59 protein-coding genes (2 of these 59 only partly in view) are annotated in these 55,954 nt (G+C 73.9%); 25 read left to right on the top strand and 34 right to left on the bottom strand.

Translation table 11 applies throughout. From position 1 onward, the window contains the following. A protein-coding gene (gene glgC, locus PSED_RS05250; RefSeq protein ID WP_013673217.1) for a glucose-1-phosphate adenylyltransferase crosses the window boundary here: on the bottom strand, window positions 1–149 show its beginning. The gene continues 1,102 nt to the left of window position 1, outside the view; the window shows 149 of its 1,251 coding nt (coding positions 1–149); it begins with the start codon at window positions 147–149; the stop codon falls past the left edge of the window. Window positions 150–356: 207 nt separating this feature from the next. On the opposite strand from glgC, the gene glgA reads away from it, so the two are divergent. After that, window positions 357–1,520, top strand: coding sequence for a glycogen synthase (glgA, locus tag PSED_RS05245; RefSeq protein WP_013673216.1), 1,164 nt, complete (start codon window positions 357–359; stop codon window positions 1,518–1,520). A 36-nt stretch (window positions 1,521–1,556) separates the two neighbouring features. Here the strand turns inward: glgA and PSED_RS05240 are convergent, their stop codons facing one another. The 10 genes from PSED_RS05240 to dapE form a co-directional block, all read right to left on the bottom strand. Then, a complete protein-coding gene (locus tag PSED_RS05240; protein ID WP_013673215.1) occupies window positions 1,557–2,150 on the bottom strand; it encodes a CGNR zinc finger domain-containing protein in 594 nt (197 codons plus the stop codon). 325 nt (window positions 2,151–2,475) lie between these two features. After that, on the bottom strand, window positions 2,476–2,643 hold the full coding sequence (locus PSED_RS05235; protein WP_013673213.1) for a DUF3117 domain-containing protein: 168 nt from the start codon (window positions 2,641–2,643) through the stop codon (window positions 2,476–2,478). Window positions 2,644–2,826: 183 nt separating this feature from the next. Next, window positions 2,827–3,387 carry a DNA-3-methyladenine glycosylase I gene (locus tag PSED_RS05230; RefSeq protein WP_013673212.1) on the bottom strand — a complete coding sequence of 187 codons (561 nt, stop codon included), beginning with the start codon at window positions 3,385–3,387 and terminating at the stop codon, window positions 2,827–2,829. Continuing rightward, window positions 3,384–3,866 (bottom strand): SRPBCC family protein, encoded by a 483-nt coding sequence (locus PSED_RS05225; RefSeq protein WP_013673211.1) that lies wholly within the window; start codon window positions 3,864–3,866, stop codon window positions 3,384–3,386. Before PSED_RS05225 ends, PSED_RS05230 begins: the two co-directional genes overlap by 4 nt. After that, complete coding sequence (locus PSED_RS35480; protein ID WP_013673210.1) at window positions 3,863–4,801, bottom strand: DivIVA domain-containing protein; 939 nt, start codon at window positions 4,799–4,801, stop codon at window positions 3,863–3,865. Before PSED_RS35480 ends, PSED_RS05225 begins: the two co-directional genes overlap by 4 nt. 9 nt (window positions 4,802–4,810) lie before the next feature. Beyond that, window positions 4,811–5,761: a glucosyl-3-phosphoglycerate synthase gene (locus PSED_RS05215; protein ID WP_013673209.1), complete on the bottom strand. Its 951-nt coding sequence runs from the start codon at window positions 5,759–5,761 to the stop codon at window positions 4,811–4,813. Continuing rightward, window positions 5,758–6,573: a dihydropteroate synthase gene (gene folP, locus PSED_RS05210; RefSeq protein WP_083845411.1), complete on the bottom strand. Its 816-nt coding sequence runs from the start codon at window positions 6,571–6,573 to the stop codon at window positions 5,758–5,760. The genes PSED_RS05215 and folP overlap by 4 nt, the downstream gene beginning before the upstream one ends. 74 nt (window positions 6,574–6,647) lie before the next feature. Further along, a complete protein-coding gene (locus PSED_RS05205; protein ID WP_013673207.1) occupies window positions 6,648–7,235 on the bottom strand; it encodes an LOG family protein in 588 nt (195 codons plus the stop codon). Next, entirely contained in the window at window positions 7,235–7,999 is a 765-nt protein-coding gene (locus PSED_RS05200; RefSeq protein WP_013673206.1) for an LOG family protein, read from the bottom strand. The genes PSED_RS05205 and PSED_RS05200 overlap by 1 nt, the downstream gene beginning before the upstream one ends. A 75-nt stretch (window positions 8,000–8,074) precedes the next feature. Further along, window positions 8,075–9,157, bottom strand: a complete 1,083-nt coding sequence (gene dapE / locus PSED_RS05195) for a succinyl-diaminopimelate desuccinylase (RefSeq protein ID WP_041759296.1) — start codon at window positions 9,155–9,157, stop codon at window positions 8,075–8,077. Window positions 9,158–9,290: 133 nt separating this feature from the next. On the opposite strand from dapE, the gene dapD reads away from it, so the two are divergent. Continuing rightward, a complete protein-coding gene (dapD, locus tag PSED_RS05190; RefSeq protein ID WP_041759295.1) occupies window positions 9,291–10,226 on the top strand; it encodes a 2,3,4,5-tetrahydropyridine-2,6-dicarboxylate N-succinyltransferase in 936 nt (311 codons plus the stop codon). Between the two features lie 60 nt (window positions 10,227–10,286). Further along, the gene (locus PSED_RS05185; protein WP_013673203.1) at window positions 10,287–11,291 is read left to right on the top strand and encodes a CHAD domain-containing protein; all 1,005 of its coding nucleotides are present in this window, start codon (window positions 10,287–10,289) and stop codon (window positions 11,289–11,291) included. Here PSED_RS05185 and PSED_RS05180 read toward each other — a convergent pair. The 3 genes from PSED_RS05180 to fdxA are packed head-to-tail and all read right to left on the bottom strand — an operon-like array spanning window position 11,263 to window position 13,965. Continuing rightward, window positions 11,263–12,483, bottom strand: coding sequence for an MFS transporter (locus PSED_RS05180; RefSeq protein WP_233899306.1), 1,221 nt, complete (start codon window positions 12,481–12,483; stop codon window positions 11,263–11,265). The genes PSED_RS05185 and PSED_RS05180 overlap by 29 nt on opposite strands. A gap of 40 nt (window positions 12,484–12,523) precedes the next feature. After that, entirely contained in the window at window positions 12,524–13,642 is a 1,119-nt protein-coding gene (gene dapC / locus PSED_RS05175; protein WP_013673201.1) for a succinyldiaminopimelate transaminase, read from the bottom strand. After that, window positions 13,639–13,965 (bottom strand): ferredoxin, encoded by a 327-nt coding sequence (fdxA, locus tag PSED_RS05170; RefSeq protein WP_013673200.1) that lies wholly within the window; start codon window positions 13,963–13,965, stop codon window positions 13,639–13,641. The genes dapC and fdxA overlap by 4 nt, the downstream gene beginning before the upstream one ends. Before the next feature lie 136 nt (window positions 13,966–14,101). Here fdxA and PSED_RS05165 point away from each other — a divergent pair, with 136 nt between their 5' ends. Then, window positions 14,102–15,109, top strand: a complete 1,008-nt coding sequence (locus tag PSED_RS05165; RefSeq protein WP_013673199.1) for a GNAT family N-acetyltransferase — start codon at window positions 14,102–14,104, stop codon at window positions 15,107–15,109. Here PSED_RS05165 and PSED_RS05160 read toward each other — a convergent pair. The 9 genes from PSED_RS05160 to typA form a co-directional block, all read right to left on the bottom strand. Further along, a complete protein-coding gene (locus PSED_RS05160; RefSeq protein ID WP_013673198.1) occupies window positions 15,091–15,984 on the bottom strand; it encodes a hypothetical protein in 894 nt (297 codons plus the stop codon). The genes PSED_RS05165 and PSED_RS05160 overlap by 19 nt on opposite strands. Then, window positions 15,984–16,343, bottom strand: a complete 360-nt coding sequence (locus PSED_RS05155; RefSeq protein WP_013673197.1) for a hypothetical protein — start codon at window positions 16,341–16,343, stop codon at window positions 15,984–15,986. Before PSED_RS05155 ends, PSED_RS05160 begins: the two co-directional genes overlap by 1 nt. Next, on the bottom strand, window positions 16,340–17,215 hold the full coding sequence (gene mshB / locus PSED_RS05150; protein WP_013673196.1) for an N-acetyl-1-D-myo-inositol-2-amino-2-deoxy-alpha-D-glucopyranoside deacetylase: 876 nt from the start codon (window positions 17,213–17,215) through the stop codon (window positions 16,340–16,342). The genes PSED_RS05155 and mshB overlap by 4 nt, the downstream gene beginning before the upstream one ends. Before the next feature lie 173 nt (window positions 17,216–17,388). Beyond that, entirely contained in the window at window positions 17,389–19,503 is a 2,115-nt protein-coding gene (locus PSED_RS05145; protein ID WP_013673195.1) for an ABC transporter ATP-binding protein, read from the bottom strand. Then, window positions 19,503–20,474, bottom strand: a complete 972-nt coding sequence (locus PSED_RS05140) for an ABC transporter permease (RefSeq protein WP_013673194.1) — start codon at window positions 20,472–20,474, stop codon at window positions 19,503–19,505. The genes PSED_RS05145 and PSED_RS05140 overlap by 1 nt, the downstream gene beginning before the upstream one ends. A gap of 83 nt (window positions 20,475–20,557) precedes the next feature. Continuing rightward, window positions 20,558–21,508, bottom strand: a complete 951-nt coding sequence (locus PSED_RS05135) for an ABC transporter permease (protein ID WP_233899304.1) — start codon at window positions 21,506–21,508, stop codon at window positions 20,558–20,560. Between the two features lie 48 nt (window positions 21,509–21,556). Further along, window positions 21,557–23,260, bottom strand: a complete 1,704-nt coding sequence (locus PSED_RS05130) for a peptide ABC transporter substrate-binding protein (RefSeq protein ID WP_013673192.1) — start codon at window positions 23,258–23,260, stop codon at window positions 21,557–21,559. 237 nt (window positions 23,261–23,497) lie between these two features. Further along, a complete protein-coding gene (locus tag PSED_RS05125) occupies window positions 23,498–25,459 on the bottom strand; it encodes an ABC transporter family substrate-binding protein (protein ID WP_143770366.1) in 1,962 nt (653 codons plus the stop codon). A 33-nt stretch (window positions 25,460–25,492) separates the two neighbouring features. After that, window positions 25,493–27,430, bottom strand: coding sequence for a translational GTPase TypA (typA, locus tag PSED_RS05120; RefSeq protein WP_013673190.1), 1,938 nt, complete (start codon window positions 27,428–27,430; stop codon window positions 25,493–25,495). A gap of 72 nt (window positions 27,431–27,502) precedes the next feature. Between typA and PSED_RS05115 the strand changes: the two genes are divergently transcribed. Continuing rightward, window positions 27,503–27,643, top strand: coding sequence for a hypothetical protein (locus tag PSED_RS05115; RefSeq protein WP_162471757.1), 141 nt, complete (start codon window positions 27,503–27,505; stop codon window positions 27,641–27,643). A 132-nt stretch (window positions 27,644–27,775) separates the two neighbouring features. Here the strand turns inward: PSED_RS05115 and PSED_RS05110 are convergent, their stop codons facing one another. From PSED_RS05110 to PSED_RS05090, 5 genes are all read right to left on the bottom strand, one after another. Next, complete coding sequence (locus tag PSED_RS05110) at window positions 27,776–28,585, bottom strand: type IV toxin-antitoxin system AbiEi family antitoxin (RefSeq protein WP_013673188.1); 810 nt, start codon at window positions 28,583–28,585, stop codon at window positions 27,776–27,778. A 217-nt stretch (window positions 28,586–28,802) separates the two neighbouring features. Continuing rightward, on the bottom strand, window positions 28,803–29,636 hold the full coding sequence (locus PSED_RS35475; protein WP_041759292.1) for an NUDIX domain-containing protein: 834 nt from the start codon (window positions 29,634–29,636) through the stop codon (window positions 28,803–28,805). Window positions 29,637–29,662: 26 nt separating this feature from the next. Beyond that, window positions 29,663–30,982, bottom strand: a complete 1,320-nt coding sequence (locus PSED_RS05100; RefSeq protein WP_013673186.1) for a sensor histidine kinase — start codon at window positions 30,980–30,982, stop codon at window positions 29,663–29,665. Further along, complete coding sequence (locus PSED_RS05095) at window positions 30,979–31,665, bottom strand: response regulator transcription factor (protein WP_013673185.1); 687 nt, start codon at window positions 31,663–31,665, stop codon at window positions 30,979–30,981. The genes PSED_RS05100 and PSED_RS05095 overlap by 4 nt, the downstream gene beginning before the upstream one ends. Before the next feature lie 84 nt (window positions 31,666–31,749). Continuing rightward, on the bottom strand, window positions 31,750–32,634 hold the full coding sequence (locus tag PSED_RS05090; RefSeq protein WP_013673184.1) for an IS5 family transposase: 885 nt from the start codon (window positions 32,632–32,634) through the stop codon (window positions 31,750–31,752). Between the two features lie 155 nt (window positions 32,635–32,789). On the opposite strand from PSED_RS05090, the gene PSED_RS05085 reads away from it, so the two are divergent. The 4 genes from PSED_RS05085 to PSED_RS05070 are packed head-to-tail and all read left to right on the top strand — an operon-like array spanning window position 32,790 to window position 35,981. After that, window positions 32,790–33,830 (top strand): LolA family protein, encoded by a 1,041-nt coding sequence (locus PSED_RS05085; RefSeq protein WP_013673183.1) that lies wholly within the window; start codon window positions 32,790–32,792, stop codon window positions 33,828–33,830. After that, window positions 33,827–34,807 carry an ABC transporter ATP-binding protein gene (locus tag PSED_RS05080; RefSeq protein ID WP_013673182.1) on the top strand — a complete coding sequence of 327 codons (981 nt, stop codon included), beginning with the start codon at window positions 33,827–33,829 and terminating at the stop codon, window positions 34,805–34,807. Before PSED_RS05085 ends, PSED_RS05080 begins: the two co-directional genes overlap by 4 nt. Beyond that, on the top strand, window positions 34,807–35,658 hold the full coding sequence (locus PSED_RS05075) for an ABC transporter permease subunit (protein ID WP_013673181.1): 852 nt from the start codon (window positions 34,807–34,809) through the stop codon (window positions 35,656–35,658). The genes PSED_RS05080 and PSED_RS05075 overlap by 1 nt, the downstream gene beginning before the upstream one ends. Window positions 35,659–35,684: 26 nt before the next feature. Then, the gene (locus PSED_RS05070; protein ID WP_013673180.1) at window positions 35,685–35,981 is read left to right on the top strand and encodes a 4a-hydroxytetrahydrobiopterin dehydratase; all 297 of its coding nucleotides are present in this window, start codon (window positions 35,685–35,687) and stop codon (window positions 35,979–35,981) included. A gap of 9 nt (window positions 35,982–35,990) precedes the next feature. Here the strand turns inward: PSED_RS05070 and PSED_RS05065 are convergent, their stop codons facing one another. Then, complete coding sequence (locus PSED_RS05065; RefSeq protein ID WP_013673179.1) at window positions 35,991–36,431, bottom strand: VOC family protein; 441 nt, start codon at window positions 36,429–36,431, stop codon at window positions 35,991–35,993. An 89-nt stretch (window positions 36,432–36,520) separates the two neighbouring features. Between PSED_RS05065 and PSED_RS05060 the strand changes: the two genes are divergently transcribed. The 3 genes from PSED_RS05060 (at window position 36,521) to PSED_RS05050 (ending at window position 39,110) form a co-directional block, all read left to right on the top strand. Further along, window positions 36,521–37,132: a CGNR zinc finger domain-containing protein gene (locus PSED_RS05060; RefSeq protein ID WP_013673178.1), complete on the top strand. Its 612-nt coding sequence runs from the start codon at window positions 36,521–36,523 to the stop codon at window positions 37,130–37,132. Between the two features lie 193 nt (window positions 37,133–37,325). Beyond that, the gene (locus PSED_RS05055) at window positions 37,326–38,393 is read left to right on the top strand and encodes a 3-deoxy-7-phosphoheptulonate synthase (RefSeq protein WP_013673177.1); all 1,068 of its coding nucleotides are present in this window, start codon (window positions 37,326–37,328) and stop codon (window positions 38,391–38,393) included. Window positions 38,394–38,513: 120 nt separating this feature from the next. Next, entirely contained in the window at window positions 38,514–39,110 is a 597-nt protein-coding gene (locus tag PSED_RS05050; RefSeq protein WP_013673176.1) for a dihydrofolate reductase family protein, read from the top strand. On the opposite strand, the gene PSED_RS05045 is transcribed toward PSED_RS05050, so the two are convergent. Together PSED_RS05045 and PSED_RS05040 are read right to left on the bottom strand one after the other, a co-directional pair. Further along, window positions 39,088–39,990 carry an SRPBCC family protein gene (locus tag PSED_RS05045; RefSeq protein WP_013673175.1) on the bottom strand — a complete coding sequence of 301 codons (903 nt, stop codon included), beginning with the start codon at window positions 39,988–39,990 and terminating at the stop codon, window positions 39,088–39,090. The two genes, PSED_RS05050 and PSED_RS05045, sit on opposite strands and share 23 nt — an antisense overlap. Then, window positions 39,983–40,297, bottom strand: coding sequence for an ArsR/SmtB family transcription factor (locus PSED_RS05040; protein ID WP_233899302.1), 315 nt, complete (start codon window positions 40,295–40,297; stop codon window positions 39,983–39,985). The genes PSED_RS05045 and PSED_RS05040 overlap by 8 nt, the downstream gene beginning before the upstream one ends. Before the next feature lie 299 nt (window positions 40,298–40,596). On the opposite strand from PSED_RS05040, the gene PSED_RS05035 reads away from it, so the two are divergent. The 5 genes from PSED_RS05035 (at window position 40,597) to PSED_RS05020 (ending at window position 45,526) form a co-directional block, all read left to right on the top strand. Then, window positions 40,597–40,956, top strand: coding sequence for a hypothetical protein (locus tag PSED_RS05035; protein WP_013673173.1), 360 nt, complete (start codon window positions 40,597–40,599; stop codon window positions 40,954–40,956). A gap of 829 nt (window positions 40,957–41,785) precedes the next feature. Further along, window positions 41,786–41,908 carry a hypothetical protein gene (locus tag PSED_RS35470; RefSeq protein ID WP_325176137.1) on the top strand — a complete coding sequence of 41 codons (123 nt, stop codon included), beginning with the start codon at window positions 41,786–41,788 and terminating at the stop codon, window positions 41,906–41,908. Between the two features lie 67 nt (window positions 41,909–41,975). Further along, window positions 41,976–42,143 (top strand): hypothetical protein, encoded by a 168-nt coding sequence (locus tag PSED_RS35465; RefSeq protein ID WP_325176136.1) that lies wholly within the window; start codon window positions 41,976–41,978, stop codon window positions 42,141–42,143. A gap of 46 nt (window positions 42,144–42,189) precedes the next feature. Continuing rightward, the gene (locus tag PSED_RS05025) at window positions 42,190–44,499 is read left to right on the top strand and encodes a UvrD-helicase domain-containing protein (protein WP_488656642.1); all 2,310 of its coding nucleotides are present in this window, start codon (window positions 42,190–42,192) and stop codon (window positions 44,497–44,499) included. Window positions 44,500–44,506: 7 nt separating this feature from the next. Beyond that, window positions 44,507–45,526 (top strand): LLM class flavin-dependent oxidoreductase, encoded by a 1,020-nt coding sequence (locus PSED_RS05020; RefSeq protein ID WP_013673170.1) that lies wholly within the window; start codon window positions 44,507–44,509, stop codon window positions 45,524–45,526. On the opposite strand, the gene PSED_RS05015 is transcribed toward PSED_RS05020, so the two are convergent. Next, window positions 45,492–45,923 carry a hypothetical protein gene (locus tag PSED_RS05015; protein WP_013673169.1) on the bottom strand — a complete coding sequence of 144 codons (432 nt, stop codon included), beginning with the start codon at window positions 45,921–45,923 and terminating at the stop codon, window positions 45,492–45,494. The two genes, PSED_RS05020 and PSED_RS05015, sit on opposite strands and share 35 nt — an antisense overlap. Before the next feature lie 553 nt (window positions 45,924–46,476). Beyond that, window positions 46,477–47,097: a TetR/AcrR family transcriptional regulator gene (locus PSED_RS05010; RefSeq protein WP_041760475.1), complete on the bottom strand. Its 621-nt coding sequence runs from the start codon at window positions 47,095–47,097 to the stop codon at window positions 46,477–46,479. Window positions 47,098–47,206: 109 nt separating this feature from the next. On the opposite strand from PSED_RS05010, the gene PSED_RS05005 reads away from it, so the two are divergent. From PSED_RS05005 to PSED_RS04990, 4 genes are all read left to right on the top strand, one after another. Continuing rightward, complete coding sequence (locus PSED_RS05005) at window positions 47,207–47,737, top strand: DUF4863 family protein (protein ID WP_013673167.1); 531 nt, start codon at window positions 47,207–47,209, stop codon at window positions 47,735–47,737. Between the two features lie 65 nt (window positions 47,738–47,802). Continuing rightward, entirely contained in the window at window positions 47,803–48,450 is a 648-nt protein-coding gene (locus PSED_RS05000) for a nitroreductase (protein WP_063821936.1), read from the top strand. 63 nt (window positions 48,451–48,513) lie between these two features. Beyond that, the gene (locus PSED_RS04995) at window positions 48,514–50,145 is read left to right on the top strand and encodes a CocE/NonD family hydrolase (protein ID WP_063821935.1); all 1,632 of its coding nucleotides are present in this window, start codon (window positions 48,514–48,516) and stop codon (window positions 50,143–50,145) included. 350 nt (window positions 50,146–50,495) lie between these two features. Continuing rightward, complete coding sequence (locus PSED_RS04990; RefSeq protein ID WP_013673164.1) at window positions 50,496–51,767, top strand: FUSC family protein; 1,272 nt, start codon at window positions 50,496–50,498, stop codon at window positions 51,765–51,767. A gap of 68 nt (window positions 51,768–51,835) precedes the next feature. Here PSED_RS04990 and ychF read toward each other — a convergent pair whose 3' ends face one another. Further along, on the bottom strand, window positions 51,836–52,909 hold the full coding sequence (gene ychF, locus PSED_RS04985; protein WP_013673163.1) for a redox-regulated ATPase YchF: 1,074 nt from the start codon (window positions 52,907–52,909) through the stop codon (window positions 51,836–51,838). A 159-nt stretch (window positions 52,910–53,068) separates the two neighbouring features. On the opposite strand from ychF, the gene PSED_RS04980 reads away from it, so the two are divergent. From PSED_RS04980 to PSED_RS04965, 4 genes are all read left to right on the top strand, one after another. Next, window positions 53,069–53,509, top strand: coding sequence for a hypothetical protein (locus tag PSED_RS04980; protein WP_143770364.1), 441 nt, complete (start codon window positions 53,069–53,071; stop codon window positions 53,507–53,509). 64 nt (window positions 53,510–53,573) lie between these two features. Beyond that, on the top strand, window positions 53,574–55,067 hold the full coding sequence (locus tag PSED_RS04975; RefSeq protein WP_143770362.1) for an AlkA N-terminal domain-containing protein: 1,494 nt from the start codon (window positions 53,574–53,576) through the stop codon (window positions 55,065–55,067). Continuing rightward, on the top strand, window positions 55,064–55,558 hold the full coding sequence (locus PSED_RS04970) for a methylated-DNA--[protein]-cysteine S-methyltransferase (RefSeq protein ID WP_013673160.1): 495 nt from the start codon (window positions 55,064–55,066) through the stop codon (window positions 55,556–55,558). Before PSED_RS04975 ends, PSED_RS04970 begins: the two co-directional genes overlap by 4 nt. Window positions 55,559–55,710: 152 nt before the next feature. Continuing rightward, window positions 55,711–55,954, top strand: partial view of a DNA recombination protein RmuC gene (locus tag PSED_RS04965; protein WP_233899300.1) — the beginning only. It continues 1,304 nt past the right edge of the window; 244 of the gene's 1,548 nt are visible here — the first part of the coding sequence; its start codon is at window positions 55,711–55,713; the stop codon falls past the right edge of the window.

The following is a 55,954-nucleotide window of genomic DNA, read 5'->3' as shown; positions in this document are numbered from 1 at the left end:
AGCCGGTAGTTGCCCGCGAACGGCACCGCGGGCTTGGCCCGGTCGGCCGTGAGGGGCCACAGCCGTTTGCCCTCACCGCCCGCCAGGACAATGCCGAGGACGTTCGCCGGCAGTACCGCCGGCCCCGAGGTGAACCGTGGCGTCGTCATGCGGGCACCCCCACCCGGTCGGCGTCGATCGTTCCGGCGCTCGCGTGTCCCTTCGGGAGGTGCGCGCTCACAGGGCGAACCCTAGTGCTCCACTCGGGCGTCGGGCCACCGCAGGACGAACGCGTCGCAGACGGGGGCGCCCGCGCCCGGGGCCGTCCACCGATCACCGGGTCGCGCAACGGGATCGAGCAAGTACCGTCTGCGGTCGTGCGCATCGGACTGCTCACCCGCGAGTACCCGCCCGACGTCTACGGTGGCGCGGGCGTCCACGTCGAGCACCTCGTGCCCGCGTTGCGCGCGCTCGTCGACGTCGACGTGCACTGCTTCGGCGACCCGAGCCGCGACGCGCCGGGGGTCACCGCGCACCCCGTCCCGGACGCGCTCGCCGACGCCAACCCCGCCCTGCAGACGATCGGCGTCGACCTGTCGATGGTGGCGGGGCTGCACGAGGTCGACCTCGCACACTCGCACACCTGGTACGCCAACATGGCCGGGCACCTGGCGAAGATCCTGCACGGCGTCCCGCACGTCGTCACGGCGCACTCGCTGGAGCCCCGCCGGCCGTGGAAGGCCGAGCAGCTCGGCGGCGGCTACCGGCTCTCGTCGTGGGTGGAGCGGACCGCCTACGAGGCCGCCGACGCCGTCATCGCCGTGAGCGAGGGCATGCGCACCGACGTGCTGGAGTGCTACCCGGCGCTCGACCCGGCCCGGGTCCACGTGGTGCACAACGGGATCGACACGGAGTTCTACCGGCCCGACGCGCGCCGCGACGCCCTCGTCGAGGCCGGGGTCGACCCGGACCGGCCCAGCGTGGTGTTCGTCGGGCGGATCACCCGGCAGAAGGGGCTGGCCCACCTCGTCGCGGCCGCGCACGACATCCGCGAGGACGCCCAAATCGTGCTGTGCGCGGGCGCCCCCGACACCCGGGAGATCGCCGAGGAGACCGAGAAGGCCGTCGCCGAGCTCTCGGCGGCCCGGCCGGGGGTCGTCTGGGTGCGCCGGATGCTGGCGACGACCGAGGTCCGCCAGCTCCTCTCGGCCGCCACGGTGTTCGTCTGCCCCTCGGTCTACGAGCCGCTGGGCATCGTCAACCTGGAGGCGATGGCGTGCGGGACGGCCGTCGTCGCCTCGGACGTCGGCGGCATCCCCGAGGTCGTCGACGACGGGGTCACCGGGCTGCTGGTGCACTTCGACGAGCACGACGTCACCCGGTTCCGGTCCGGACTCGCCGACGCGGTGAACGCGCTGCTGGCCGACCCGGACCGGGCGGCGGCGATGGGCGCCGCCGGCCGGGAGCGCGCGGTCCGCGAGTTCTCGTGGGACCAGGCGGCCCAGCGCACCGTCGCGATCTACCGGTCCCTGCGACCCTGACCGCCCGGCGGGTCGGCGCGGTCGGGTTCTCGGGCCTCAGGCGTCCGGGGCCGTGGTGGCCTTGAGCTTCGCGCGGGCGCGGTGGGCGGCGACGGCGGCGCGGTTGGCACACGCCGGGGAGCAGTAGCGGCGCGCGGCGTTGCGCGACGTGTCGGCGTAGACGCGGGAACAGCCGTCGGCCGCGCAGACGCCGTGCCGGTCGGCGCCGTACTCGGAGACGAGCATCGCGAGCGCGAAGGCCGTGGTCGAGCGGACGCGCTCGACGAGCGAGGCCTCCGGCGGCGCGTAGTGCAGGTGCCAGCCCTGCCCGTCGTGCGAGGACAGGTGCGGACCGATGGCCACGTCGGCCAGCAGCGCGTTGACGGCGACGGCCGTCGCGCCGAGGTCGGGCGGGTCGCCCGCGGCCGCGTCGAACACCGTCCGCAGCCGCCGCGCCCAGGCCCGCAGTGCCGGCTCGGCGGAGGCGGGCGCGCGCTGGGCCAGGTAGCGGTGCTCGACGAGCAGGTCGCGCAGCCGTCGGCCGTCCTGCTCGGGCGGGGTGTCGCGGTCGCCGGTCGGCTCGGCCGTGACGACGTTGACGAGCGCGACAGCAGCGCCTAGTGCGTCACTTTTGTAACCGATGAAGTCCATTCGCCACTTACACCTGCTAACCTGGAGCCGTAAGAGTTCAAAGCTAGTCGCATATTACAGGAGGCAGCCGTGACGACGCGGTGCACGCGTTGTGGAAGGTCGAACAGCGGGGCGCAGGTGCTGTCGACGCACCCGACCTCGGAGGGGTGGGTGCGGTACCGCCGGTGCGCCTGCGGAGAGGTGTCGATCGAACTGGTGCGACTCGCCGACCGCTCGACGACGGTCGACGCGCTGGCCTCCTTCGCGGAGCCGCGACACGGCGCACTGCGGGGCTGACCGGCCCCGCGGTCCCCGGCGACCGACCGCGCCGCCGGGGCCGACGGAATCAGCCGGACGCGGCCTTGAGGGCATCGCCCAGGTCAGCGGCCTCCTCGGGGGTCATCTCCACGACGAGGCGGCCACCGCCCTCGAGCGGCACACGCATCACGATGCCCCGGCCCTCCTTGGTCACCTCGAGGGGACCGTCGCCGGTCCGGGGCTTCATCGCCGCCATCTCCTGCTCCCTCCGTCACTCTCGTCCAGGGCCGGTGCGCCTGGGGAGCAGCGCACGGGCGGGGATGCTGGACGCCATTCTCCCCCATGGGCCCGTCGGGAGTACAACCGGAGCGATCAACGGCGTGCCCCGCGGCACACGGACCACGATGGACACCCCGGACGAACGGTCCGCGGTGGACCGTCAGGCCGTACCCGCCCGCCAGCAGCTCGCGACGTGGTCGTCGACGAGACCGGCGGCCTGCATCAGCGCGTAGCAGGTCGTCGGGCCGACGAAGCGGAAGCCGCGCCTCTTGAGCTCGCGGGCCATCGCGACCGACTCCGGTGAGGTGGCCGCCACGTCGGCGAGCGTCGCGGGGCGGACGTGCGTCGCGGCGTCGGGCGCGAACGACCACAGCAGATCGTCGAGCGGGACGTCGAGCTCGAGCACGGCGCGCGCGTTGGCGATGGTCGCGTCGACCTTCCGCCGGTTGCGGACGATGCCGCTGTCGGCCATCAGCCGCTCGACGTCGGCGTCGTCGAACCCGGCGACGACGGCCGGGTCGAACCCCGCGAACGCGGCCCTGAACGACTCGCGCTTGCGCAGGATCACCAGCCACGAGAGACCCGACTGGAAGCCCTCCAGACTGAGCCGCTCGTAGAGCGCCGTGACCCCGCGCAGCGGGCGGCCCCACTCGTCGTCGTGGTAGGCGACGTACTCGGGCGCCGAGGTCGCCCAGCCGCAGCGTTGGCGCCCGTCGGTCATCCGGACGCCCCGCGCCGGGCCCGGCGCTCGCAGTCGCGGGCCATGCGCCGCATGGAGTGCGCGACACCCGCCTGCATCGCGGGCCGCACGAGCGGCCAACCCGCCCGGCCCAGCGCACCCAGCGGCAGGTCGAGGTTCTCGACCCAGCGGAACCGGCTGCGGGCCGGGTCGACGGCCACGACCTCGAACACACCGTCGCCGCGCACCACCCGGCCGGTGTGCTCGACGACGCAGCGGAACGGACCGGCCGGACGCTGCTCGCTCCACTCGGTGACGACCATCGTGTCGACGACGGCCAGCGGGCCGACACCGGTTGCGGCGCGGACCCGGGACCCGACGGAGCGGCCGTCCCCCGCGGTCACCTCGACCCGCGTGGCGAGGATCCACTCGCCCTGCCGCGGCCAGTCCATCACGGTGTCCCACACCAGCTCGGCGGGCGCGGCGACGTCGAGCTCGACGACGAGCTCCGCGCGGCTCACGGCGCCCCCTGGGCTCGGTGGGCACCGCGCGGACGGGCGACGGAGACGGCGGGGTCGGGATCGCGCCCGTCGTCGGGCAGGCCCTCGGCGGCCGCGCCGGCGCGCCGGTCGTGCGCATCCGACCCGGGAGCAGCGGGACCGGGAGCAGCGGGACCGGGAGCAGCGGGACCGGGAGCAGCGGGACCGGGAGCAGCGGGACCGGGAACATCGAGCCCGGGAACTTCGGTACTGGGAACATCGGGCCCGGGAACATCGAGCCCGGGAGAACCGGGCCCGGCGCCGGGACCGTCCGAGGCGTCGACGGGCCCCGGCGCCGGACCGGGCTCTCCGGCCGGGTCGGCGCCCACGCCGGGCGGCGCCGGCGGCCGGCCTGCGCGTGCCTGCTCCGGGGATGCCTGCCCTGGGTATGTCTGCTCGGGGTGTGTCCGCTCGGGGGATGTCTGCTCGGTGGGCAGCTGCTCGGCGGGCGACCGCTCCGCGGCGGCCCGGTCGGGATCGAGACTGTGCCGCCCGCCGGTCGGGCCCCCGGTGTCCGGGCCCCTGTCCGGGCCCCCGGTGTCCGGGCCCCCGGTGTGGCGGCGGTACTCCTCGGGCAGCACCCACCCCCCGGTCGGCGTCGCCGCGGAACCGGCGGCGCCGGCCTCGCGCAACCGCGCGGCGAGCGTGTCGCGCTCGGCACCCAGCCGCTCGATCTCCCCCGCGAGCCGCTCGAGCACCCAGTCGACCTCGCCCATCCGATAGCCCCGCACCGCCTGCGGAAAGCGCAACGCCCGCACGTCGGCGCCCGCGACCCGGCCCCCCGGCAGACCCGTCGGCGTCTCACCGTCCGGGAGCGGCGGCAGCTCCTCGCCACGACCGAACACCGCGACCGCGAGCGCGTAGACCACGGCGGCGACCACGACGACCACCAGGAGGTAGATCAGCGCGGTTCCCATAGTCCTGCATCACACCACGCGCCCCCGACGCACGGCATCGCGCACCTCCCTCATGGGCGGTCGCTCGATGCCGGTGATCTCCCGCGGCTGCGGCACCCACTCCCCGTCGACCTGGACGAACTGCACGAGCGGCGCCCCGCTGTCGTGCGCGGCCGAGCGGCGCAGCGCGGTCGCGGTGATCTGCCGCGCCATGGCCCCCAGCTGGAGCAGCGAGCGGTTGCGGTGCTTGCGCACGCCAAGGTTGACCTGCGCGATCGCGTCCATCCCCCGGGCGTCGAGGGTGTCGACGAGCAGCCCGATCTCGACGCCGTAGTCGGTCGCGAACGGCAACGCCTCGAGCAGCTCGCGGGTCGCGGCGTACTCCCCACCCAGCGGTTGCACGACCGCGGTGAGGGGCGGGCGCAGCGCGGCCAGCAACGGCCGGGCGACCAGCTCGGTGACGCGGCCGCCGCCGTGGTCGAGCGCCTGCGCGTCGCCGACCTCGATCCGCAGTGGCCGCCGGTAGAAGCCCTTGACGAGCCCGACGCCGTCCTCGGCGAGCAGCGGGCCGAGCAGCGCGGGCACGAACCCGGGATCGACGTCGACGAGGTCGGAGTCGATGAAGCACAGGACGTCGCCCGTCGTCGCGGCGAGCGAGCGCCACAGCACCTCGCCCTTGCCGGCGACGGGCGGCAGGTCGGCGAGCACGTCCGTCCTGGCGACGACGCGCGCGCCCGCCTCGGCGGCCACGACGGCGGTGCGGTCCGTCGACCCCGAGTCCATCACGACGAGCTCGTCGACCAGCGGCTGCGGGCCCCGCGTCAACGGCACGATGGCGGCGACGACGCCACCGACGGTCGCCTCCTCGTCGAGGGCGGGCAGCACGACCGACACCCGGCGGCCGGCCTTGGCGGCCACGAGCTCGGCGACGCTCCACGGCGGGCGCTGCCACGTCCGCCTGGCGAACCAGGACCCGCTCACGCGAGCGCCCGCACCGTCCGTGCCGGCGGTCGCGTCCCCACGATCGCCGCCACCATCTCGACGACCCGCCGCGTCTCCGCGACCTCGTGCGCACGGAACATCCGGGCCCCCGCCGCGGCGGCCAGCGCCGTGGCCGCGAGCGTCCCCTCGAGCCGCTCCGTCACCTCGGCGACGCCGAGCGTCTCCCCCACGAAGTCTTTGTTGGACAACGCCATCAGCACCGGCCAGCCGGTCGCGACGAGCTCGTCGAGGCGGCGCAGCAGGGCCAGCCCGTGGAAGGTGTTCTTGCCGAAGTCGTGCGTCGGGTCGACCAGGATGCCCTCCCGCGGCACCCCCATCGCCACGAGCCGCTCGGCCTGCCCGGTGACCTCGGCGATCACGTCGGCGACCACGTCGGCGTAGCGCACCCGGTGCGGCCGCAGCCGCGGCACGGCCTTGCCCGTGTGGGAGCACACGATCCCCGCGCCCGTGCCGGCGGCGACCTCGGCGAGCGTCGGGTCGGCTCCGCTCCAGGTGTCGTTGAGCAGGTCGGCGCCCTCGGCGACGGCGAGCCTGCCGACCTCGCCGCGCCAGGTGTCGACGCTGATCACGACGTCGGGGTGGCGGGCGCGCACGGCGGCGACGAACGGGACCACCCTGCGGGTCTCCTCCGCGACGTCGACGACCGGCCCGGGGCCGGCCTTGACCCCGCCGATGTCGATGACGTCGGCCCCCTCCCCGACCGCCCGCTCGACGGCGGCCATCGCCGCGTGGTCGGAGAACGTCGCGCCCCGGTCGTAGAACGAGTCCGGCGTGCGGTTGACGATCGCCATCACCAGCGCGCGGTCGCCTGCGAGGGTGCGGGTTCCGAAGCGCAGCACGGAGCGGTCGCGGACGCCGTCGATCGTCACGACACCGATGCTGTCACGTCGGGCCGCGGGGCGCAGGCGTCCAGCGCGCGGCTCACGTCGGCGGTGACGACGAGCCGGTCGAGCGCCGCGCGGCCGGCGAAGCCGCGGCGGACGAGGGCGGCGAGCCAGTCGAGCAGCCCGGACCAGTGGTCGTCGGGATCGAGCAGGACGACGGGCTTGTCGTGCATGCCCAGCGTGGCGGCGGTCCAGACCTCGAACAGCTCCTCGCAGGTCCCGATGCCACCGGGCAGGGCGAGGAACGCGCCGGCGTGGGCCTCCATGAGCGCCTTGCGCTCGCGCATCGTGTCGGTGACCAGCAGCTCGTCGGCGGCGGTGTCGGCGACCTCGCGGTCGACCAGCGAACGCGGGATCACCCCGATCGTGCGCGACCCGCCGGCGCGGGCCGCCGTGGCGACGGCGCCCATCATCGACACCCGCCCGCCCCCTGAGACCAGGTCCCAGCCGCGGGCCGCGATGGCCGTGCCCACCTGCGTCGCCAGGTCGACGTAGCGGTCGGGCACCGAGAGCGACGACGCGCAGTACACACACACGCTGAACCGCGCGCCGCTCGGGTCCTGCCGCATCAGTGCGCGTCCTCCCACGCCCGGTAGGCCTCGTGCACCACCTTGACGGCGTCGTCGACGTCGTCGGTGAGGTGCAGCAGCGCGAGGTCCTTCTCCCCGATCTTGCCGCCCTCGAGCACGGTCTTCGCGATCCAGTCGTAGAGCCCCTGCCAGTAGTCCTTGCCCAGCAGGACGACCGGGAACTTCGTGACCTTCTTCGTCTGCACCAGGGTGAGCGCCTCGAACAGCTCGTCGAGGGTGCCGAAGCCGCCGGGCAGGCAGACGAACGCCTGCGAGTACTTCACGAACATCGTCTTGCGCGCGAAGAAGTAGCGGAAGTTGATGCCGAGGTCGACCCAGTCATTGAGGCCGTGTTCGAACGGGAGCTCGATGCCCAGCCCGACGCTGAAGCCGCCCGCCTCGCTGCAGCCGCGGTTGGCCGCCTCCATCGAGCCCGGCCCACCGCCGGTGATGACCGCGAACCCGTTCTGCGCCAGTGCCGCACCGAGGTCACGGCCCTGCTGGTACTCGGGATGGTCGCGCGGGGTGCGGGCCGAGCCGAACACCGTCACCGCGCGCGGCAGCTCGGCCAGCGCGCCGAAGCCCTCGACGAACTCCGCCTGGATCCGCAGGACCCGCCACGGATCGGTGTGCACCCAGTCCGACGGTCCCCTCGAGTCGAGCAGGCGCTCGTCGGTGGTGGTGGGCTCGTTGCGGTGTTCCCGGCGCAGCACGACCGGGCCGCGGTGCTTCTCCTCGGGTCGCTTTCCCCCGTTCGCTGTCATCAGCCCACGATACGGAGGCCGGTCCCCGCGCGATCGACGACACGGGGACGGCGGGATGAACGCCCGGGTCGCCGGTCAGGAACCCGTCCGCAGGAACCGACGCAGGACGTCGGCGGCCTCGCGGATGCGGCTGACGTCGACGTGCTCCTCCCGGGTGTGCGCGAGGTTCGGGTCGCCGGGGCCGTAGTTGACCGCGGGGATGCCGAGCGCGGCGAAGCGCGAGACGTCGGTCCAGCCGTACTTCGCCCGCGGGGACGCGCCCGTGGCGGCCAGGAACTCCTGCGCCGCAGGGGCACCGAGGCCCGGCAGCGCGCCGGGCGAGAGGTCGGTGACCTCGACGTCGAATCCGTCGAGCACCTCACGGACGTGCGCGACCGCCTGCTCGGCACCGCGGTCGGGGGCGAAGCGGAAGTTGACGGTGACGACGCACTCGTCCGGCACGACGTTGCCCGCCACGCCACCGGCGACCTTCACCGCCTGCAGGCCCTCGCGGTACTCGCAGCCGTCGATGTCGACGCGGCGGGGCCGGTACGCCGCGAGCCGGGCCAGCACCTCGCCCGCGCGGTGGATCGCGTTGTCCCCCAGCCAGGACCGGGCCGAGTGCGCCCGCCTGCCACGGGTGCGGACCTCGGCGCGCAGCGTGCCCTGGCAGCCCGCCTCGACCAGGCCCTCGGTGGGCTCGCCGAGGATCGCGAGGTCGGCGTCGAGCCAGCCGCGCAGCTCGCGCTCGATGCGGCCCAGCCCGTTGCGCGCGGCCTCGATCTCCTCGCAGTCGTAGAAGACGACGGTGAGGTCGTGCCGCGGGTCGGGCAGCGTCGCGGCGAGGTGGGCGATCACGGCGTCGCCCGCCTTCATGTCCGACGTCCCGCAGCCGTAGAGCAGGTCCCCCTCGCGCCGGGAGGGCACGTTGTCGGCGATCGGCACCGTGTCGATGTGCCCGGCCAGCAACACGCGGCGCTCGCGGCCGAGGTTCGTGCGGGCGAGCACCGACGCCCCCGAGCGGACGACCTCCAGGTGCGGCGCCTGCGCCCGCAGCGCACGCTCGATCGCGTCGGCCAGCGCACCCTCGTCGCCGGACACGCTCGGGACGTCGACCAGCGCGGCGGTGAGCTCGACGGGGTCGGCGGTCAGATCGAGGGCCGGAGCGGTCGTCGTCACGCCGCGGGACGCTACCCGGCGCCCCGCCCTGCGCACGAACGGCACTTTCCCGCAGCTCAGTTGCGGGAAAGTGCCGTTCGTGCAACTCGGGGCGGGGTGGGGGGCGCGGGCCGGGAGCCGTTACCGTTGCAGGGTGAGCACCGCATTCCGCGCCGAGAGCGCGTCCGGCACGGGTCTGGCCACCGTCACCGGCGACGGGACGGTCCTCGACGTCTGGTATCCCGCCCCGGCACTGGGTGCGGACGCCCCCGACACCTCCGCCGACCTCGAGCCGATCGCGGGCGACGACGACGCCCGCGGCGTCACCGCGCAGATCGTGCGCACGACGATCGGCTCGCTGGCCGACGCGCCCGTCGACGCCCTCGACGTCTACCTGCGGCTGCACCTGCTGTCGTGGCGGCTGGTCCGCCCGCACGAGGTCAACCTCGACGGCATCTTCGGCCTGCTCACCAACGTCGTGTGGACCAACCACGGCCCCTGCCTGCCGAAGGGTTTCGAGGCCGTCCGCGCCCGGCTGCGCGCCCGCGGCCCGGTGACGGTCCACGGCGTCGACAAGTTCCCGCGGATGGTCGACTACATCGTCCCGCCGGGCGTGCGCATCGCCGACGCCGACCGCGTCCGGCTCGGCGCGCACCTCGCCGAGGGCACGACCGTCATGCACGAGGGCTTCGTCAACTACAACGCCGGGACCCTCGGCGCGTCGATGGTCGAGGGCCGCATCTCGGCGGGCGTCGTCCTGGGCGAGGGCGCCGACCTCGGCGGCGGCGCGTCGACGATGGGCACGCTCTCCGGCGGCGGCAAGCAGGTCATCTCGGTGGGCGCGCGCTGCCTGATCGGCGCCAACGCGGGCATCGGGATCTCGCTGGGCGACGACTGCGTCGTCGAGGCCGGCCTGTACGTCACGGCGGGGACGAAGGTGTCGCTGCCCGACGGGTCGACCACCTCGGCCCGCACGTTGTCCGGGCAGGACGGTCTGCTGTTCCGGCGCAACTCCCTGACCGGCGCCGTCGAGGTGCTCGCGCGCACCGGCGACGGCATCGCGCTCAACGCCGCGCTGCACGCGAACTGACGGCGACGTGATCAGCCGCCGTACCCGGCCGTTCATCCTGTTCGTCTAGGGTCCCTCCCCGTGTCCCCCGCTCCCGCCCGTCCCGCGCCGCGTGTCCGCGCCGACGTGAGCCATCTGCTCCAGTCGCAGAACCCGCTGGTGGCGGGCCCGTTGGACTCGCCGGCACACCACGTGCGCGCCGCGCTGGACACCCGGCTGCGCGCGCTCGTCGCGCACGACCCGGGCACCCGCACGGGCGCGGACATCGAGGACCTGCACCAGATGCGGGTCTCGGTCCGGCGGATGCGGGCGACGCTGCGCGCGGCGCGGCCGCTGCTCGACGCCCAGTGGGCCGACTCGCTGCGCGCCGAGCTGGGCTGGCTCGGTCGCGCGCTCGGCCCCGTCCGCGATCTCGACGTCATGTTGCTGCGGCTGCGCGGCGAGATCGCGACGTTGCCCGACGGCGAGCGCGCGGCCGGCGAGGTCCTCGTCGCCGAGCTGGAGCGCGAGCGCGCCGCTGCCCGTGCCGACATGCTCGTCGCCCTCGACGCACCCCGCTACACCGCGCTGCTGGAGCGCATCGCCGACGCGGTGCGCCTCCCGCTGCCGACGCCGTCGGCGATGCAGCCGCAGCCCGCGCTGATCGACCTGGTGCGGACCGAGGCGCGCAAGCTGGCGCGGGCGGTGAAGGCCGCGGGCGAGGACCCGCCGGACGAGACGCTGCACGCGCTGCGGATCCTGGGCAAGCGGGTGCGCTACACCGGCGAGCTCGTCGAGACGGCGCTGCGCGGCACGCCCACGGGCCGGCAGGTCAAGCTGCTGCTGGCGGCGACGGCGGAGCTGCAGGAGGTCCTCGGCGACCACCAGGACGCCTGCGTCGCCGACCTGCGCATCCGCGAGCTGCTCGACCGGCTCGGCACCGCGGCGCTCGACGAGGCCGGTGGCGAGGGCGGCGAGATCGACGCGTTCGTCGTGTTCGTCGCGGGGCGGCTCGTCGAACGCGAACGCGCCCGTGCCGAGACCCTGCGCACCCAGTGGTGGGACGCCTGGGTGCAGGTCAGGGACCGGGCCGCGACGCTGGGCTGACGGTGCGTCCGTCCGCGGAGTGGTCGCCCGCGCGCGGGTGGTCGCCGATCCGCCACACCGCGCCGGCCTGCAGCAGCCCCGCGGCGACCAGCAACGCCAGCGCCGCCGGGTAGCCACCGGTGAGGTCGATGAGCAGGCCCATGACCAACGGCGCGAGCGCGGCCGCGACGTAGCCCACGCCGAGTGCCAAACCGCTGGTCGCGGCGCTGGCGTGACCGTCGGGTGTGCGCCAGGCGATCACCGCGAGACCCAGCGGGAACCCGGCGCCGACCCCGATCCCGAGCAGCACGACCCACAGCCACGGCCCGATCCCGGGGGGCTGCGGCAGCAGGATCGCGCCGACGGTGCCCGCGATCCCGCAGGCGAGCGTCGTCGACGCCCAGAACCGCCACCTGCGCCGCCGCTCCGCGAGCGCGGGGACCACGAGCGCCGACGGGATCTGGGTGACACTCCACGCCGCCAGCAGCACACCCGCGTGCTGCGGGCTCCAGCCCTGGCCCTCGTAGTAGGGCGCCAGCCAGGTGATCCAGCCGTAGAACATCATCGACGTCCCGGCCTGGTAGCAGGCGCTGCGCCGGGCGAAGGGGTCCCGCCACGGCAGCGCGCGGCGGGCGCCGGCCGCGGCGGCCGCGCTCGTGGGCTCGGCGATGCGCCGCGCGATCGGCGTCCAGGCCGCGACCGCGAGCACGGCCGGGACCGTCCACACCGCCAGCGAGAACGACCAGCCGCCCAGCGCGATGGCGAGCGGGACGCCCAGTGCCGACGCGACCGTCGCGCCGACCATCATCGACACGACGTACCCGCCGGTCACCGCGCCGGCGCGGGCGGCGAGATGGTGCTTCACGACGCCCGTCAGCAGGACCCCGGCCAGCCCGATCCCGAGCCCGATGACGAGGCTCGCCGCGATGAGCGCGGCCAGCGCCGGGACCCCGCGCACCAGGCTGCCGAGCGCGATCAGCCCGACCGACCAGCCCAGCGCGCGCTCGCGGCCCAGCCGGGCGCCGATCATCGGCCCGACGAACGACCCGACGGCCATCATCAGCACCGCGCCCGACTGGACGAGCCCCGCGGTACCTGCGTCGACACCGAGGTCGGCCCGGACGGTCTCGATCAGCGGCGGGTAGCCGGCGAGGGCCGCCCGGAGGTTGACCGCGAGGGCCAGGACGCCGAACAGGACGACCCTCGTGCTCACCCCCCGCGTCGCAGGTCCCGCGACGTTCACTGCACCTGCCTCACGTCGTCAGGCGCTCCACGGCGGCGTCGATCCGTTCGTCGCTCGCGCTGAGCGCGACCCGGACGTGCCGGGCCCCGGCCGGGCCGTAGAACTCGCCCGGTGCCACCAGCACACCGTGCGCGGCGAGATCATGCACGGTGGAGCGGCCGTCGCGGTCCTCGGTGGCCCACAGGTAGAGCCCGGACTCGGAGTGCTCGATGCGCATCCCGCGCGACTCCAGCGCCGCGCGCAGCCGGGTGCGGCGCGCCTCGTAGAGGGCGGCCTGGGCGGCGACGTGCGCGTCGTCGGACACCGCGGCGGCCATCGCGGCCTGCACCGGGTGGGGGACGAGCATCCCGGCGTGCTTACGGATCTCCAGCAGCCGCGAGACGAGCACCGGGTCGCCGGTCACGAACGCGGCCCGGTACCCGGCCAGGTTCGACGTCTTCGACATCGAGTGCACGGCGAGCAGGCCGGTGTGGTCGCCGTCGCACACCGACGGGTGCAGGACCGAGAGCGGCGCGGGATCGGCCGTGCCCGGCAGCCCGAGGTAGCACTCGTCGGACGCGACGACCGCCCCGCGCTCGCGCGCCCACGCGACGACCTTCCGGAGGTGGTCGACGGGCAGGATCTTCCCCGTCGGGTTCGACGGTGAGTTCAGCCACACCAGCGACGCCCGGCGCGGGCCGAGGCCCACCAACCCGTCGGACCGGACGAACTCGGCGCCCGCGAGCCGCGCGCCGACCTCGTAGGTCGGGTAGGCCAGCTCCGGGATGACCACGAGGTCGTTCCCGCCGAGACCCAGCAGCGTCGGCAGCCAGGCGACGAGCTCCTTGGAGCCGATCGTCGGCAGTACCGCGTCGGGGTCGACGCCGGTGACGCCGAACCGCCGCGCGAGCGACGCCGCGATCGCGTCACGCAGCGCGGGGGTGCCGTGCGTCGCCGGGTACCCGGGGATGCCGGCCGCCGGCCCGGACAGGGCCTCGCGCACCACCGCCGGGACCGGGTCGACCGGGGTGCCGATCGACAGGTCGACGATGCCGTCGGGGTGCGACTGCGCGAGCGCCTTGTCGGCTGCGAGGGAGTCCCAGGGGAAGTCCGGGAGCGCCGTCCGCTCTGCGGTACCGGCCGAACTCACTCGTCGTGGCTCTGCGGCGGCAGCGTCAGCGCGGGACCGGCGTCCTTCGCGACCTTGCCGACCTTCGACGCGCCACCGGGGGAGCCCAGCTCGTCGAAGAACTCGGCGTTGGCCTTCTGGTAGGCGCCCCACTGCTCGGGGACGTCGTCCTCGTAGTAGATGGCCTCGACGGGGCAGACGGGCTCACAGGCACCGCAGTCGACGCACTCGTCAGGGTGGATGTACATCATCCGCCCGCCCTCGTAGATGCAGTCCACGGGACACTCTTCGATGCACGCCTTGTCGAGCAGGTCGACGCATGGCTCGGCGATGACGTAGGTCACTTCGAAGTCCTCCACTCGGACAGCAGACTGCTGCCAGTATCCCTTGCCGCACGACCGCCGCCGCTCCAGGGCGGCAGTCCCGGTCGTCACATTAACCCGGGGACGCCGCGTTCCGGATGGAAAGGATTGCCTCACCATGACCGCAGCGCCGACACCGGGCTCCCGGCCGGACGCCGGCGGCCCGGCGCTCGACCGGCTGGTCGGCGCGCGGGTCGCGCTGCGGCACCGGATCGGGGAACGCGACGGCCGCCCCCTGTTCACCGACGCCGTCGGTGTGCTGTCCGACGGGGGCGTCCGCGACGGGGTCCCGACCGTGATCGTCGCCACCCGGCGCGGGGATGTCGTCGTGGCCCGGCCCGCGGTCGTCGCCGTCCGGGAGGTGCCGCCCGCGGTGCGTCGGCGGGCGCCGTGGCCCGACGTGGCGCGGCTGGAGAACCTCTGTGCCGACGCCTGGCCCGCCGTCACGGAACGCCGGCTCGGGGCCTGGCGGCTGCGGGCCTCGGGCGGGTTCACCGGGCGGGCCAACGCCGCGCTGGCGATCGGCGACCCCGGGGTCGGCACCGCCGCCGCCCTGGCGCTCGTGCGCGGTTTCGCCGAGGAGCACGCGATCGCCGCGCGCGTGCTGACGCCGGTGGGTTCACCCTGGTCACGGGCGGTCGAGGCGGAGGGTTGGGTGCCCGACGCCGGCTACCTGCCGGGCCCGGTGGTGTCGGTGCAGGTGCTGGCGTGCGACGCGGTCGCCGACTCCCCCGCCGAGCCGGTCGAGGTCGGTGCCGGGCCCGATACCGGCTGGTGGGGCCTCGTGCACGGCGGCCCGCCCGACGACGTCGCGCGGCGCGTCCTCGCGCCGGGGTCCGGGCGTGAGGGGTACGCCGTCGCCGGTCCGCCCGGTTCGCCCACCGGCGCGGTCCGGTTGGCCGTCGTCGACGACCACGTGCACGTCGCGCGGCTCGTCGTCGTCCCCGCGGCGCGACGTGCGGGCACCGGCACCGCGCTGATGGCGGCGGCCGCGCGTTGGGGCCTCGCGCGGGGGGCGCGCTGGCTGGTCATGCAGGTGTCGACGGAGAACCCCGGCGGCCTGGCGTTCTGGGCCCGGCTCGGCGCCACCGAGCACCACCGCTACCACTACCTCGTGCCGGGATGAGCCGATCCGGCGCGCCGCGCCAGCCAGCGGTGCGCCTGCTTCGAGGCCCGCTTGAGCCCGGACCACTCGCCGAGGTACTTGCCGACGGCCCCGACGCCGGGCAGCAGCCCGATCGCCTCGTGGTAGAAGCGGCCGTGCGGCCGCTTGTCGAGCTCGCCCTCCACGGCGTAGAGCGCCCGGCCGAGCCGCCACAGCGCCGTCGCCACCCGGCGGACCGTCGAACGGCCCTGCCCGTCGCGCAGGTCGCCGGTGAGCTCCTCGGCCTTCTCCTCGACGGCGGCGTCGGCCGCGGCGTCGAGCCTGCGCACCGTCAGCGCGCGGTCGAACAGCACCGACGCCAGCATCGCGACGACGGTCTCCTCGTCGTCGATGCCGTGCTCGCCCGCGATCGCGCACAGCAGCAGGCCCTGTCCGGCCAGGCCCAGCGCGGCCGAGACCGGCAGCGTCCGGGCCAGCGCGCCGCCGAGCCCGGGCACCGCGGCGGCGACCGTCGTGACCCGGCCGACGCGGTAGATCCACCAGCGGCAGCGCGCCGCGACGTCCATCGCCACCCAGCCGGCCGTCCCCGGCACCCGCACCGCGGCCAGCGCGTCGAGCAGCCGCTCGCGCAGTTGCCGGTCACCGCCGTCGGCCGCGGCGCCGTCGGCCGCAGCACGTCCGGCCGCGGCCCTGTCGGAACCGGCACTGTCTGCCGCAGCGCCGGCGGCCGGGGCGCGGCCGGACGCGGCGCGGCCGGACACCGGTGCGACCGAGGCCGCGCGGTGCCGCAGGCCGAACGCGTCGGCGTCGCGCAGGCCGTCGAGCACCGGCCTCGACGCACGGACGAACGGGCGCAGTACCGCGACGATCGCCGCGTCGGGGATGGGCTCGGCCATCAGCTCCTCCGGACCGGCGGGCGCATCGCGACCGACCGCAGCGCGAACAGGCCCGCCCCCACCGCCGCGGCCGCCAGCAGCAGCGACTGCCACGTCGCGGGCAGCAGCACGTCCCCGCCGGGGCCCAGGGCGCCGAGCACCCCCACGGTGAGCAGCCAGGCCACCAGCGGCAGGCCCGCGACCGCCGTCGACGACGACTCCCCCGCCGCCCCTCGCACCAACCACGGCATGGTCACGAGCGCGACGACGGTGCCGACCGGCGCGGGCACCGACCCCGCGTAGAGCGGCTGCAGCATCAGCTCGAACGCGGCGAGCAGCACCGAGGTGACGACGATCACGACCAGCGTCAGCGTCCTCATGGGTCGACCCCCTCGAACAGGTCGGTCTCGGCGGTCCCGGACGGCGCAGCCGCCAGCACGTACTCCTCGACGTCGAGCAGCGGCTGGGCGACGTCGTTGCTCATGGCGTACGCGACCGTCGGGCCGTCCTCCCACACCGCCACCTGGGTGGCGTGGGCGCGCATGGCGGCGATCCGGGCGGCGCGGAACGCGGCGACGTCGATCCGGGTCGTGACGGTCTCGTCGGGGACGGCCGGCAGCTCGCCGGGTTCGGGCACCCGGAAGGGCATCCCGGGAGCCGCGGCCAGCGCGGCGACACCCGCGTCGAGCGCGGAGCGGGCGTGCACGGCGAAGTACACCTTGCGCACCGACTCGACCTTCGCCGCGGCGGCGACCGTGATCTCGTGGGCGCGGACGTGGTCGGGATGGCCGTAGCCGCCGTCGTCGGCGTAGCTGACGACGACCTGCGGCTCCAGCTCGGCGAGCAGTTCGGTGAGCAGGTCGGTCTCCTCCGCGCGCTTGCCCGGGTCGGCGAAGGCCCTGGGGTGCAACGTGTCCGGCGTGGTCGCGCGGACGCCACCGGCGCCGGCGAGCACCATCCCGGAGTCGCGGAAGCGGCCCACCCCGCCGAGGTAGTGGTGCGCCGGGGCGCCCAGCGCGGCGAGCGCACCGGCGAGCTCACCGATCCGGTAGCCGCCGAGCTGGTCGGCGCGGGCCGGGACGAGCTCGGCCAGCTCGGCCGGGATGACCTCGCCCTCCTCGCCGAGCGTGCAGGTCACGACGGTGACGTCGGTCCCGGGGTCGGCGGCGTAGCGGGCGATGACGCCACCCGTCGCCAGTGTCTCGTCGTCCGGGTGGGCGTGTACCAGGACGAGCCGTCGGGAAGCGGTCACGCGCCCCAATATCGCAGGGCCCGGCGCAGCGCGCCGCCCCGGGACATCCGCCCCGGGGGAAGCCGCCCGAGGGACCCCCGGGGGAGCCGCCCCGGTTGCAGGAACGGCACTTTCCTGCAACCGGGTTGCAGGAAAGTGCCGTTCCTGCGGAATCCCGGCGCCCACCGCAGGGCTCAGCCGCGCAGGACCTCCCGCTCGCCGGCGAAGTGGCACGCCACCTCGTGGCGCTCCGACCCGGCGGCGGGCACCAGCGCGGGGGGCTCCTCGATGCAGCGGCGCTTCTCGTCGTCGGAGAGCTGCAGGTGCTTCCAGCAGCGCGTCCGGAACCGGCAGCCGGACGGCGGGTTGGCCGGGTTCGGGACGTCGCCGGTGAGCACGATCCGGTCGCGCACCCGCTCCACGGCGGGGTCCGGGATCGGCACCGCCGAGATGAGCGCCTGCGTGTACGGGTGCTGCGGGTGCTCGAACAGCGTGTCCCGGTCGGCGATCTCGACGATCCCACCCAGATACATCACGGCGACCCGGTCGGAGATGTGCCGGACGACGGACAGGTCGTGGGCGATGAACAGGTACGTGAGCCCGAACTCCTGCTGTAGTTCCTCCAGCAGGTTCAGCACCTGGGCCTGGATGGAGACGTCCAGCGCGGAGACGGGCTCGTCGAGCACGACGAACTTGGGGTTCAGCGCGATCGCCCGCGCGATGCCCACGCGCTGGCGCTGCCCGCCGGAGAACTCGTGCGGGTAGCGGTCGGCGTACTCGGCGGCCAGCCCGACCGTCTCGAGCAGCTCGGGGATGGTCGAGTCGGTCAGCTCGCCGCCGAGCAGCTCGTACTTCTCGGTGAGGATCTGGCGGACCGTCATCCGCGGGTTGAGCGAGGCGTAGGGGTCCTGGAAGACGATCTGCATGTCCGCACGCGCGGTGCGCAGGTCGTGCAACGAGAGCCCGGTGACGTCGCGGCCGGCCAGCTCGATCGTGCCGCTCGTCGGCTCGTGCAACCGCAGGATCGCCCGCGCGGCCGTCGACTTGCCGCAGCCGGACTCGCCGACGAGCGACAGCGTCGACCCCGCCGGGATGTCGAGCGACACCCCGTCGACCGCCCTGACCTCCCCGACGGTCCGCTTCACGAACGTGCCGACCCTGATCGGGAAGTGCTTGACCAGGTCACGCACGTCGAGCATCGGTGGCCGCTGCTCGACGGGCGTCTCCGCGGCGACCACGGGCGCGGGCTCGCGCGGACGCTCGTGCGCGATCGCGACCTCGTCGGGGTGCACGCACGCGTGCCGGTGCGACGAGCCCGGCGCGGCCGCGACGAGCAGCGGGACGTCGGCCCGGCAGGCGTCGGTGGCGAACCGGCAGCGCGGGTGGAACGGACAGCCCTCCGGGACGCGCGCGAGGTTGGGCGGCTGGCCCGGGATGGGCTCCAGCTTCTCCGGCCGGGCGTGGTCCATCCGGGTCAGGCTCGAGAGCAGGCCGTGGGTGTAGGCGTGCCGGGGCGCGGTGAAGATCTCGTCGTTCGTGCCCTCCTCGACGACGTGCCCCGCGTACATGACCATGATCCGGTCGGCGTGCGCGGCGACGAGGCCGAGGTCGTGGGTGATCAGCACGATCGCGGTGTCGCGCTCGGCCTGCAGCTTCTCCAGCAGCGCCATGATCTGCGCCTGGACGGTGACGTCGAGCGCGGTCGTCGGCTCGTCGGCGATGAGGACCTTGGGGTCGTTGGCCAGCGCCATCGCGATCATGGCGCGCTGCCGCATGCCGCCGGAGAACTCGTGCGGGTACTGCGTGGCCCGCAGCCGCGGGTCGGGGATGCCGACCTCGGCCAGCAGCTCGACGGCCCGCGTCTTCGCCGCCATCTTGCCGACGCTCTGGTGCGCGCGGATCATCTCGGCGATCTGGTCGCCGACACGAAAGACCGGGTTCAGCGCGGTCAGCGGGTCCTGGAAGATCATCGCGAGGTCGCTGCCGCGCAGTTTGCGCTGCTGCGACTCCGGCATGTCCAGCAACGACCGGCCCTCGAGCAGCACCTGGCCGCTCGGGAACGTCGCGGGCGGGCTGGGGACGAGACCGAGCAGCGTCATCGCCGAGACCGACTTGCCCGACCCGGACTCCCCGACGATCGCCAGCGTCTCGCCGGAGTCGACGTACCAGCTCACCCCGTCGACGGCCTTGACGGCGCCGCCCGCCGTGTCGAAGTGCACGCGCAGGTCGCGGACCTCGAGCAGGTGGTCGGACTGCGTCGGCTGCGCGGCCTGCCGTCGCCGTGACGGCCGCGGTGACGTCGGAGCCATCAGTTGCCTCCCCGCAGCTTCGGGTCGAGGGAGTCGCGCATTCCGTCGGCGACGAAGGCGAAGCCGAGCGTCGTGATCGCGATCGCGAGTGCGGGCGCGAGCCACAGGTACGTCATGCCCGGGACCCGCAGGAACGGGGTCGCCTGCGAGATCAGCCTGCCCCATTCGGGGACGTCCGGCGGCACGCCGATCCCCAGGTAGGACAGCGACGCCATCGCGACGACGACGACGCCGATGCTGGTGAACGAGTAGACGAGCACGGGCGCGATGGCGTTGGGCAGGATGTGGCGCAACACGATCCGCCGGTTGCCCGCGCCGATCGAGCGGGCCGCCTCCACGTACTCGGCCTCGCGCAGCGCGAGCACCTGGCCGCGGGTGAGCCGTGCGGTCGTCATCCAGCCGAGCACGACGAGCGCGACGATCACCGGGGTGACACCGCCGCCGACGGCCCGGACGATGACGATCGCGCCGACCAGCGGCGGGAACGCGAGGAAGACGTCGATGAAGCGCGCGACGACCCCGTCCCACGCGCCGCCCTTGAAGCCCGCGACCGCACCCAGCGTGATGCCGATGAGCAGCGAGAACGCCACCGTCAGCAGGCCGACCGTGATGGCCAGCCGGCAGCCGTAGATGATCCCGGAGAACAGGTCGCGGCCCAGGACGTCGGTGCCGAACCAGTGCTCGGCGCTCGGCGGCTTGAGCGTGTTTGCGAGGTTCTGTTCGAAGGCGTTGTACGGCGTCACGTACGGACCGATGATCGCGAGCAGGATCAGCACGGTCACGATCGCGAGACCGACCATGGCCAGCCGGTTGCGCCGGAAGCGTCGCCAGACGTCGGCGAGCTGGCCGGAGCCGCGCGCCCCGATCGGGACCGCGGCGCCGCTCGTCGCGGAGTCCGCCCCGGGGAGCAGGACGCCCGCGCCCGCCTCGGCGTCGACCGGTGGGCCGCCGGCGGAGGTCGGAGTGGTCATGTGGTGGGACCGCCTCAGGAGTGTGTCTGTTCGGGCCGCGTGTCCGTGCGGCCCGGGTGGCCGTTCGGGGCCGGGGAGCCGGCTCAGTTGAGCCGGATCCGCGGATCCAGGAACGCGTAGAGGATGTCGACGATCGTGCTCAGCACGACGTACGCGACGACGCTGAAGATGACGACGGCGATGATCACCGGCGCGTTGCTCTTCACGATCGCCGTCGACAGCAGGTAGCCGACGCCGTTGTACTGGAAGATCGTCTCGGTGATGATCGCGCCGCCGAAGAGCACGCCGAGCGAGACGCCGACGTAGGTGACGACGGGGATCAGCGAGTTGCGCATGGCGTGCTTGCCGATGACGGTCCGCTCGGACAGGCCCTTGGCACGGGCCGTGCGGATGTAGTCGGCGCGCAGCACCTCGAGCATGGACCCGCGCATGAGCCGTGCGATGAACGCCGCGTCGATGATCGCCAGGGTGAAGGCGGGCAGCAGCACCTCCTGGTACCAGGGCACCTGGACCGTGAAACTTCGTGGGACCGAGGGGAAGGGACCCCATCCCGCGACGTTGGCGACGAGCACGACGCCGATGACGAACACGGGGATGCCGATCGCGAGCGTCGCGATGACGGTGACCAGCACGTCCCAGAACGAGTAGCGCTTGACCGCGGCGATGACGCCGGCCACGACACCGATGAGGATGTCGATGACGATCGCGACGAGCGCGAGCCGGACGGTGTTCGGGATCGCGGCCTCGAGCATCTGTGCCACCGGGCGGTGCTGCTCGAAGTCGATGCCGAAGTCGCCGCGCACCATGTTGCCCAGGTAGATCACGTACTGCAGCGGCAGCGGCTTGTCGAGGCCGAACTTCGCGCGGTTGGCCGCGGCGATGTCCGGCGGAACGGCCTTCTCCCCCGACGACGCGAACGGGTCACCGATCGCGAAGGTGGCGAGGAAGATCAGGAGTGTGGCGGCGAGGATGACCAGGACGGCCTGGACGACCCGCCGCAGGATGAAGCGACCCATTGTTCCGGCTTCCGACACGGAGGGACGGTGCCCGGCCCGAGTCCCGGGCCGGGCACCGTCGCCGTGTCACTTGATGGTGATCTCGGACAGGGTCGGGTTCTCCCAGAAGTCCATGTTGACGTTGCCGAACTTCGCGGTGTTGGCCAGCCGGAACTGCTGGCGGGCGAAGAGCGGGATCAGCGCCATGTCGTCGCCGATCGCGATCTTCTCGGCCTGCTTGTACAGGTCGTTGCGCTTGGCCACGTCCTGCGTACCCGCCGCCTGGGCGAGCAGCTGGTCGAACTGCGGGTTGCTGTAGCGGCCGCGGTTGTCACCGTTGGCGACGTCGTTGGGCGTCGCGGCGCCGATCGCCTGCGTCGACAGCAGGGGCTGCAGGAAGTTGCCCGGCGTCGGGTAGTCGGCGGTCCAGCCGGCGCGGAACAGGCCGGTCGCATTGGGCTGCTGCTCGTTGACCAGCAGGTCCTTGAACGGCACGCCCGAGTAGTTGACCTTGAGCCCCAGGTTGGTCTCCAGCTGCTGCTTCACCGCGGCCGTCCACTCCTCGTGGCCGCCACCGGTGTTGAACTGGAAGTTGACCTCGGTGCCCGGGGTCAGGCCGGCCGATGCGGCCAGCTTCTTCGCGTCCTCGGGGTCGTACTTGCAGGCCGTGCAGACGCCGGGCTGGTAGGCGTTGGTGAACGACGCCGGGATGAACGCGTCGGCCGGGACCTGCGAGCCCTGGAAGACGCCCTGAGCGATCGCGTTGCGGTCGATCGCCTCGGAGACGGCCTTGCGGGCGTCGGCGGTGTTCAGCGGCTTCGTGGTCACCGACACGAGCAGGTAGTTGATGCCCGCCGTCTTCTTGGAGATCCACTGGTTCTTCGACTCGTTCGCCGCGCGCGCCTGCGTGAGCAGCGGCGTCGGGATCCGGGCCCAGTCGAACTGGCCGTTGTTGAAGCCGTCGTACTCGGCCTGGATGCCGGTGTCGGCGGGGGTGATGGTGATCTCGACGGCGTCCAGGTTCGCTTTCGGACCGGCGCTGTAGCTGTCGTTGCGGACCAGCTTGATGCCCTTGTCGTGCTGCCACGGACCGTCCATCTTGAACGGGCCGTTGCCGATGGGCATGTCGTTGTAGGTCTTGTTGTCGGCCGCGCCGGCGACCGTCGGGACCGGCGCCAGCGGCGGCGCGGCGGTGCGCAGCTCGAACTCGCAGTCGGCCTTGGACAGCCCGACCTTCAGGACGTTCGGGTCGGTGGCGTCGACGCCCGAGAGCGTGCTGGCGGAGCCGTCCTGCATCTGGGCGAAGCCCTGCACCTCGTCGAGGTGGTAGGCGACGTCGGAGGCCGACGCCTTCGCCGAGGTGCGCTCCCAGCCGCGCTTGAACGCCGCCGAGTCGACCGGCTCGCCGTTGGAGAACACCTGGTTGGGCTTGAGGGTGAACGTCCACGCCGTGCAGTCGGCGTTGGGCTCCCACTTCGAGGCCACACCGTCGTAGACGTCGCCGTTGGGCTTGACGTTGACCAGACCGGTGAACAGCGCCTTGTTGACGAGGATGCCCTCGGACTCCTGGGCGTTGTACGGGTCGATCGCGGTGGGCTCGGTGATGCCGAGCCGGAACGTGCCGCCGGGCTTGCCGGCGACGGGCGGCAGGTCCTGCGTCTCCGGGAAGCCGACGGCGGTCTGTCCGCTCCCGCCGGTCGACTGGTTCGACTTCTGGCTGCATCCCGTGAGGACCATTGCGGCCACCGCGGTGAGCGCGATGGCCGATGCGGCCGCCCTCGATCTCCTCATCGACTCCATGCCTCTCTGCTGTCGTGACCGGTCCCCGCGGGTTCGCCGCGACGTCCCCGGTCAGTGACCCCGGATCGCGCCATGTGTGGGGCGAACCAGCATTGCTCGGGACGGTAGGAAGCGCGTCGGGGCACGTCACCGACCCCCGGCCGATCGTGACCAAAGGGTGATTCGCTGGTTACGACGTGCAACAGTCTGCGCTACCGTGCGGTAACTTAGCGCTGGGCCGGGCGACACTCAACTCGAGGGGGTCCGCCACCGCTGCGCGCCGGTGAACGGACCGGTCGACAGCGGCCCCGGCGAGATGTCCGTCGACTCCGTCGCGGCCGGCGTGCTCACCACGAGACCGACCGGCTGGTACAACGGCAGCACCGGCAGCTGGGCCCACAGGACTCGCTCGACGACGGCCTGCGTGTCGACGCCGGCGGTACCCGCGACGAGCCCGTCGAGCAGGCTCTGCAGCGCCGGGAAGCAGAACCGGGTGGGGCTGGCGGCGACGGCCGTCGTTCCGCCGGGGACGGGCCGCGGGCACCCGTAGTCCGACGCGTACCGGGCACCGACGTCCCCGCCGACGGGCCGCGGCAGCACCATCACGTCGGCCCGCAGCGGTCCGGACGCGGGCGGCGCGGTAGTACTGGTGGGCGGCCCTGTCGACCCGGACAAGGCCGTCGTCGACGGAACGGTCGTCGACGGAACGGTCCTCGCCGGAGCGGTCGTCGTGGCACGGCCGGGGGACCGGGTCGTCGTGGGGGGCGCGGTCGTCGGCGCGCCGGACGCCGTGTCGGACGGGGTGGGCGTCGTCGTGGTGGGCGGGGTGGCCGGCACCTCGGGCTGGACGAACAGGTCGGCCGCCGGGGGCGCGACGACCGTGGTGCCGATCCCGGCCGCGTCCAGCTGCGTCGCGACGGCCTCGGCGAGCCGGACGTCGTCGGGACGTTCGGCGGCCGCCCCGATCACCAGCCGCAGCGGCCTGCCGCCGATCCCCCACCGGCCCTGCGCGTCGCGGACGTACCCCGCCGCGAGCATCAGCCGTTGCGCCGCAGCAGGATCCGGCCGAGCCGGGGGTCCGGCGGGAGCCGTCGAGGCGTATCCGGGCTCCGACGGCGCGAGCCCGAACGCGTCGGCCGCCACCGCGCCCGGCGCGACCTGCGTGCGCAGGGCCTCCCGGTCGAGGGTGGCGGCGACGGCCTGGCGGACCCGGACGTCGGCGAGCGGGCCGGTGTCCGAGCGGAACGCCAGGCTCGTGACGACGGGCTGCGGCGCCTGCTGCGTCCGGTACGCCGGGCCGAGCGCCGCGAGCAGCTGGCTCACCGTCGGGTCCGACTCGGGCAGCGCGGCGTCGAGGTCGCCCGAGCGCAGCTCGTCGACCATCGTCGAGTCGTCGACGGCGCGCAGCACGATGCGGTCGAGCGTCGTCGGGCTGGCCCAGTAGAGGTCGTTGCGGGTCAGCACGACCTCACCGCGGGCCCGGTCCACCGAGGCGATGCGGAACGGGCCGCCCGACGCCGGCAGCCCGTTGGCCAGTGCGCCGGTCCAGGAACCGGGAGCGTCCTTGAGGATGTGCGCGGGAAGCAGGCCCGAGAACAGCTGCTGCCACTGCGGGTACGGCTGGGAGAACACGACGTCGACGGCCTTGCCGCCCGCGCGCGACCGGACGTCGCTGATCAGCCGGTAGCCCGCGGCGTCGACGGTCCCGGGCTCCGAGCGCATCCGGTCCCACAGGTAGACGAAGTCCTCCGCCGCGATGGGCGCGTTGGTCGTCCACGACGCCTGCACGTTGAGCTCGTAGCTCACCGTGAACGGGTCGGTCGACGTCACGCGGGCGCTCGTGGCGATCGTCTGGTCGAGCTGCAGCGTCCCCTCGGCGTCGGGCCGGAACACCGAGGGCAGCACGAGCGTCGAGAGTGCCGTCGTCACCGGGGACTGGTCGGAGAGCAGATGGGGGTTGAAGCCCGCGCCCAGCGACGGCACGCCGACCGTCACCGTCGTCGGCTCGGGCGTCGCGGCGGTCGACGGCGCCGGGGCCGGCGGGACGACCTGCGGCGCAGGCTCGTTCACGCACGCCGCGAGCAGCCCGGCCAGCAGCAGGACCAGTACCGCGCGCAGCGACGCCGGACCGACCGTCCCGCCGCTGCCCGTCACCCGCTCCTCCTGCGCCGCACCACCACCCGGCCCCGGCAGTACCGGGCCGCGACCCATCGTCGCATCGCGGCGAGGGGCCGCTGCGTCGGGTCAGTTGGCGGCTGCGGCCTTGGCCCGGGCGCGGGCCCGGCCGCGGGCGTGCGAGTCGAGCTCCACCTTCCGGATGCGGACGTTCTCCGGCGTCACCTCGACACACTCGTCGGGCGCGCAGAACTCCAGCGACTGCTCCAGCGTCAGGATCGTCGGCGGGGTGAGCTTGACGAGCTCGTCGCCGGTCGACTTCCGCATGTTGGTCAGCTTCTTCTCCCGCACGATGTTGACCTCGAGGTCCTCGTTGCGGGTGTACTCACCGATGACCATGCCGTCGTAGACCTGGGTGCCCGGGCCGACGAACAGCACGCCCCGGTCGGCCAGCGCGTCGACCGCGTAGGCGGTGACGGCACCGGCGCGGTCGGCGATCAACGAGCCGCGCAGCCTGCTGGAGATCTCGCCGACCCAGGGGCCGTAGCCGTCGAACACGTGGCTGGCGATGCCGGCGCCGCGGGTGATCGTGAGGAACTCGGTGCGGAAGCCGATCAGGCCCCGCGACGGCACCCGGAAGTCGAGCCGGACCCGGTTCTCCCCGTGCACCATCTGGCTCATCTCGCCCTTGCGGGCGGCCAGCAGCTGGGTGACCGCACCGAGGCTGTCGGTGGGCACGTCGATCGAGAGCTGCTCGAACGGCTCGTGCAGCTTGCCGTCGATCACCTTGGTGACGACCTCGGGCTTGCCGACGGTCAGCTCGAAGCCCTCGCGGCGCATCGTCTCGACGAGGATGGCCAGCGCGAGCTCGCCGCGGCCCTGCACCTCCCAGGTGTCGGGCCGCTCGGTGGGCAGCACCCGCAGCGAGACGTTGCCGACCAGCTCGGAGTCGAGCCGACCCTTCACCTGACGGGCGGTGAGCTTGCCGCCCGGGTGCGGGTCGCGGCCGACGAGCGGCGAGGTGTTGATGCCGATCGTCATCGAGATCGCCGGCTCGTCGACGTGGATGCGCTCCAGCGCGACCGGGTTCTCCGGGTCGGCGAGCGTGTCGCCGATCATGACGTCGGGGATGCCGGCGACGGCGACGATGTCCCCCGCGTACGCGACGTCGGTGGGGACGCGGGTCAGCGCCTCGGTGCGCATCAGCTCGGTGATCTTGACGCGGGTGACCTTGCCGCCGTCCTGCATCCACGCGACCTGCTGCCCGCGGCGGATGACGCCCGCCCGGATGCGGCACAGCGCGATGCGGCCGAGGAAGTTGGTCGCGTCGAGGTTGGTGACGTGCGCCTGCAGCGGCGCGGCCGGGTCGTCCGACGGCGGCGGGACGGTGTCGAACAGGACGTCGAACAGCGGCTGCAGGCCGTCGGAGTCGGGCAGCTCACCGTCGGCGGGCCGGGTGCGGCTGGCCTTGCCCGCCCGGCCGGAGGCGTAGACGACCGGCAGGTCGAGCAGGTGCGCCGTCTGGTCCTCGTCGAGCTCCAGCTCGTCGGCGAGCTCCAGCAGCAGCTCCAGCGACTCGTCGACGACCTCGGCGATCCGGGCGTCGGCCCGGTCGGTCTTGTTCACGACGAGCATCACCGGCAGCCCGGCGGCCAGCGTCTTGCGCAGCACGAAGCGCGTCTGCGGCAGCGGACCCTCGGAGGCGTCGACGAGCAGCACCACGCCGTCGACCATCGACAGGCCGCGCTCGACCTCGCCGCCGAAGTCCGCGTGCCCGGGGGTGTCGATGACGTTGACCGTGACGCCGTGCCAGTCGACCGTGGTGTTCTTCGCGAGAATGGTGATGCCCTTCTCGCGCTCGAGGTCGCCCGAGTCCATGACCCGGTCCACCGGCTCGGCACGTTCGCCGAACGCGCCGGACGCGCGCAGCATGGCGTCCACGAGCGTCGTCTTACCGTGGTCGACGTGCGCCACGATGGCGACGTTGCGCAGCCCTCCGCGCGCGTCCGGCAGGCCGCGGTCCGCGGTCGCCGGTGCAGCGTCGAGGGTGGATCCAGCTGTGCTCACACTTCACGGTATCCCGACGACACCCTGGCCCTTCCCCAGGCATGAGGTTAGGCTCGCCTGACAATGGGCAAGGTGAAGAAGAAGTGCTGCCGATCGAAGCCGAAACGGTGCAAGAACTGCCCGGTCGTCGCGCTCCGGCTGCGCCGGCTCGGGGCCGACGAGCTCACCGGCAAGAAGCTCCGGAAGGCACTGGAGCGAGCCCGCGTGTACTGACTCCGACCTGCTGTTTCCCGCCGATCCCGGTGCGCCGGTCGAGGCCCGCGCCCCGTCGACGTGCGAGCGGTCGCGCCGCCGTCCGCTGACGACGGCACCGCCCTGCCCGCGGCCGCGCCCGGGTGATCGGAATCACCCCGTGATCCGGGCCCTCCCCAGCGCCGCGACCGTCTCCAGGACCTCCGCGACGACCCACTCCGGACGCCCGACGAGATCCCCCGGCCCGACCTCGAGGACCGCCCAGCCCGCCGGGGCCGGGGTCCCGGCCTCGGTGACCGCGAGCCGGGCCGCCGGGCAGACGACCGCCGCGTACCCCGGCTCCGCGAGCACCCGCGCGGGCACGCCGCCACGGCGCAGCATCCCGGCCAGCCGCAGCCGCGCCGCCGACCGCGCCCGCTCCCCCGCCTCCCGCAGCAGCCGCTCGCCCCGGCCCTCGTCGCGACGGGCCGCGGCGAGGACGTCGTCGAAGCCGACGACCCGGTGCAGCACCGCGTCCAGGAACGCCGCCCCGGCGGGGCCGAGGGCGAGCGCGGCCTCGACCGTCGTGAGCGGGCCGGCGGTGACGGCCAGGCCACGGTGCTCGTCGAGGTCCGGCACCGGCAGGGTCCGGCGCCGGACCGTGACGCCCGGGCGCTTCCCGGGCGAGCGTCGCCGCGGGACCGTGACGGCGACGGTCGCCGGCGCCCGCACCGGCATCCCGTGCCACCACGCCGCCGCCACCCCGGACAGCACCGCCCCCTCCCCCGCCCACAGCACCGCCGCCCGCACGCGCGCCTCCGGGGTCGGCTGCGTGGCGACGGTGAGGTAGACCCGAGGATGCAGCGGGCGCCAACGTCTGCGCGCGAGGCGGTGGTCGATCTCGTCGGCCGACAGGCCCGCCGCCAACGCCTGCTCCCTGGAGACGACGCCCGCCTGCCGCGCCCGTAGTTCGTCGAGGCACATGCGGCTCCGACGACCCGCCGACCCGCCCGGTTCCCCCGTCCTGCGAGGACGTCGCACCTGCGAACCCGCCGCGTCGCAACGCCGGGCTCCCGACCGACCGAGCGCAACCCCACTGCTCCCGCGCCGCCCGATCCGGACGCTCAGGTTGCGCGCCACCGTCCGGGCGCAACGCCGCTGCTCCTGCCCGACCCGATCCGGACCACGTGGCCGCCCCGGGTCAGGTGCCGAGAACCGCGCAGAGGTCGGGCAGGACGGCGCGATCGGCGTCCACCCAGTCCAGGGTCGCGAGCCCGGCCGCGTCCACCCACCGCACGGCGGCGTGTTCCAGTGCCGCCGGCTCGGCCGAGCCGGGCCGTAGCCGCGCGAGGTGCACCCGCAGGAGCCCGGCGTCGATGGGCAGGTCGGTGCCCAGCCGGCCGCAGGCGACGACGTCGGCGCCCAGCTCCTCCCGCAGTTCCCTGGCCACCGCGGCGTCCTCGCTCTCCCCCGTCTCGACGCTCCCGCCCGGTAGCTCCCAGCGGCCGGCGAGCGCGGCGGGCCGGGTGCGCTGCGCGGCGAGGACGCGCCCGTCGCGGACCAGCGCCGTCGCGACGACGATCCGCGCCCCGGCCGCGACGCCCACCCGCTCGGCCAGCTCCGCCGCCCGCGCGCCGAGCACGCCGCGCAGCAGCGGGCGCAGGACGAGCGGGTCGGCGAGCGGCCCGAACGGGGCGCGCCAGGTCAGCGTGTCGGTGACGCGGGTGCCGGCCGCCGCGACCTCGAGCGTGGTGACGTGCGTCAGCTCCGGCACCGGGCCGCGGACCAGCGACGTCGCGAACCGCGCGGGCGTCACCTCCTCGACGACCGTCTCCCCGGGAAGCGTGAGCGGCATCCGCGCGAGCACCCGGACCCGCAGCCGCACCCGGTCGCCGGGCGCGAGGAGCCGCACGTCGGAGGCGTAGCCGTGGCCCGCGCGGGCGAGCGCCGCGGCGGCGACCTCGGAGTCCCGCAGCAGCCCCGCGACGGTGCGGCGTGGCGCGGCGACGACGTAGGACAGCTGCTCGACGGGCACGGCGTGATCGTCGCAAAGCCCGGCGGTCACGAGGCGGCGGGCCAGCGCACCTCCAGCCGGGCACCGCCCTCGGGCGCGGCGGCGGCCGCCACCGACCCGCCCCGGCCCCGCACCAGGCCCTCGACGAGCGCGAGGCCCAGCCCGGCCCCGCCCCCGTCGACCGACACCTCCGGGGCGAGGCGGGTGAACCGGTCGAACACCCGCCCGCGGTCGGCCTCGGGGATGCCGGGCCCGTCGTCGTCGACGACGAGGCGCACCCACCGGCCCGCCGGCAGGACACCGACGCGTACCAGGGAACGGGCATGGCGGACGGCGTTGCCGAGCAGGTTGTCGAGCACGAGATCGACCTCGCCCGCGCTCGCCGCCGCCCGCGCCGGCCCGGGCGCGACGATCTCGACGGCCGGCCCGCCTGCGGGCAGCCGGGCCACGGCGGCGCGCGCGGCCGCGCCGACGTCGACGGCCTCGGCGGCGGGCCGGCGGCCGGCGTCGGACCGGGCGAGCGCGAGCAGGTCCGACAGCAGCACGGTCATCCGCTCGGTCTCGCTCGCGATCGACCGCAGCGTCTCCTCGGAGAGCTCCGGATCCGGGTGCGCGACGGCCACCTCGGCCTGGGCCCTGATCGACGCGACGGGCGAGCGCAGCTCGTGCGCGGCGTCGCCGGTGAACCGCTCGAGGCGGGCGACGGCCTCGTCGCGACGCGCGAGCAGCGAGTTGATCGCCTCGGCGAGGGCGCGCAGCTCGTCGCGGGGCTCGGGCAGCGGCAGCCGCTCCCCGGGCGGCAGCGCGGCGGCGGCCGCACGCATCCGGTCGACGGGGCGCAGCGCCGCCCGGGTGGCCGCCCACGCCGCGAGCGCGATCACGCCCGCGACGACGAGCGCCGCGAACAGGAACCCGACGGCGGCCCGGCCCAGCAGCGTGGCCCCGCCGACGAGCGTGCCGCTCGCGACGACGAGCCGCGTCGACCCATCGGGCACCACCACGGGCACCGCGAGCCACCGCCGGAACTCCCCGCCGCCGAAGGTGGTGATCGCCGCTCCGCTCGCGAGACGGCGCACCTCGTCGCCGCGCAGGGGCAGCGGCCCGCGGCCGTCGACCGGGTCGCCCGCCGTGTCGACGACGCGCACCGCCGGGCCCGCCGCGGGCGGCGCGCCGGTGTGCACGCGGCCGGCGACGTCGGTCGCCTGGACGCGCAGCTCGGCGTCGGCGGACCCGGTGAGCGTCGACGCGACGAGCCCTGCGCCCAGGCGCGACAGCGCGAGCAGCGCGACGAGCGCGACCGCGCCGACGACCAGCGTGATCCGGAACCGCAGCGTGCGGCGCGTCCACCACCGACGCAGCCGGGTCACGCGCCCGAGCCCACCAGGTAGCCGAAGCCGCGGACGGTGCGCAGCAGGTGGCCCGCGCCGACGGCGTCGAGCTTGCGCCGCAGGTAGCCGACGTAGACCTCGACGACGTTGCGGCTCGCGGCCTGCGCGTCGCCCCACACCAGCCGCAGCAGCTCGTCCTTGGCGACGGCCGTGTCGGGCCTGCTGGCGAGCGCGTGCAGCAGCGCGAACTCCCGCGGCGACAGCTCCATCGCGTTGCCGTCGTACGACGCGCTGCGCGCCGCCGGGTCGACGACCAGACCGCCGAGGCGGACCTTCTGCCCGGTGCGGCCCAACGTCGCGTCGCGGCGGCGCAGCATGGCCTTGAGCTGCGCCACCAGCACGACGAACGAGAACGGCTTGACGAGGTAGCCGTCGGCGCCGAGGTCGAGCCCGTCGGCCTGGTCGACCTCCCCGTCCTTGGCTGACACCAACAGCACCGGGGTGTCGACGCCCGCGGCCCGCAGGTGTTCGAGCACCCGGTAGCCCGACAGCCCGGGCAGGATGATGTCGAGGACGACGGCGTCGAAGCTGCCGGTCAGCGCGGCGCGCAGCGCGGATGGGCCGTCGCCGACCGCGACGACCTCCATCCCCTCGGCGGTGAGCCCGCGGTGCAGCGCGGTGCGCACCCCGGGCTCGTCGTCCACCACCAGCACGCGCGCCATCGACGGGGACGCTACTGGTCGGCACCGACGCCGGGGAGGGCCGTCCACAGGTCGGGCTAAGAGAGTGTTGTAGAACCTCGGTGGTCAGTCTTTGAGGTCTTCTGCTAGTCGGCGGGCGGCTTCCTTCTCGATGTCGCTGCGGGGAGCGGGGAGTTCCTCACCGGCGAGGCGGGCGGCCATCAGCCGGATCATCGCGAACTTGATCATCGCCTCGGCGTGGGCAGTCTTGCGTTCGTAGTCCCGGGCCAACCGTCTACACCTCGTCAACCAGCCGAAGGTTCTCTCGACCACCCACCGGCGGGGCAGCACCTGGAACCCTTTCACGTCGGCGTTACGCGGCACCGCGACCACCTCCAGCCCCTCACTGCGCCGGGCCCAACCGACCAGGCCGGCGTCCACCGAGTTGACATAGCCGCCGTCGACCCACACCAACCCGAGCAGTGGGAACCGGGCCCGGGCACCGGACAGCATCAACCGGGCCCCGGCCCGGTCCTGCACCGACGCCGAGTGCACCACCACGTGCAGCACCAGGCCCAGGGTGTCGACCAGCAGGTGGCGCTTGCGGCCCCGGACGCGTTTACCGGCGTCGTAGCCGATCTGTTCACCGCCCTCGCTGGACCTCGCCGACTGGGAGTCCAGCACCGCCGCCGAGGGCTGCGGGTCACGCCCGTCGGCGATGCGGACCCGCTCACGCAGCACCTCGTGGACCCGGTCCCAGGTGCCGTCGCGGGTCCAGGCCCGAAACCACTGGTAGGCGATGCTCCACGGGGCCAGATCGTGCGGGACCAGCCGCCAAGCGCACCCGCTGACCAGCACATAAGAGATCGTGTCGATGATCAACCGGCGGGAGTGCACGTACGGGCGCCCGCCCAACACCGCCGCCGGGCGGGGCAGCAACGGCTCGATCAACACCCACTGGGCGTCGGTCACCGAGGAGTCATACGCCGGTTTGCAGGTACAGACACACACCCGACCGGATGATCAACAGGTCCGGGCGACTACTACGGCCGCCACGCCGAGTGATCACCAGGTTTCACAACACTCTCTAAGCGGACTCTCAGCGGGCTCAGGGCCCTCTCAGCACGAGGCTGGGCCCCGCTGCACCGATGCGTCAGGCTGGGCCCATGGCTACACGACGTGTCTGGGCCCGGGCCGGGATGGGACTCGCGGTGGCGGGTGCCGTCGGGCTGGGACTGCTCGCGATGCCCGCCGGAGCGGGTGCCGCACCCGAGCTGCCGCCGGTGAGCGCGGAGGATCTCGTCGCCTCGGTGATCCAGTCGAAGGACCCGGGACCGTTGCACGGCACCGTCACCCTCGACAACCAGCTGGGGCTGCCCGCGATCCCGGGTGTCCCGCAGGCCGCCAACGGGTCCAGCACCGCGCAGGTGTGGTCGGACGGCGCCGGAAAGGGGCGGCTGTCGATCCCCAGCAGCCAGGGCGAGAAGACGATCGTCGACGACGGCACCACGGTGTGGGCGTGGGACTCCGCGGACCGGACCGTCACGAAGAAGGCCGTCGGCACGGACACGCACACGCCACCGGAGGCGACCGCGACCGACCCGGCCGCCGCCGCGGCCAAGGCCGTGCAGGACCTGCGCGCGACGAGCAGCGTCGACGTCGACGGCACCGCCACGGTCGCCGGACGCCCCGCCTACGAGCTCGTGCTGCGGCCGCTGCCGTCCGAGCGGACGCTGCTGCGCGAGGTCCGCGTCGCCGTCGACTCGGAGAAGCGGATCCCGTTGCAGCTCACCGTGCTCGCGAACGGGTCGTCCGACCCGGCGCTGCAGGTCGGGTTCACGCAGCTCGACTTCGGGGCGCAGGACCCCGCGCTGTTCGCGTTCACCCCGCCGCCCGGCTCGACGGTCACCGACGCGCCCGCGCGGCCCGGTGGCGCGCAGCAGCACGAGCAGGGGCAGGAGCCGACGGTCGTCGGCGACGGCTGGGACACCGTCGTGATCGCGACGCTGCCGCCCGCCGACCAGCAGCCGGCGCCGGGGCGCGACGGCGCGCCGGACCTGTCGTCGCTGGGCAAGCCGGTCAGCGGCGCGTGGGGCAGCGGCCGCGAGATCGACACCGCGGTCGCGACGGCGATCATCACCGACGACGGCCGGGTCGCGGCGGGTGCCGTCCCCGCCCAGGTGCTCACCGAGGCGCTCGCGAAGTGACCGCACCCGCCGGGCAGAGCGCCGCCGCCGGTGAGCGCGGTGCCGCGGGAGCCGCCGCGGCGGCGCCTCCCGCGGCCGCCGTCCGCGGGGTGCGGAAGGTGTTCGGGAAGACCGTCGCCGTCGACGGGATCGACCTCGAGGTCCCGTCCGGCGCCGTGCTGGGGATGTTGGGGCCCAACGGCTCCGGCAAGACGACGCTCATCCGCATGCTCCTCGGACTGACCCGCCCGACCGAGGGCAGCGCCGAGCTGCTGGGCCATCCCGTCCCGGACGCCACGGAGCAGGCGCTGCCGCACGTCGGGGCGCTCGTGGAGGGGCCGGGGTTCCACCCGTTCCTGTCGGGCCGGGAGAACCTGCGCCGGGTCGCGGCCACCGAACCCCTGCTGGCGAGCGCGCAGATCGGCGACGCCGTCGGCACCGCGCTCGAGCGCGTCGGGCTGTCCGACGCCGCCGACCGCCGGTTCCGCGGCTACTCGCTCGGCATGAAGCAACGGCTCGGGCTGGCCGCGGCACTGCTGGTGCCGCGCAAGCTCGTCGTGCTCGACGAGCCGACCAACGGCCTCGACCCCGCCGGCACCCGCGACGTCCGGCGGATCGTCGCCGAGCTGCACGCGGGTGGCGCGACGGTGCTCGTGTCGTCGCACCTGCTGGCCGAGGTCGAGGCGACCTGCACCCACGTCGCGGTCCTCCAGACCGGCACCCTCGTCGCCGCCGGCGAGCTGTCGGTACTGCTGGAGGCGGGGACGGGCGGGCTGGTCGTCAGCACGCCCGACGTCGATCTCGCGCTCGAGGCGCTGCGCGGCGTCGGCGCCACGGCGTTCGCGGAGGGCGACGGCGTCGTCGTCGCCGACGGTGGGCCGCCCACGCCGGAGGTCGTCGCGCTGCTGGTCCGGGCGGGTGTCGCGGTGTACGAGGCACGGCGCAGGCGGGCCCGGCTCGAGGAGCTGTTCGCCCGCCTCACCGGGGAGGAGACCTGATGACCGCGTCGCTCGTGGAGACGGGCACGACGCCGCATCGGGGGTCCGCCCCGATGGGCCGGCTGCTCGGCGCCGAAATGCGCTGGGTGCTGCGCCGGCCGCGGACGCTGGTGATGCTCGGGCTGTTCGCGCTGGTCCCGATCCTGATCGCGATCGGCGTCGTCGTGGCCGACCGCGGCGGCAACGGGCTGATCGGTGCGATCGCGGGCAACGGGCTCGTGCTGCCGGTCGTGGCCATGACGCTGATGCTCGCCCTGTTGCTGCCGCTGGCCGTCGGGATGGCCGCGGCCGACGCGATCGCGGGCGAGGCCGCCCACGGGACCCTGCGCGGCCTGCTCCTCGCGCCGGTCGGGCGCGGCCGGCTCGTCGTGATGAAGGCGTTCGGGGTCCTCGTGGTGACCGTGGTGGCGACGCTGGTCGTCGCGGTCGTAGGGGTGGTCGCCGGCCTGGTTGTGGTGGGCGGCGCCGACGGCACGCTCGTCACCCTCTCCGGCACGACGCTCGGGTTCGGCGAGGCGATGGGCCGCGTCGGGATCGCGGCGCTGTGGACGGTCGGCCAGCTCGCCGCGGTCGGCGCGATCGCACTGGCGATCTCGGCGTTCACCGAACACCCGCTCGTCGTGTTGGCGTCGGTGCTGGGCGGGCTCATCGTCTTCGGGGTGCTCGGCGCGATCCCCGCGCTCGACTGGTTGGCGCCCTACCTGCTGACGACGGGCTTCTCCGCGGGCGCCGACGTCCTGCGCGACCCGATGTCATGGGGCGACATCGGCGGGAGCACCCTGCGGGCGTTGTGCTACATCGCGATCGGCGGCGGGATCACGACGAGCCGGATGCTCACGCGCGACGCCTGAGGTCGTTCTGCGGGAGGATGGCCCGCATGGCCGATCTCCTGGACGACGCCGCGATCACCGCCGCCCTCGCCGACCTGCCGGGGTGGGAGCGTGCCGGCGACTCGATCGTGCGCACCGCGGAGCTGCCCGACTTCCCGACGGCGATCCGCGTGGTCGGCGAGGTGGCCGACGACGCCGAACGCGCCGACCACCACCCCGACATCGACATCCGTTGGCGGACACTGACGTTCCGCCTCTCGACGCACTCGGCGGGCGGCCTGACGGCGAAGGACACAGCGCTGGCCGCGGAGATCTCCGCGCGGGTCGCCGCGGCCGGTGGGTGACCGGACCGGTCAGAAGAACCCGCACGTCGGGCCGTCCGACGGTGCGGCGCCGTCGGCGCCTGCCGCCGCGTAGATCTCCAGCCGGATGCCGTCGGGGTCGGCGAAGAAGATGCCGCCCGACGACGCGCCCTCGGCGTGCGGGACGACGCCGTCGTGGAACAACCGGGCGCCCGAGGCGCGGACCCGCTCCTCGGCGGCCCGGACCGTGTCGATGTCGTCCACGAGGAACGCCAGGTGGTGCAGCCCCGGCCGGTCCGTCGGGAACTCGCCCGCGCTCTGCTGCCAGAGGGTGACGACGAGCTCGCCGTCGATGCCGAGGAACACGTAGGGCCGGTCGCCCGTCTGGTCCCCGGCAATGACCTCGAACCCGAAGACCTGCTGGTAGAAGGCGGTCGACCGGGCGAGATCGGTGACGTTGACGCCGACGTGACCGGTCTGGAGGGCTGCCATCGATGGCTCCGTTCTCACGCTTTCCTGGACTATATCCATGAGAACCTAGGAGAACGATCTAACGGGGTCAAGGCGGGTTAGCATTAGATATGACCGACGTCTCCGGCGGCGCCCCGCTCCTCGGGGAGCCCCTCTCGATCGAGCTGGCCAACACCAGCTACGCGGTACGCGGCCACCTCCGCGAAGGCCTCGAGAACCCGCAGCAGCTCGCCCGCTGGCTCCACGACGTCCGGCTTCTCCCCGTCGTCGATGCCACCGCCGTCGATGCCACCGCCGTCGATGCCACCGTCGTCGATGCCACCGTCGTCGATGCCACCGACCTCGCGGCCACCCGCGCGCTGCGCGACGCGATCCGGCGGCTGGCCGCCGCGACCGTCGACGCCCGACCCCTGCCCGCCGACGCGGTCGACCTCGTCAACCGGCACGCCGCCGCCCCCGCACGCTGGCGTGAGCTGCGCGCCGATCCCGAACCGGGCACCGTCGCCCGCAGCGCCGGCGGCGCCGTCGCGACCGCGTTGTCCGAGATCGCCGCCGACGCCGTCGACCTCCTCGGCGGCCCCCGCCGCCACGACCTGCGCGCCTGCCAGGGCCCTGGCTGCGTGCTGTTCTTCGTCCGCAGCGGCCGTCGCGAGTGGTGCTCGCACGGCTGCGGCAACCGTGCCCGCGCCGCCCGCCACTACGCACGCAACCGCGCGACGTGACCATGCTCCCTGGCGGGCCGGCGGGCGCGTCGGCTACTGTCGCGCCCGTGCAGCGCTGGTACTGGTTTGGACGCCCGGCCCGGGATGGGTCGGCGGGCGATCCGCTGCGCTGACCATCGACCACCCCGAGCCGGACGGACCGGCTCGCGGTGACGACGGGCGGGTCCGATCCTTTGAGAGGACGACCCCCGTCATGACCAGCCTCGACATCCTCGGCGCTCCGTCGCTCGACGCGCAGCGCACCGCAGGGATCAGCCCGCTGATCTCCCCCGCCCTGCTGCGCTCCGAGCTGCCGGCCGACGACACCGTCGCCACCACCGTCACCCGCGGCCGGTCCGAGGTGGTCGACGTCCTCGACGGCCGCGACGACCGGCTCGTCGTGGTCGTCGGCCCGTGCTCGATCCACGACGCCGACGCCGCGCTCGACTACGCACACCGGCTCGCCGCGCACGCGCAGGCGCTGCACGAGGACCTCGTCGTCGTCATGCGGGCGTACTTCGAGAAGCCGCGCACGACCGTGGGCTGGAAGGGCCTGATCAACGACCCCGACCTCGACGGCACGTTCAAGGTCAACAAGGGGCTGCGGATCGCCCGGTCGCTGCTGCTCGACATCTGCGCGCTGGGCCTGCCCGTGGGCTGCGAGTTCCTCGACCCGATCACCCCGCAGTACATCGCCGACGTCGTGTCGTGGGGGTCGATCGGGGCGCGGACGGCCGCGAGCCAGGTCCACCGCCAGCTGTGCAGCGCGCTGTCGATGCCCATCGGGATCAAGAACTCCACCGACGGGGACGTGCAGATCGCGGTCGACGGGGCCCGCGCCTCTGCGGGCAGCCACGTCTTCATGGGCATCAACCCCGACGGCCTCGCATCGCTGATCACGACGACCGGCAACCCCGACTGCCACGTCATCCTGCGCGGCGGCAGCGGCGGCCCGAACTACTCGGCCACCGACGTCGCCGCCGCGCTCGGGACCCTCGCCGGTGCCGGTCTCCCCGAGCGCGTCATCGTCGACGCCAGCCACGGCAACTCCGGCAAGGACCATCGCCGCCAGCCCGTCGTCGCAGGCGACCTCGCGCGGCGGATCGCGGCCGGCGAGTCCGGGGTCGTCGGGGTGATGCTCGAGAGCTTCCTGGAGGCCGGCCGCCAGGAGATCGGCCCCGACATGGTGCGCGGCCGCAGCGTCACCGACGCCTGCATGGACTGGTCCACCACCGCCGGCGTGCTCGACGACCTCGCCGCCGCCGTCCGGGCCCGCCGCTGACGCCGCGGCGCGCACCTCTCGCGGCGGCCCGTCGAGCCGCTCCGATGAGTCCGGGCGCCCGCGTGCGTTGAACGACTCGAACGGTCCGCAGGAGGCGGGCCGCACATCGAGGAGGCCGACATGGCACGGGTGATCGCGGACATGACGATGTCGCTGGACGGCTTCATCGCCGACCCCGACGACGGGGTCATGGAGCTGTTCGGCTGGTTCGGCGACGGTGACGTCGAGACCCCCTCGCACATCGACACGCTCACGTTCCGGACCTCCGAGGCGAGCGCCGCCCTGCTGCGCGAGGCGCTGGCGCACACGGGCGCGTTGGTCTGCGGGCGGCGGCTCTACGAGGTGACCAAGGGCTGGGGCGGCGCACACCCGATCGGCGCCCCGATCTTCGTCGTCACGCACGAGCCGCCCGCCCAGCCCTACGCGCCGGGCGCCACGTTCGTCACCGACGGCGTCGCGGCGGCGATCGAGCAGGCGAAGGCGGTCGCGGGCGACCGGGACGTCGTCGTCGCGAGTGCGGAGATCACCCAGCAGTGTCTCGTCGCGGGGCTGGTCGACGAACTGAGCGTCAACATCGCGCCGGTGCTGCTCGGCAGGGGCATCCGCTGGTTCGACCGCCTGGGCGACACCCCGATCCGCCTCGGCGACCCCCAGGTCGTCGAGGGTCGCGGCGTGACGCACCTGCGCTACCCGGTCACTCCTGGCAGCTCGTCTTGAGCCCGGACTCCAGGGTGACCGCCCACGCCGTGGAGCAGAACGCGAACCAGCGCGCGCCCGGCGCCCAGCCGGCGTGCTCGAAGCGCAGAACGGTGAACTCGTCGCGGGAGACGTAGGCGTCGAGCGGGGGCGCGACGTCGGCCTTCTTCACCGTCGTCAGGTCGAAGGAGAGCCGCGTCCCACCCCAGTCCGACGCCGGGTTCCCCGGGTCGTCGAAGCCCCCGAGGCAGGTCCATTCGACACGCTCGCCGTCGACGAGGTCGGTGACGCGCATGCGCAGCGGGACGCCGAAGCCATGGTCGAACTCGACGACCCCGCCGACCTCGGCATCCGCCGCGACCGCACGCCCCCACCAGCCGTCGAGGCCGTCGCGCGTCGTGAGGGCGGCGAAGACCGCCTCCTGCGGTGCCTCGATCCAGATCTCGTGCCGCATCGCCTGCCCGTCGGCGCCCCGGCCCGCGGTGACCGCGCTATCGAGACGGCGCAGCATCTCCGTCCACCCCTGCTCGTGGTCGGCGGTCGCCGACGACGGCAGGTCGTGGTGCACGAGCCGGACCCTCGTTCCGGAACCGTTGGGCCGCAACGTGACCTCGACAGTCGTCGAGTCCGGTGGCACCCCGATCTCCGGCTCGGTGAACCCCCAGGTGAAGACGACACGACGCGGTGGGTCGACCTCGACGAAGCGTCCGCTCATGTGGAACGACCGGTCGCTGCCGCGGTCGTCACCGGGATGGACCTGCACACAGACCCCGCCCGCGCACGGGTCGAGGACGGCCTCGTCGGCGAGCCAGCGGGTGAGTTTCGCGGGCTCGACGAAGAACGCGAACACCGTCTCCGGCGCCGCATCGATGTCGATCTCACGGACGACGGGCTCAGCCATCTCGGGTCCTCTGCTCGGCTTCGGCGGCTTCCTTCAGTGCCTGCAGGCGGCCGGCCCAGAACCGGTCGAGGAACTCCCTCACCTCGGCGAACCCCTCGGGACGGGCGCGGTAGAGCCGGCTGGTCCCGACCCGGCGCTCGACGACCAGCCCCGCGTCGCGCAGCACGCGCAGGTGCTGCGAGACCGTCGGCCGGGCGACGTCGGGGAACTGGGCCGCGATCTGCCCGGCGGCCAGCTCCCGGTCCCGCACGAGGACCAGGATCGCGCGCCGCCGCGGCTCGGCCACCGCCTCCCACACCGCCTGCACGCTCCTCAGCGTAGGCGTCAACCTACGTAGGTCAACACCTACGCTCTGGCTTCGGCGGGTAGTGCATCCGCCGGCGCGGGTCAAGCGCACGGCCGGTGATCGACCACTGTTCGTCACGACCCGCGGTGACGATGAGTTCACTCGATCAAGACCGTGTCGCCCGGGTGGCCATCGGTTGCTCACACGAACCGGTGGGAAACCACGTCGTCGACTGCGCTCGGCGCGTTTATCACGGGGACGCTCGCGGATCCCCGTCACCGGTCGGGGGCGCGACGTATCAGAGAAGAAGGAGGAACCGCATGCGCAAGTCCACCCGGACCGTGCTCGTCGGTGCCGCCGCGCTGCCGCTCGCCATCCTGACCCCGGGCCTGGCGTTCGCCGACGAGGCCGCTCCCGCCGCGGGCCCGCTCGACGCCGCCACCGGTGCGCTCCCCGCACCGGTGGCCGACGCGGTCGGCACGGTGGCCGGCGCGCTCCCGGCGCCGCCGTCGCTGCCGAACCTGCCGGTGCCGCTGCCCGTCGACCCCAACGCCGTCGCGGGCACCGTCCTGGGCGCCCTGCCGCTCCCGGCCGCTCCCGCCGCCGACTCGGCCGCTGCCGACACGGGCGCCTCCGACGACTCGGGCGACTCGGGCGACTCGGGCGCCGCGTCCGAGTAGGACCGTCCCGCACGCCGGTGGCCCGACCGACGACGTTCGGGTCCCCGGCGCGCCCCGCCCGCCTCCCGGTGATCAGCGTATGCGGGACAAGGCGCACGTGGTCGCACTCCGCGCCTCTCACACCGCAGGGCCGGCCGCTCCCCCCAGGGCGACCCGCACGCGAGCCGACACACCCCGGCAGGCCCCGCCCCTGCTCGTGATCACCGTTTCCGGGACAAGAGCGCACGTGGTCGCGCCCATGTCCCACAGAGGGCGATCACCCCGGGGCCCACGCCGGGGGTACCGACAGAATCGGGCCCCGCGCCGGTCAAACCACCCGGCCCAGCCCCCTCACTGCAATCCGCACGTGCGCCGACGTCCCGGCCGGCCTGCCGACTGCCCGTGATCGGCGTTTCCGGGACCTGAGCGCAGCTGGTTGCGCCCATGTCCCACATCCGGCGCAGCGATCACCCCGGCCGCGCCCCAGCGCCGTCACCACCAGCGCCGTCACCACCCAGCGCGCAAGGCCGACGCACGGCGACGAACCCGGGGAGCCGTAGTGAGATCGCGCGGGCGCCGCCTCAACGCCCGCAACCTCAACGCCCGCAGCCCTGTCCACGCCGGGGTCGCGCACCGGCGCCACCGCCACCGCCTACAGCCACCGCCGCAGCCACAGCCACAGCCACGCCAGGCGGGGGCGCCGACCGCCTCGACGGTGCGGCGCCGGCGACCCGTCGACTCCTGCCCGAACCGCACACCCGGCGACACACCCCGGAACGCCGGCCGCGCGCTCGTGATCAGCACCTGCGGGTCACAGAATCCCGGCGATCACGTGACTAGCCTCGGACACGTGCGCATGTCGTCCTCGCCCTTCGCCCCGCTCGTCCGGCTCGTCAACGCGGCGGTGTCCGCGCTCGCGAAGGCGCCGGTCGTCGGACGGTTCGTCAGTCGCGGCATCACGGAGATCACCTAGCTAGGTCGGCCGCCGGACGGGGCGCACGTTCCGCACGCCCGTCGGCTACCGCCGCAGCGGTGACGATGTGCTGATCGGCGTCGAGTTCCCCGACGCGAAGACGTGGTGGCGCAACTTCCTCGGCGACGGCGGCCCGCTGACGCTGACCCTCGACGGCACCGACCGGACCGGCCACGCCGTGACCACGCGGGACGATCAGGGACGGGTCTCGGTGCGGGTCCGACTGGACGCATAACACCCGAAGAATTGCGGAACGAGGTGCGGGAAAGCTATTCTGACGAGTGCCTTCAGAATGCGAGAGTGCACCTCTACAAGTCAATTCTAACACAACCCCCGACCCCGCTGGAACACCCCTCGTCGAGCAAGAACTGGCCGGGGAGAACGCCCGGATCCGGCGGATGCACGCACTGCTCACGGCGGAGCTCGAGTCCGCCGCGGCGCACGCCCGCGGCTCGCTGGCCGAGCGGACCGGCGGGGAGCTGAGCGCACGGTGGGAGCGCGACGTGTCGGTCCATCGCTGGTCGGAACGGGTGGCGTCGTTGACCGCGGCCCGCTCCGGGCTGTGCTTCGGGCGGCTCGACCGCACCGACGGGTCGACGACCTACGTGGGGCGGGTCGGCCTCACCGACCCGGCCGATGGCGAGAGCGCACTCGTCGACTGGCGAGCACCGGCGTCGCAACCGTTCTACTGCGCGACGCTCGCGTCCCCACTCGGAGTGACCCGGCGCCGCCATTTCCGGATCGCCGGAACCGCACCGGAGGAACGCGTCGTCGATTTCCACGACGACGTGCTCGACCGCGACACGGATTCCGGTTCTGCCTCGGATCCGGCGCTGCTCGCCGCATTGCGGGCGCCGCGGGGGTCGACGATGCGCGACATCGTCACGACGATCCAGGCCGAGCAGGACGCGATCATCCGGCTGCCGCTGTCCGGCGTCGTCGTCATCGAGGGTGGGCCGGGGACGGGCAAGACCGCGGTCGCGCTGCACCGCGTCGCGTACCTGCTCTACTCGCACCGGGACCGCCTCGCGCGCAGCGGCGTGCTCGTGGTCGGACCGAGCGCGGGCTTCATCCGCTACGTCGGCGGGGTGTTGCCGGCACTGGGCGAGTCGGCCGTCGTCTTCACGACGCCGGGGCGGCTGGCGCACGGCGTCGTCGCGACGGCCGTCGATCCCGACGACGTGGCCCGCACCAAGGGCGACCTCTCGATGATCGACGTGCTGCGCCGCGCCGTGGCCGACCGGCAGGGCCTGCCCGCATCCCCGATCGCGATCGAGCTGGAGGACGTCACCGTCGAGATCGACCGGAGGATCGCCGCGGAGGCCCGGCGGCGGGCGCGGGCGACGGGGCTGCCGCACAACGCCGCGCGGACGACGTTCCGTGATGCGCTGGGCGGGCTGCTGCTCGACCAGGGCCTGAAGAAGCTCGGCCACGACCTGGAGGACCCGCCCGAGCTCGCCGAGCTGTTGCGCGACCTCGACATCCCCGAGATCGACCCGGCCGGCGCCGCGCAGGTCACCGCGGAGATGCGCGCGGAGCTACGCGACGACCTGCGCGCCGACCTCGGTTTCCACGCCGCCGTCGAGACGCTGTGGCCGCTGCTGACCCCCGAGCAGGCCCTGACCGACCTGTTCTCCTCGCCCGAGCGGCTGGCCTCCGCCGGCGACGGGCTCGGCGGGCTGTTCCGGCCCGCGGGATCGCCCTGGACCGTGGCGGACGCGCCGTTGCTCGACGAGCTGGCCGAGCTGCTGGGTCCGCTTCCCGACGCGCCCGCGCCGACACCCGACGAACCCGACGGCCGCTACGCCGCCGAGGTGTTGAGCATCCTGGAGGTGGCCGACCGGCAGATCGCGGGCGAGGACCCCGACGAGGCGCGCCCCACGGACTTCGTCACCGCCGACGTCCTCGCGCAGCGGCAGGTGCCCTCCCACCTGGCGAGCGTCGCCGAGCGCGCGGCCGGTGACCGCGACTGGCGCTACGGCCACCTCGTCGTCGACGAGGCGCAGGAGCTCTCGGCCATGGACTGGCACGTCCTGCTGCGACGGTGTCCGTCGGGTTCGGTCACCGCGGTCGGCGACCTGGCGCAACGCAGCGCGCCCGGCGGTGCGCAGGCGTGGGCCGACGTGCTGCGCCCACACCTGGGCGACCGTTGGACCTACCGGACGCTGACGGTCAACTACCGCACGCCGTCGGAGATCATGGCGGCGGCCGGCGAGGTACTGGCCGAGTTCGCGCCGGACCGGCGGCCGCCGGAGTCGGTGCGCTCCACCGGCGAGGACCCGTGGCGGCGGACGGTTCCCGCGGAGTCGCTGGCCGCCGAGGTCCGGAAGGCCGTCGAGACGGAGGTGGCGCAGCTGGGTCGCGGGACGCTCGCGGTGATCGCCGCCGACGTCGACGGTCTCGACGGCCTTCCCGCCGAGGTGCACACTCCGGTGTCGGCCAAGGGCCTCGAGTTCGACGTCGTCGTCATCGTCGAGCCCGAGCGCATCCGTGCCCACAACCCCGCCGACCTCTACGTCGCGATGACGCGCGCGACCCGGAGGCTCGGCCTGGTCTCCGCCGCGGAATGCCCGACGCCGTCGAAAGGTTAGTTGAAACATGAAGAAGATTGGGTTCCTGTCCTTCGGACACTGGTCGGAGTCCCGACACTCGAGGGTCCGCTCGGCGTCCGACGCCCTGCTGCAGTCCATCGAGCTCGCGGTCGCCGCCGAGGAGGCGGGGGCCGACGGGGCGTACTTCCGGGTGCACCACTTCGCCCGGCAGCTCGCGTCCCCGTTCCCGCTGCTCGCCGCCGCCGCGGCCAGGACCAGCACGATCGAGCTGGGTACCGGCGTGATCGACATGCGCTACGAGAACCCGCTGTACATGGCCGAGGACGCGGGCGCGGCCGACCTGATCTCCGGCGGCCGACTGCAGCTGGGCATCAGCCGCGGCAGCCCCGAGCAGGTCGTCGACGGCTTTCGCTACTTCGGCCACGTCCCGCGCGAGGGGTCGACGGACGCCGAGATGGCTCGCGAGCACACCGAGGTCTTCCTGGAGGCGCTCAAGGGCGAGGGCTTCGCGCAGCCCAACCCGCGGCCGATGTTCGCCAACCCGCCCGGACTGCTGCGACTGGAGCCGTACGCGCCGGGGCTGCGCGACCGGATCTGGTGGGGCGCAGGGTCCCGTGCCACGGCGGAGTGGACCGCCGAGCAGGGCCTCAACCTCATGAGCTCGACGCTGCTCACCGAGGACACCGGCGTGCCGTTCCACCGGCTGCAGGCCGAGCAGATCCAGCGCTACCGCGACGCCTGGGCCGCGGCCGGGCACGAGCGGGAGCCGCGGGTCTCGGTGAGCCGCAGCATCTTCCCGATCGTCAACGACCTCGACCGGCAGCTGTTCTGGCACGAGCGGCACAGCACCGACCAGGTCGGGATGCTCGACGGCGGCAACGCGCGGTTCGGGCGCACCTACGCCGACGAGCCCGACAAGCTCGTCGCCGAGCTCGCCGAGGACGAGGCGATCGCCGCCGCCGACACCCTGTTGCTGACGGTGCCCAACCAGCTGGGCGTCGAGTACAACGCCCACGTGATCGAGAGCGTGCTCACCCACCTGGCCCCGGAGCTCGGCTGGCGGTGACCCCCGCGCAGTCGGACGCGGGCGCCTGCCCCGTGCGGCAGAGGTTCTGCAGCTGGACGTCGCCGCTCGTGGGCCCGCGCCCCGCCCGGGTGCCGGGGTCGAGATAGCCCTGGTACTCGGCGCAGCTCGGGTCGAACCGCCCGGCGGCGACGGCGCGCTCCCCGCAGCCGGGGGCGGCATCGGCGGCCCCAGCGCGTCCGCGGGTGACCGCCGTGGTCGGGTGACGCGCCACCGCGGTCGGGTGGCCGGCGGTCGTCGTGGGGGCGGCCGGGGCGCTCGACGCGGGCGGGGCGGTGCCGGAGGTCGGGTCGGGCTGGGCCGCGTCGGCGGGTGCACAGGCGGCGACGAGCACGACGACGAGCACGGCCGGCCCGCCCCACCACCGCTGCCCGCGCATCACGCCCACCTACCCCGCTCCGTTCGGGACGACACGTCCCGGGGCGGCAAGGGTGCGGCATGAGGCCGCACCTCCACCGCGCACTGCACGCAACTCGACCCGATCGGACGACGGCGGCGCGCCCGGGTGCACTGGTCGGTGCAGCTGGCCGCGGAGCACGCCGTCGAGCGTCGCCCCCAGGTAGTGCATCGCCCGTGGGACGGAGAGCGGCGACGCGCGCCCACCCCGCGGAGCGGGTGCCGCGGAGCGGGCGACGACGTGAGCCGGCCTCGACGTCGCACCGGTCGTCGGCAACGTGCTAGCGAGCCGACCCCGCGGGCGCCGCTGCCGGGTCGCGTGCCGGACGAACGGCGCTCCGCCGGGGAGACAGTCCGCGCGCGTGGACCAGGCGCGTCGCCTCCGCGCGGCGTCCCCGGTCACGGCGCGCCGAACATCGTCGTCGCGTTGCCCGCGGGGTGGGCGGCGACGATCGAACCCGCGCGGATTGCCCCTCACGCGAGCTGCACGGCGCGGCGATGGGGTCCGCGATCCCCGGGCTCGCCCGCCGGTCGGCTCACGTCGTCAGCGCCGGCCACAGCGCCGCCGTGACCCGCGCGGCGAGGTCGCCCTGCCCGTGCTCGCCGCGGAGGAACGCCGCGTAGTACGCGCCGAAGCACAGGGTCGCGACCGTGTGCCGGTCCAGGTCGGGCCGCACCTCGCCGCGCTCCTGGAGGGCACCGAGGACGTGCTCGACGAGTCGCACCCGTGGCTCCACCGCGTGCTCCTTGACGTGCGCGAGCAGTTCCGGGGTGCGGAGCGTCTCCCCCATGAAGTTGCCCATGAGAACCATCGCGTCGGGATTGAAATAGCACGGGTCGACGCGACGGACGGCCTCGGTGAACGCCTCCCGAGCAGGCATGCGGTCGAACGGTTCGGCGGGGTAGCTGGCCTGCTGGCGGCGGAATCCCCAGTCGAGGGCATCGATGGTCAGCTCGAGCTTGCTGGCCCAGCGCCGGTAGATCGTGGGGCGGGAGACGCCGGCGTCGGTGGCGATCTCGCTCAACGACATCGCGGTGTAGCCGTCGAGCACCAGCCTGCGTCGGGTCGCGGTGATGATCGCGTCGTCGAGTGCCGGGTCGCGGGGGCGGCCACCCCTCGCGGCGCCGGGCGGGGACTCCTCGGGCGAGACGCTCATGGCGGCCATTGTGGCTCACGATCCGGACCATTTTAGTTACAGGTCTTGCCTGTAACGAAACCTCGTCCTAGTGTCCCTTCGACACCCCCTTAGGGCCTGGAGGAGCGCCATGGGTTGTACAGCCGAGGACCTCGTCGAGCGCAGCATCCCGTTCGTACGGGAGATCAGGAACCGCACGCCCGGCACCGCACTGGAGACCTGGCTCAACGAGCAGCACGGACCCGGCACCCCCGTCTACGACGACCTCGCTGCCATGGTCACCGAGGGCGTCCGAGCCGGCTGGGCCGCGAACATCGAGGTCGACGGCCGCCGCTACCGGCGCAGCCGGATCGCCGAACCGCAGGAGCGGCTCGACTGGTTCAGCATCACCGCCGTCTACATGGACAGCGTGGCGGAGTTCCGCGGGCAGTACCACCAGCACCCCTACGGGGAGCTGAACCTGGTCGTGCCGCTGCACCCGGGTGCGGTCCTGCGCGGACCGAACGGCTGGTGCGGTGCCGGTTGGACGGCCCCGGCACCCGGGAGCCACCACTACCCGGAGTCGAGGGGCGGGGCCGTCATCGCCCTGTTCTACCTGCCGGCCGGGCGCATCTCCTACGACATCTCCCCGCCGGCCGATCAGGACCGGGCCGCGGTGTGAACCACAGCCCCGCCGTCGCCGAGCGGCCGGCGGACACCGGCGGGCGCTCGGTCACCGACACACTCATGACGCGCCGGAGCGTGCGCGCGTACCTCGACCGTCCGGTATCCCGCGAGGTGGTCGCGGAGATCCTTCGCCTGGCCGCGCGGTCGGCGAGCAACTCCAACACCCAGCCCTGGCACGTGCACGTGCTGACCGGGCTCGCCAAGCGCAGGCTCACCGACGACCTGTGGGAGGCGCTCGACCGCGGCGGCCAGGTCGCGACCGATTACGCCTACCAGCCGGCCGAGTGGTGCGAACACCTCGCCGGCCGACGCAAGGAGTTCGGCGAGAACCTCTACCGCACCGTGCTCGGCATCGATCCGGACGACCACCGGGCCCGGCACCGCCACCATCGCCGCAACTACGATTTCTTCGGGGCGCCGGTGGGCCTCGTCCTCACCGTCGACCGCCACTCCCTGGGCGGTGGCCTGGTCGACGCCGGCGCGTTCCTGCAGGCCGTCGTGCTACTGGCCCGCGAGCGCGGCATGGACACCTGCCCGCAGGCATCGTTCCTCGACTTCCACCCGATCCTGCGCCGCCACCTGCGCATACCCGAGCACCACTCGGCGGTCTGCGGGATCGCCATGGGCTTCGCCGACCGGGAGCACCGGCTCGACCGACTCCGCACGGGACGCGCGCCCGTCGAGTCCTTCACGACCTTCCACGACTGATCGACGGCAGCGGAGGAACAGATGTCTGCAGCTTCGGACGCAGCGACCATGGCACCGGTCCGGATGTCCTACACACATATGCCGCCTGGGGCGCCCGCCGAGCGCGCCCAGCAGTTCATGGTCCGCATGCGGGACGGCATCCGGTTGGCGACCGACGTCTACCTGCCGGACGTCGACGGTCCGGTGCCGGCGGTCCTGATCCGCCTGCCCTACGACAAGAACGGCCGGTTCGTGCGCATCGACGTGCTCGCCGACGCGCTGCTCGAACGTGGGTACGCGTTGGTCGCCCAGGACTGCCGGGGGAAGTTCCGGTCGGAGGGCGAGACGTTCCCGTGGATCAGCGAGGCGCACGACGGCTACGACACCATCGACTGGATCGCGAGCCGACCCTGGTCGAACGGCCGGGTCGGCATGACCGGCCACTCCTACACGGGCTACACGCAGTGGGCCGCCCTGTCGACCAACCATCCTGCGTTGCGTGCGATCGCACCGCGCGGCACCAACACCGCCCTCGGCTCCCCGCTGATGACGCCGAACGAGCCGGAGTGGTCGTTCCCCTTCCAGTACGTCATGGACTTCTACGCTGTCCGGGACTGGATGCTGCCGGAGACGGCCCACGACTGGGGTCGTCGACCGCTGGCCGAGGCGTTCGAGGCGGTCGTGGACCAGCTGGGGGTTCGGCCACCGGCGATGGACATGTATCTCTCGTCCGAATCGCCGTCGCAGCAACAACGCTTCCCCGACGGACACCCCCTGGCCGCGAAGCCGGTCCCGGTGCTGCTCTCGCTCGGGCTGTACGACCAGTACTGCGCTGCGGAGGCGCTGCGCCACGACTACCCGACCATGGTGGCAGACCCTGCGTGGCGGCCGCTCGTCCACCTGCGGCTCGGACCGCACGACCACATGGACTTCCGGCTCGACGACCGCCCGGGGCCGACGCAGGCAGGCGAGCTCAGCGTGGCGCAGATCCGTTCCTGGTTCGACGGCGAACTGCAGTTCTTCGACCGGTACCTCAAGGCGGACGGCGCGGTGGAGCCACCGGCTCCCGTCGAGTACCAGCTCGCGCACAGCGCCGAGGTGCGCCGGACCGTCAGCTGGCCGCCGCCGGAGGCGACCCACCAGGTGCTGCACCTTGTCGACGGTCCGACCCGGCGACTCGTGGAGCGGCCGGCGACTGCGACCGGCCCGATCTCGTGGGTCCACGACCCCGACATGCTCGTGCCGACGGCCGCGACGTCGTGGTCGTCTTTCGTCGCGGAGTGGCCGGACTTCCGCGAGTACGTGAACCGGCCGGACGTGCTGATGTTCCGCGCCGATCCACAGGACCGACACCTCGAGCTGGCCGGCCCCGTCACGTTCCACGGTCAGGTGTCGACGACCGGCCCCGCGATGGACCTGTTCGCACATCTGCTCGATCTCGAGCCGGACGGCGCGGTCCGGTCCATCTCCCGCGGTCAGCAGCGGCTGGTGGCCGCCGAACCGACAGACCTGACCATGTCCGTCGGACAGGCCGGCTACGTCGTGCGGCCGGGCCACTCCTTGCTGCTGATGCTGTGCAGCAGCGACTACCCCGACTTCATCCCGCTCACCGGAACCGACGAGCGCTGGTGGTCCGCGACGTCGATGCGCTCCACGACGCAGACACTGGACATCGGCGGCGATGCCGGAGCACGGCTGGAGCTCACCGTCCTCTGACGGAGCAGGGCCCGGCGTTCGACGACGCCCACGGACTCGGCTCGCGCCGCGCGGGCGGGCGGATCGTCCCGGCTGCAGCGCGACGGGCGAGGCATGACAATCACGGCCGTGGACGTCGTGGTCTGCCCTGCCTGGTCCTCGTGTTGGTGCTCGGCGGCGGGTTCGCCCGCCGGTGAGGCCGCCACGGTGACACTGCACCGAGGGCGGGTCCGCGACCTGCCCGGGCGGGGAGAGCGCGGCAGGCCCTTCCCTCGCCGCGGTCCGGGCCGGGCTGCCGTTCGTCGGGGCGGGCTGGGCCGGCGCGATCGTCGCCGCACGGTGCGAGCGCGTGCTCGTCGACGGACCGGTCCGTGATCGCCGGGCGCAGGGCGACGGTGGCGTCGTTCGTCCGAGGTCGCCGGCCCCGTTACGACGAGCTCGGGCGGCGCGTCGGCAGGCCCGGGCTGCGCCTGGCGAAGACGACGATCGCCGCGACCCTGGCCTACGTCGTGGCCGACTGGATCGGGACCAGCACCGGGCCGGTGCTCGCGCCCCTGACCGCGCTGCTCGTGGTCCAGGTGACGATGTACCAGACCGTCACCCAGAGTGTGCAACGCGTGGCGAGCGTGCTCGCCGGGGTGCTGGTCGCCGTCGCCGTGGCCCATTTCGTCGGGTTGACCTGGTGGAGCCTCGCCGGGGTGGTCGCCGTCTCGCTGCTGCTCGGTGGCCTGCTCCGCCTGGGGCCGCACCTGCTCGAACTGCCCATCAGCGCGATGCTCGTGCTCGCCGTCGGAGGCGCACCCGCCGTCGCCGGCAGCAGGATCTACGAGACCCTCATCGGCGCCGCGGCCGGTGCGCTGGTCAACGTGGTGATCGCCCCACCGCTGTACCTGCAGCCGGCCGGGGAGGCGTTGGGTGAGCTGGCCGATCGGATGGCCCGCTTCACCGACGCCCTGGCCACGGCCCTGCGCAGCACCTGGTCCCGGGCCGACGCGGACCGTTGGCTCGACGACGCCCGGGCGTTGGGCCGTGAGGTGGCGCTGGCCGACCGGAACCTCGCCCGGGCCGAGGAGAGCACCCGGCTGAACCCGCGGGCGGCTCGCATCCGGCAGGAGCAGCCGCGGCTGCGGACCGCGCTCACCGGTCTGGACCGCACCTACCTGGCGGTGCGTGAGCTGTGCCGCGCCCTACTGGACAGGACCTACTTCGTCCCGGCCGAGGAGCAGACCACCGCGTACGACGACGACGTACGCACCGCACTCGCCGCGTTCCTCGACACCGTGGCCGACGCGGTACGCACGGTCGGGTCCTATGCCTCGACGACCCGGCCGGTCCCGCGCGACGCCCTCGGGCTCGAGGCCCACCTCGAGGAGCTGCGGCGGCGCCGCGACCGTCTCAGCACGCTGTTGCTCGTCGACCCGCACACCGATCCGGCCGCCTGGGAGCAACACGGAGCCCTGCTGACCGCGGTCGACCGGATGCGCGTGGAGGTCGAGGCAGCAGCCCGACCTTCCGAGCGATCATGGCGCCCGCCCGTGCTCGCCGAGCGGCAACGCGAGACCTTCCGGCGGTTGCGTCGCAACCGGAGGCGGCGCAGCCCCCGGCCACCGACGTCCGAACGACCCGAGCCCCCTCCGCCGTGATCCGCCGGTCGACAGCTCCCGCCAACCGTGCGGAGCGTCCGGGGCCGAGGAGCCCGTCGAGATTCCGCCTACACGTTGAACCGGAACTCGACGACGTCGCCGTCGGCCATCACGTAGTCCTTGCCCTCCATGCGCACCTTGCCGGCGGCCTTGGCGGCGTTCATGGAACCGGCCGCGACGAGGTCGTCGTAGGAGACGATCTCGGCCTTGATGAACCCGCGCTCGAAGTCGGTGTGGATGACGCCCGCGGCCTGGGGGGCGGTGGCGCCCTGCTTGATCGTCCAGGCCCGGGCCTCCTTCGGTCCCGCGGTCAGATAGGTCTGCAGGCCGAGGGTGTGGAAGCCGGCCCGGGCGAGGGAGTAGAGGCCGGGCTCGGGCTGGCCGATCGACTCCAGCAGCTCGCGGGCGGATTCCTCGTCGAGCTCGAGCAGCTCGGACTCGACCTTCGCGTCGAGGAAGACGGCGTCCGCGGGGGCGACGAGGTCGGCGAGCTCCTTGCGCCTGGCGTCGTCGGTGAGGACGCTCTCGTCGGCGTTGAAGACGTAGAGGAACGGCTTGGTGGTGAGCAGCGTCAGCTCGCGCAGGGGTTCCTTGTCGACGCCTGCGGCGAAGAGCGTCTTCCCGCTGTTGAGGATCTCGACGGCGGCCTCGGCGGCCTCCAGGACGGCGCGGCGGTCCTTCTGCATCCGCGCCTCCTTGGTGAGGCGCGGGACGGCCTTCTCCAGCGTCTGGAGGTCGGCGAGGATCAGCTCGGTGGCGATCGTCTCGATGTCGGCGGCGGGGTCGACCTTGCCCTCGACGTGCACGACGTCGTCGTCGGAGAACACGCGCACGACCTGGCAGATGGCGTCGGACTCGCGGATGTTGGCGAGGAACTTGTTGCCGAGCCCGGCGCCCTCGGAGGCACCCTTGACGATGCCCGCGATGTCGACGAACGACACGGTGGCGGGGACGATCTTGGCCGACGAGTGGATCTCGGCCAGCTTGTCCAGCCTCGGGTCGGGCAGCGGGACGACGCCGACGTTGGGTTCGATCGTCGCGAAGGGGTAGTTCGCGGCGAGCACGTCGTTGCGGGTCAGCGCGTTGAACAGGGTCGACTTACCGACGTTCGGCAGGCCGACGATGCCGAGGGTGAGGGACACGACCGACCAGCGTAGTCGCACCGCCGCGCGAGGTCGCGACACCGCCGGTCGCCGTACCCCTGATGATCCGAAAAGGCTAACGTCGGCGCGGTTCCGGGCGATGGACCCGGTGAGGCCGCCGGGGTGTGGCCGGTCCCGTCGTCGGCGAAGGTGGTCCTGGTGCGGTTCCCGAGTCCTCGTGCGGCCCTCACCGCGGCCGTGACGGCGTCGCTGTCGCTCGGCGCGGTCACCGCGGTCGCGATGGCGGGCAGCCCGGCGGGCCCGGTGGCGTTGCCGCGCTTCGCGTCGTCGGCTCCCGGGACGTCCGTGGCCACGTTCCCCACGTTCGACGACGCGATCCCGCCGGTCCCGCTGCCCGACCTCGGCGCGGCAGCCGCACCGCCCGCCCCGGTGCCGACCACCCGTGCGCCCGCACCACGCCGGGCGACGACCGCGCCGCCCGCGACCCGCGACGCCGCACCGACGACGCACGCCGACCGGCCGACCGTCACCCGACCGCGGGACGACACGCGCGGCGGGCCCCGCCGCGGTCAGGACGACAACATCCGGACGGCGTGCGCGCTCGGCTACCTCTCGGGTCCCATCTGCGAGCGCGACTGACGCAGGGACGTCCGTGTCCGATTCCCGCCGGAACGGGCCGGGCGGGACTGGCACGATCGACGTCGTGCTCCTCAACCAGGACCTCTGCTACCGCGCGGTGACCTCGCGCGACGCGCGGTTCGACGGCCAGTTCGTCACCGCGGTGCGGACGACCGGAATCTATTGCCGCCCTTCGTGTCCCGCGACGACCCCGTTGCGCCGCAACGTCGAGTTCCTGACGACGGCCGCCGCCGCCCAGCAGCGCGGCTACCGCGCGTGCCGACGCTGCCTGCCCGATGCCGTGCCCGGTTCGCCGGAGTGGGACTGCCGTGCCGATCTCGCCGGCCGAGCGATGCGGCTGATCGGCGACGGGCTCGTCGAACGGGAGGGCGTGCCCGGGCTCGCGAGGGCGCTCGGCTACTCGGAGCGCCAGCTCAACCGCGTCCTGACGGCCGAGCTCGGCGCGGGCCCGCTCGCGCTGGCGAGGGCACACCGCGCGCACACCGCACGACTTCTCGTCGAGACGACGAGCCTGCCCATGGCCGACGTCGCGTTCGCCGCGGGCTTCGCCAGCGTCCGGCAGTTCAACGACACCGTCCGCGCCGTCTACGCGGTGCCGCCGCGGACGTTGCGCGCGGACGCGGCCCGTCGCGGCGGCGAGCGGCTCACCCCGGTCGCGGGCGCGCTGGTGCTACGGCTGCCCCACCGCCTCCCGTTCGACGCGGAGGGGTTGCTCGACCACCTGCGCCACAGGGCGATCGCCGGCGTGGAGGAGGTCGTCGGCAGCTGCTACCGGCGCACGCTGCGACTCCCGCACGGTCCGGCGACGGTGGCGCTCGACCTGTCGGCGCCGCCCGGGGCCCGGCACGTCACGGCGACGCTACGGCCCGTCGACCCGCGTGACGTCGGCCCCGCCGTCGCACGCATCCGCAGACTGCTGGACCTGGACGCCGACCCGGTCGCCGTCGACATCGCACTGGCCGCCGATCCCGCGCTCGCGCCGTCGGTCGGGGCCGTGCCGGGAATCCGGGTCGCCGGCACGGTCGACCCGGTCGAGCTCGTCGTGCGGACGGTCCTGGGCCAGCAGGTGTCGGTCAGCGGCGCCCGGACGGCCGCGTCGCGCCTCGTCGCGGAGCTCGGCGAGCCGCTCCCGGAGCAGTGGGACGGTCCGGGCCTGCTCTTCCCGACGGCGGAGGCGCTCGCCGAGCGCGCGGCCGACGTCGTGAGCGGGCCGGCCAGGCGGACGGCGACGCTCGTCGGGCTGGCCTCGGCGATCGCGAGCGGCGACCTCGTGCTCGACGCGGGCCGCGAGCCCGCCGCGCTGCGCGCCGACCTGCTCGCGCAGCCCGGGGTGGGCCCGTGGACGGCCGGCTACCTGGCCATGCGTCTGCTCGGCGACCCCGACGAGCTGCTCGCCGAGGACCTCGCCGTCCGTCGCGGGGCCGCCGCGCTGGGCCTGCCCTCGGACATCCCCGCGCTGACCGCCCACGCCGAACGGTGGCGGCCCTGGCGGTCCTACGCGGCCACCCACCTCTGGCGGGCATCGGTTCCCGCCGCCCGCACGAAGGAGACGTCATGAACGCGTGGTCCACCATCGACACCCGGATCGGACCGTTCACCGCGGTCGTCGCCGACGACGGCGCCGTCCTGGCCTCCGGCTGGACCGGCGACGTCGACGACCTCCTGCCGCTGATCCACCCGTCGCTGCGCCCCGCCGACGCGCGCGCCGTGCCGGACCTGGGTCCCGTCGGCAAGGCCGTCCTCGCATACCACGAGGGCGACCTCGGTGTCATCGACGCCGTGCCGGTGCGGCAGCGCTCCGGCCCGTTCCTCGAGCACGCCTGGGACGTGCTGCGGACCGTTCCCGCGGGCGGCCCGGTGACCTACACGGAGTACGCCACGCTGTCCGGGCGCCCGGCGGCGATCCGCGCCGCCGCATCGGCCTGCGCGCGCAACGCGGCCGCGCTGTTCGTGCCCTGCCACCGGGTCCTGCGACTCGACGGCAGCCTCGGCGGCTTCCGGTGGGGGCTGCCGGTGAAGCGCGCGCTCATCGCACACGAGGCCGGCTGACGCTCGTGCATTGAGGGCGCGACGGTCCGAAGTCGACGATTCGACCGTTTGTTCGACCGCTCGCCGATCCGTCTCGGCCTCTTGCCGTACACCCTGTCGGGTGGTCGGCGTGGCACGCCGGTTCTGTCGGAGCGCGGGTGCACCCTGGGGCCGTGGATCTCGTCACCGCCGTGAACGTGCTGCTCATCGGCCTGCTCGTGGGCCTGGTGGCGGGCTTCGGCGTGGCGTGGCTGTTCCTGGGCTCGCGGCACAAGGTGGCGGCGGCGGAGGCGGCCCGCCGCGTCGCGGAAGTGTCGGCGACGGCGCGGGCCGACACGGCGGCTCTGCGCGCCGAGCGGGCCGCGCTGCTCGAGCGTGTCGAGGAGCTGTCCGAGGAGGTCGACACCGCCTCGGAGC

The sequence above is a fragment of the Pseudonocardia benzenivorans CB1190 genome, assembly GCF_000196675.2.
GTDB classification, from domain to species: domain Bacteria; phylum Actinomycetota; class Actinomycetes; order Mycobacteriales; family Pseudonocardiaceae; genus Pseudonocardia; species Pseudonocardia benzenivorans.
The sequence above is the reverse complement of the archived record's forward strand: the minus strand, read 5'-3'. Positions and strand labels throughout refer to the sequence as shown.

Bases quoted from the DNA above. Each gene is read 5' to 3' on its own strand.
- PSED_RS05240 (WP_013673215.1), bottom strand. From the start codon at position 2,150: ATGGACTTCATCGGTTACAAAAGTGACGCACTAGGCGCTGCTGTCGCG.
- PSED_RS05235 (WP_013673213.1), bottom strand. From the start codon at position 2,643: ATGGCGGCGATGAAGCCCCGGACCGGCGACGGTCCCCTCGAGGTGACC.
- PSED_RS05230 (WP_013673212.1), bottom strand. From the start codon at position 3,387: ATGACCGACGGGCGCCAACGCTGCGGCTGGGCGACCTCGGCGCCCGAG.
- PSED_RS35480 (WP_013673210.1), bottom strand. From the start codon at position 4,801: ATGGGAACCGCGCTGATCTACCTCCTGGTGGTCGTCGTGGTCGCCGCC.
- folP (WP_083845411.1), bottom strand. From the start codon at position 6,573: ATGGCGATCGTCAACCGCACGCCGGACTCGTTCTACGACCGGGGCGCG.
- PSED_RS05205 (WP_013673207.1), bottom strand. From the start codon at position 7,235: ATGCGGCAGGACCCGAGCGGCGCGCGGTTCAGCGTGTGTGTGTACTGC.
- PSED_RS05200 (WP_013673206.1), bottom strand. From the start codon at position 7,999: ATGACAGCGAACGGGGGAAAGCGACCCGAGGAGAAGCACCGCGGCCCG.
- PSED_RS05165 (WP_013673199.1), top strand. From the start codon at position 14,102: ATGACCGCAGCGCCGACACCGGGCTCCCGGCCGGACGCCGGCGGCCCG.
- PSED_RS05160 (WP_013673198.1), bottom strand. From the start codon at position 15,984: ATGGCCGAGCCCATCCCCGACGCGGCGATCGTCGCGGTACTGCGCCCG.
- PSED_RS05155 (WP_013673197.1), bottom strand. From the start codon at position 16,343: ATGAGGACGCTGACGCTGGTCGTGATCGTCGTCACCTCGGTGCTGCTC.
- PSED_RS05145 (WP_013673195.1), bottom strand. From the start codon at position 19,503: ATGGCTCCGACGTCACCGCGGCCGTCACGGCGACGGCAGGCCGCGCAG.
- PSED_RS05140 (WP_013673194.1), bottom strand. From the start codon at position 20,474: ATGACCACTCCGACCTCCGCCGGCGGCCCACCGGTCGACGCCGAGGCG.
- PSED_RS05130 (WP_013673192.1), bottom strand. From the start codon at position 23,260: ATGAGGAGATCGAGGGCGGCCGCATCGGCCATCGCGCTCACCGCGGTG.
- PSED_RS05125 (WP_143770366.1), bottom strand. From the start codon at position 25,459: ATGGGTCGCGGCCCGGTACTGCCGGGGCCGGGTGGTGGTGCGGCGCAG.
- PSED_RS05110 (WP_013673188.1), bottom strand. From the start codon at position 28,585: ATGTGCCTCGACGAACTACGGGCGCGGCAGGCGGGCGTCGTCTCCAGG.
- PSED_RS05095 (WP_013673185.1), bottom strand. From the start codon at position 31,665: ATGGCGCGCGTGCTGGTGGTGGACGACGAGCCCGGGGTGCGCACCGCG.
- PSED_RS05085 (WP_013673183.1), top strand. From the start codon at position 32,790: ATGGCTACACGACGTGTCTGGGCCCGGGCCGGGATGGGACTCGCGGTG.
- PSED_RS05075 (WP_013673181.1), top strand. From the start codon at position 34,807: ATGACCGCGTCGCTCGTGGAGACGGGCACGACGCCGCATCGGGGGTCC.
- PSED_RS05070 (WP_013673180.1), top strand. From the start codon at position 35,685: ATGGCCGATCTCCTGGACGACGCCGCGATCACCGCCGCCCTCGCCGAC.
- PSED_RS05065 (WP_013673179.1), bottom strand. From the start codon at position 36,431: ATGGCAGCCCTCCAGACCGGTCACGTCGGCGTCAACGTCACCGATCTC.
- PSED_RS05060 (WP_013673178.1), top strand. From the start codon at position 36,521: ATGACCGACGTCTCCGGCGGCGCCCCGCTCCTCGGGGAGCCCCTCTCG.
- PSED_RS05055 (WP_013673177.1), top strand. From the start codon at position 37,326: ATGACCAGCCTCGACATCCTCGGCGCTCCGTCGCTCGACGCGCAGCGC.
- PSED_RS05050 (WP_013673176.1), top strand. From the start codon at position 38,514: ATGGCACGGGTGATCGCGGACATGACGATGTCGCTGGACGGCTTCATC.
- PSED_RS05045 (WP_013673175.1), bottom strand. From the start codon at position 39,990: ATGGCTGAGCCCGTCGTCCGTGAGATCGACATCGATGCGGCGCCGGAG.
- PSED_RS05035 (WP_013673173.1), top strand. From the start codon at position 40,597: ATGCGCAAGTCCACCCGGACCGTGCTCGTCGGTGCCGCCGCGCTGCCG.
- PSED_RS05020 (WP_013673170.1), top strand. From the start codon at position 44,507: ATGAAGAAGATTGGGTTCCTGTCCTTCGGACACTGGTCGGAGTCCCGA.
- PSED_RS05015 (WP_013673169.1), bottom strand. From the start codon at position 45,923: ATGCGCGGGCAGCGGTGGTGGGGCGGGCCGGCCGTGCTCGTCGTCGTG.
- PSED_RS05010 (WP_041760475.1), bottom strand. From the start codon at position 47,097: ATGAGCGTCTCGCCCGAGGAGTCCCCGCCCGGCGCCGCGAGGGGTGGC.
- PSED_RS05005 (WP_013673167.1), top strand. From the start codon at position 47,207: ATGGGTTGTACAGCCGAGGACCTCGTCGAGCGCAGCATCCCGTTCGTA.
- PSED_RS05000 (WP_063821936.1), top strand. From the start codon at position 47,803: ATGACGCGCCGGAGCGTGCGCGCGTACCTCGACCGTCCGGTATCCCGC.
- PSED_RS04995 (WP_063821935.1), top strand. From the start codon at position 48,514: ATGTCCTACACACATATGCCGCCTGGGGCGCCCGCCGAGCGCGCCCAG.
- PSED_RS04970 (WP_013673160.1), top strand. From the start codon at position 55,064: ATGAACGCGTGGTCCACCATCGACACCCGGATCGGACCGTTCACCGCG.